Below are 57,671 nucleotides of genomic sequence, written 5' to 3' on the forward strand. Positions count from 1 at the left end.
TAGTTCTTATTTAAGCCGTCCAAGTTTTGGGGTGCAGTTCATTGCCGGGGCGTTTCTTATTGACGTGATTTAGCGCTGGCCGTTTCGGTCCGAATGCGCCGCTCGGTTTCTTCGAGGTCCCTGACGATCCTCCCCAGCGCCATGCAGTAATGCGCGAAGACCGGGTCCTCCTTACCGAATCGGTCCTCGCAGCAGAAAAGCATCGACTCATGAAGGCAAGTGAGCTCGTAAATGATGTCTTCGAGTTCCATGCGACTCCTTTCAAAAAGTAAATAGGGCCTTAAATGGTATCGATGTTGGACGCGGGCTGCCGGCGTCCGTCGTGAATCGGCCACGGCTCCGCGGCCGGGTGGCACCTCCGCTACGCCGCGTCAAGGGGGCCCATGAGACCCCGCACAAACCTCCGCTCCGCTCCGGTTGGTGGAGGTCGTCATGGACCTCCCTTGACCCGTCTTCACTCCGGTGCGGCTTTGCAGGGAGCAAAGCCGACGACGACGCGCGGCGTCGCCATTCGGCTTTGCCCGCAGGGGCGAGATGTTGAGGGCCACGTGCCCGGAACGGAGGAAGACATGCAGCAGCTGATGACCGTGGAAATCGCCAAGACGGTGCCGGGGCTCTATGGGCAGGACGGGGCGGAGGACCCCACGGTCTACGCCCACTACTTCTCGTGCGTGAACGGATGGGACTGGTGGCTGCTCGAGTTCGACGGCACGGACGAGGCGTTCGGCCTCGTCGAGGGCTACGACGACGAGCTCGGCTACTTCAGCATCAAGGAGATGGCCGAGCTGAACCGCCAGATGGGGTTCGCTGCCGTCGAGCGCGACGAGCACTTCTCCCCGAAGCCGCTCAGCGCCGTCAGGAGGAGGTAGCCGCATGGTCACGGTCGAGTTCGACTCCATGGGCGAGGCGGTCCGCCTCGCCCTCGTGGCCGGGGAGTACGTGGGCGGCGGCCTGGCCGTCCTGCTCCTCGACGCCACGGACCCGCGCTCCGAGGGCTACATGGCCGGGTGGGGCGTGCTCACGGCGAACGTGCCGTCGGCGGCCGAGTGGTGCCGCGGGCACGGCAACATCGCCATCGACGCCGCGGTCCCCGCGGCGCTCATCGAGGCGCTCGAGGCCGCCGGCTTGCTTCGCATGGCCGTCCGCTCGGCGGCGTCCGGGATGGCCCGCTACCCGCTGGCCACGGTCGCCGGGCACGCCCTCGACGGCATGGGCGGCCTGAGCGAGACCCTCGAGGAGGCTCTCGGCTCGACGGTCGTCGTCGAGTACGAGTCGGGCGGCGACGGCGGCGCGTTCGAGGTGGGGACCGCACCGGCGGGTTCGGCCGCGCTCGAGCGACTCATCGCCACCGCGAGGTCCGAGGCCGACGCGTTGGCGGGCGCCGGCGGATGGGCTGCCGTCCGGGTTGGGTTCGGGGATGCCGAGACCATCGACTGCGAGACGGGCCGGACGGTTTACGTCGCGGGGTGAAATGGGAGGAGGGCGCGGGCGCGGTCCGGACGGGCCGCGCTTTTCCTTTCCCGGGGATGCGGAGCTCCCACCGTCCAAGTGCCTTGGACGGTGGGAGCTGGATACGACGATATACTGCGCGTGCAACGGGGACACGCGCCTCCTTTTCGGTTGACTCCACCAGTTCGTACAGAGACTTCTCGATTTCCCGCTTTGATTTGGAGGTCTGTAATTCCATATTTCTGGAATACGGCACGAGGCTGAGCTTCGAAATCGCGTCTTGCGTCGGTAGATTGTTCCGCGTCCGCGACCAGTTTTTCAAGGGTGCTAAGCTGGGACTGTATTGAGAGTTCGTTTAGGTGGTTCACATTGTCCATAGCGGTGACCACCAATGTTGAATAGCTGTCTTGAAAGACTGTGTCACGCTAGTGTCGGTATCGATTTGATACTACGAACAAATTAGAACTAAATAGATATAGTTTCCATACTAATCAAAACAAATTTGCATTCAAGTTTTTATTTAAACTTGATTTAAGGCGGAGTGGAATGTGAGCGCGCAAGGAGATGCGGAATCGATGAGAGCCTCAAAGAAAACTACTGCAGTGTTATCATCCTTCATCCTCTCTATTCTTCCATTTCTGATTCTATGGGCGGCTTGGTCAGCCCTCCCTGATACAATTCCCGCTCATTGGAGTGGGGGCGTGGTTGATCGATGGGGTAATAAGCTTGAATTGCTGGTTGTTCCGCTGTTTTCTCTGATTGGTTCTATTGCAATTTCTGTGTACCTTATTGTTTCCACGCGACGAAGAGAGTTCGCGGATTTCTCTGCTCGAATGCGACGGGACTTTGTTGCGTGCTATATTTCTAGTCTTCTTTTATCGACAACCTGCTCAGTGATAATTGCCGTTTGGGTTCAGTTGATTCTTACGCAAAGCACTGCGGTTGATGGGGGACTTGGACTATCGATCCTGTATTCCCTTCCCGGGCTATATGTGACCTTGTGCGCTTTGCCGCCTTTTTATGCGAGCGGCGAGAGCAAAAAGGCAGAGCGCCTGATAACAGTTCTTATTGGCGGCGCGGAGATTGTTCTTTGTGGAATAGTGCTTGAAGGTTCGGCTTCCTCTTATGCGATGATTGGACTGATGATTCTGTTCTGTGCGTTTGAGATTGTGTCACAGGTAAGGGATAGCCGGTCCTTATGAGTTGAATTACGCGCGTGCGGATATAAAGGTTGGCATGTTAAGCTGGACGTTTTCTCGTTCTGGGACATTTGCAGTAGGATGAGTGGGACTAGGCGCGCTGCGGTGTGATGGTGACGGTTGAGACTTGTATCGCTGCAAATCCGCTGATGCACATTTTGCTATTGGGCTTGAAGGTGGGACCGACAGGCCTTTGTTTGGGATGTTCTGGTCGTCCAACGCGTGTTGCACGGCTTTATATTGTTACGCTCGTTCGGCGCTCCGTTGGAGCATTTCCGGGTTTGTCGGCATCATGACTTGGCCAAGTGACACGCTTGCCGGGACGGTTGTAACGCTGCGCCGGTTCCGTGTGCTCCTTCGTTGTTGGCCTGTCCAGCCGGGGGCGGATTCGGCCTCATGTTGTGGCGCACGGCCTTCAGGGGTTTCCCCTGGCGAGTTATGTTCGTCCGTATGGGTAAGGGTCGGGTTGAGCTGACAATCCCGTGTCGGAAGGGGCTTGCACCATGCGCGCGATGACAGAGATTGAGTGGCTGGACGGCCGTGTGACGAAGGTGCCGGAGCTCGCCCTGGGCGATGCGCTCGGCGAGAGCGCCCAGGCGGAGCTCGATTTCGGGTTCGACGACGTGTTGGAGGGCCTTTGGGTCGAGGTACGCCATCATGAGGAGCAGGATAAGGGCGCACTACGGGCGCCCGGGATTTTGCGGCGCAACTCGGCGTGCCGAGTTCGTTTCCGCTGGTAGCGTGGCCGATTAAACCGGAAGGCGGTCACGGCCCGCCGCCATACGGCGCGCGAGGCGCGTATGACGGCGGGCCGTTTTCGCAGGCAGGGCCGTACGACGCGTCAGAACCCGTCGGGCGCGGCGGACACCTTGCGCTTCCTGCCGCCGGACGGCGACCCCTTGGGCTTTTTCGGCTTCCCCGGGATGCGCCATACCGGTGCCGGGGAGGTGCTCCGGACCTCCCCCTCGAGCGCCCGCGCGAGCAGCGCGCCCTCGGCCTCCGGCGACGTCAGGCCCAGCAGCGGCCCCAGGAACGTCTCGGTGATGTCGCGGCTGGCGAGCGCCATCGGTCCCTCCGCGTCGATCACGAGCGCACCGTTCACGCGCGCGCTCCAGGCCATGAGTTCCGACGGGGTGATCAGCGGGCGGCGCGCCACGGAGAACGACTTGCCGGACGAGGAGCTCTGCGTCCCCTTGGTGGAGCTCTGACCGGTGGATTGGCTACGCTGGTGTGGACAGTTCCGGGAGGGGCGCAGGAGACGGGAGGGCCGTATATGAGGGACCCCAGGCACCCGAGGCATTTCACCGACGAGTTCAAGAGGCAGATAGTCGACCTCTACAACGCCGGCAAGCCCAAGCGCGAGGCCATGGACGAGTACGACCTCGGCAAGAGCACCGTGGAGAGGTGGATCAAGTCGATAAACGCGACCGGCTCGCCGCGCGCCGCGGACAACCGCACGCCCGAGCAGAACCGGATCCTGGAGCTCGAGCGCGAGAACCGCAGGCTCCGGATGGAGGTCGACGTCTTAAAACAAGCGGCGCCGATATGCGCTCGAAAGTGAGGGCCATAGCGGCCAACGAGGGCCGCTACCCCATATCAGCGCAGCGCGGGCTCCTCGGCGTCGCGAGGTCGACGTACCGCTCCATGCGCTCGCGGCCCGACCGGCCCGCCGCGCCGGACCCCGCCGCGCCGGCCGTGGTCGCGGCCCACGCCGCCAGCAAGGGCCGGTACGGCTCGCGCAAGATAGAGGCGTCGCTCGAGAGGTCGGGCGTCGCCGTCAGCCGGCGCCGGGTCTGCCGCATCATGAGGGAGAACGGCCCGGCCAGCGCGTACGGCGGGAAGAGGTTCAAGGTGCACCCCCGGGGCGGTCAACGAGGCCGACGTGCCGAACGTCGTCGCGCGCGGCTTCGGCGGCAGGGCGCCGCGCACCCATATATGCAGCGACCTGGCCTACGTGCGCGTCGGGGCCTCGTGGAACTACGTCTGCCTGCTCGTCGACCTCTACAACGGGGAGATCGTCGGCCACTCCGCCGGGCCCGGGAAGGACGCCCGGCCGGTCAAGCCGGCGTTCGCGACGCCCTCCTTCCCCATCTCGGACATCGAGGTCTTCCACACGGACCGCGGCAGCGAGTTCGACGACGCCGGGATCGACCCGATGCTCGAGGCCTTCGGCATAGAGAGGTCGCTGTCGGCCAAGGGCTGCCCCTACGACAACGCCGTCGACGAGTCGACCAACAGGATACTGAAGGCCGAGCTCGTCCACCGCGAGACGTTCGGCACGACGCGCGAGCTCCGGGCCAAGCTCCCGGACTACGTGCACCGGTACGGCAACTTCAGGATCCACTCGACGCTGGGCTACATGTCGCCGGTCGAGTTCAGAAAGGCGGGGCTGTCCCTCCCGGAATCGTCCAAATAGGTGTTGCCAATCCAGGCTAACACCTTCCGGCCTCCCGGCCCGTAGAATCTCCGCCTGCGGGCAAAGCGGAAGGCGCTTGCCCCGCGGCGCCTTGCGCTTTGCTCCCTGAAGCGCCGCGCCGAGACGAAGGGGGTCAGGGGTTGTTCGCGGCAACCTCCACCAATCGGAGCGGAGCGCAGATTTGTGCGAGGTTCCGTGAGCGCTCTTGACGCCGCGCAGCTGAGGCGCAACACGTGGGAATGGGGCGGATGGGAAGTTAAGGAAAGTTAGAGGCGACTTGAAGAGATACGTATCCGCAGCTCGAAGCCCCGCCCATCAAAAAAAGAGGGGCAATTCCCCTCTTTTGGAAAGTTACGGAAAGTCAGGCTGCCCCTTAGGCCCAGTATGGGACGTAGCGCATGTGACGCGGCGCCGTGTTGGGGCCGACGGGCTTGACTAAGCTTGCGGCAACGGTGGCTCGAATCAAGACGCCACCCGAAGGCCACCGCCGTATCTCGGGCATGGGCTGCCACGAAGTTGGGACTTAGGACGGCGTGGCTGGTTTACTACGACGTTGCTACGACATTTACTGCGACATGGGATGTCGTAGTATTTTCCACTCTCCACTTTTATCGGAGCCCGCTGGAGGTGGGGTCCTTGCGACGTGCAGATGAGCGCGGTAATGCGGTGGGTCGCTCCGGTGGAGAATCGCAACCGGTCAGGTTTATACTTATAAGGAGCTGTTTTTATATGCGAAAGGTAAGATTTATGGAAAAGAAGACGGTATTCGTTGCGTTTGCAATCGAGGACGAACGTCAACGCGATTTTCTGAAGGGTCAGTCGCTCAACACGAAGTCGCCCTTCGAGTACATCGATATGTCGGTCAAGGAGCCGTACGCAACCGCCTGGAAGGAGAAGGTCCGCACTCGCATTAAGCGCTCCGACGGTGTGATTGCGCTCGTAAGCAAGAACTCGTTGGGCTCAAGTGGGGAAAAGTGGGAAATCGGCTGCGCGCGCGAGGAGGGGAAGAAGGTGCTGGGAATCTGGGCGTATAGCGATGACCGAACTGATCTTCCCGGTGTATGCACAGTTTCATGGACCTGGAGCCATATCGAAGATTTCATCGACAGCCTGTAGGAGCTGGGCGATGGACAGGATGGCCCTAGTAGTTGGAGTTAACTACTATTCTGACAAGCGCATACCAAATCTTTCGGGTTGTGTGAACGATGCCAAGGAGGTCGCGCGCCTCCTCAAGCGCAACGGGGATTCCTCTCGGAGCAGAAACTTTGACTGCAAGGAGCTGTATGCAACCGGCCCAGACCATGCCGTGAATCGCGCTGCAATCAAAGATGAGGCGCGCAGGTTGTTTCAGTCAAAAGCCGAAATAGCGCTCTTCTACTTTTCTGGACACGGGTATATCGAGTCAACCGGCGGGTTTATCAATGGGTCTGATTCCACTCGGGGAGACGAGGGGCTCTCTCTGAGGGAACTCGTTGATCTGGCGAACGGCTCGAGCGCGCGCCACAGAATCGTTATCCTTGACAGCTGCTATTCGGGGGCGGCAGGGTCGGTCCCGGGCATGGAGAACCATGCCGCAATCTCGGAGGGCGTCACCATACTCACCGCCTCGCGAAGCGATCAGCCCTCGCTTGAGCGTAAGGGGCATGGCGTTTTTACAAGTCTCCTCATAAACGCTCTAGAGGGTGCTGCGGCGAACCTGACGGGCAGCATCACGCCGGGTAGCGTCTATGCGCACATCGATCAATCGCTTGGCATGTGGGACCAAAGACCCGTTTTCAAAACGAACACGGACAGCTTCGTGTCGCTGCGCGAGGTCGATTCCGCAATCTCACTCGATGATTTGCGGAAGCTGAAAAAGCTCTTCCCAACAGAGGACTATGAATACAGGCTGGATCCGTCGTATGAGCCAAGGGACGAGGGAAGAACAGACGCTATGCCTCCAGCAGAGCCCGGGAACAACCGGGTGTTCTCTCTGCTCCAGAAATACAACCGGCATGGTCTTCTGGTTCCAGTTGGCGCCGACCATATGTGGAACGCGGCGATGGAGAGCAAGTCCTGCCGGTTGACGCTCCTCGGCAAGCATTATCGAAGGCTTGCGGACCAGGGCCTGCTTTGACATGTTGACTAACGAGGCTTTCAGCGATCATGCTCAAACTTTAGGACTTGTGGCAAGAGGTCGGATAACGCTCAAGCCGTTTGATGCTCATCGAGGAGCTTTAGCTTCTCGATGAGCATCTTCGTCAGCTCCTAGTCTTGGATGAGGTCTATGCCGAAGCACTTCTTTCCTGCGTCCTTGAGGGATGCGCCGATGTGATACGCGGTCGCACTGTCGAGGATAAGAAAGCGGTCGTGGAACGTTCTGGTGCGGCGGACGGTAAGCTGCGGGTACCGTGCGTTGAACACGTCGACGTCGCCTTGCGTGAGCCGGTTGCCGGACGTGTAGACGGTCACCGCGACGCCCTTGCGCTTCTTTGCGAGGATGTTCAGGGTGTGGACATCTACGTAGCCATCCACGAGGGAGATTTCGCGCTCGGCGCGGCCTACGAGATCTGTCAGCAGGCTGAAGGCGTCGAACATCCGCCCGGCGAAGAAGATCCGCTGGGGTTTCTCGACCTCGCCTTCGAGCAAGCGGAACACCTGGTTGAAACGCTCGTCGGTCGATTGCTGAAACACCGCCTGACTCAACTCGACACCGCGCAGCCGCTCAAACAGGGTGGCATTTTCGGCGAGGAGGTGGTGCATGGCGACAAACGCCATCATGATACTGATACTGGTCTGCACCGCCACTTCGCTGCGTAGCACGCCGGACAGCATGGCTATGCCCTGCTCGGTATAGGCATAGGGGAGGTAACGCCGCCCGCCGCGGCCCTCCATGGTCTTTGAGGTTCCAATTTGGCACCTCAAAGACTCGTCCTCCTCCTTGGTCAGTTGAAAACGGAAGTCCTCGGGGGATCTGTCGGCGTTGCGTGCGGCGGCGCGGTTGAGATTCTTTGTCTCTACCTCGTACAACCGAGTGAGTTCGGTGTCGAGCATGATTTGCTGCCCACGGACGGTATGGATTAGGGGCTCTATGTTTGCGGAATCGGCCAGGGCTACGCGGTTTCGCGCGGTTGTGCGAGATTTATCGAGATTGACTAAAAGCCGCAGGTCATAGGTTTAAATCCTGCCCCCGCGACCAAGAACTTGCAGCTCGGAAACTTAACGGCTTCCGAGCTTTTTGTTCCTTTTCGACTATGGGCGATAGGTTCAGGGCGTCGTGATCGTTGGGGTGCACGATCGCTCCTAGCGAACTTGTGGCTACTATTTAGCCGTAAAATACGACTAAATAACAAAATTTAGGCAATTTTAGTCCAATCTAACGACTAAAAATAAAGATGACGGATCGTTTGAAGGGCTAAATACTGTGGGAGGCCCAACTTTAGTCCAATCGTTGCCTTGACGGTCTGCCATCCGGGGATGTTCGGGGTGTGGACGTCTGCGTAGCCGTCCACGAGGGCGACCTCGCGCTCGGCTCGGCCCATGAGGTCCGCCAGCAGGCTGAAGGCGTCAAACATCCGCCCGGCGGAGAAGATCCACTGGGGTTTCTCTGCCTCGCCTTCGAGCGGGCGGAATGTCCGGTCGAAGGCGCTCGTCGGTCGAATAGAGTGGTCGCTCTATGTCGCACTTTTGTCGCAGTAATGTCGCACCTTGGCCGCGGTGGCATCGATGACCCAAGGGGCTGCCCCTTTGTCACTTCCCCGCGGGTAACTAATGTCGGTGTGCACAGACATGGCGTGAACTAGGGAACTCTACTGTGGAACTGGGGGCTTTGCTGGGGAGCTGCCGTTGGCCAAATCTCATCCCGGACATGACGGTCCCGTTTCCGGACATTCGCGGATAATGTCCGGAAACGGGCTAAAAATGTCCGGAAAGAGGCTGAAATGTCCGGAATGGCGGGGTGTCCCGTGCTCGGGTTGCCGTGGCGTGGTCTTTGGTGTGGCGCTGGGACGATGTCGTCGATCCGGCCGCGTTTGTGTTTGGACTCCGGCCTCAACTTCTCAAACAAAATCTCAATCTGTAACACGTAGACGCGAATTGGGTGGCTAATCGTTACGGATCGAGACAAACCAGCGTGTCAGTTACCGTTTATCTAAAATCCGCAACACGAGGGACGGTTTTGCTGGGCAAGCGTTGCAGAATAAGATGCTCTGCAGTGGCGGCCTCCGTTTAGCCGAAGGGGTGTCCCACATGTTAAATCCGCCGCGTGCCGGTAAAGCAAGAACTAGGGGGGGTTAACTGGGGGCTGGGGACCTTTTGCTGGGGAGCTGCTATTGGCCAAGTCCCATCTCGGACATGACGATCCTTTTCCGGACATTCGCGGACAATGTCCGGAAAAGGGCTAAAAATGTCCGTATACCGCTTAAAATGTCCTAAAAGAGCGAGACTGAAAGGCAGATAAATGACCTCGGATGACATTAAGGGAATCCTTGCTCAAGGAGAAGGCATCTCCATTGAGTTTAAGCGATGCGGAAACCTGCCGGAAATCGATACGTTTGAAACGATCTGCTCTTTTGCAAATCGACAAGGAGGCAATATCCTGCTTGGGATTGTTGATGCTGAAAAATCCGGTACAGGAAAGCCTGAGATTATTGGAGTCAATCCTTCTCATGTTGTCGAAATAGAACGAAATATAGCGAATCGGTTGAATGACCCCAACTTCTTTAATGCTCCGCCCTCTATTGAGCTCGAGAGAGTTGAATATGGGGACAAGTTGGTTTTACGTATTTGGGTGGTCGTCGGCGCTATCGTTCACAAATTGAAGGGCGTGGCGTATGACAGGATCGCCGATACGGATCGGAAGGTGACAACCGACACTCAGCTTGCGGCAATGTATATCCGTAAGCAAGATTACTATACCGAGCGAAGGGTCTATCCCTATCTCGAACTAAGCGACCTGCGCCTTGATCTGCTGGAGCGGGTTAGGAAAATGGCCGCGGCGAAGCGTGCGAACCATCCATGGTCAGAGATGAACGATGAAGATTTGCTCCGGAGCGCAAATCTGTATCTTAAAGACTATGAGACGGGTATTGAGGGCTACACGTTTGCGGCTGCGCTTTTGCTTGGCAAAGATAACGTGATTTCAAGCATTGCTCCGTCTTACAAAACTGATGCATACGTCCAGCGTGATGACATCGATCGCTATGATGACCGCATTGTCGTGAAGACTAATCTAATCGAGGCTTACGATATTCTCCTAGAGTTCGCCCAGAAACACTTGCCCGATAAGTTTTTTCTTGAGGGGACGCAGTCAATTAGCCTGAGAGACGTCATTTCGCGTGAGCTAATTGCCAACACGCTTATTCACCGCGAGTATGCCAATCCTTATCCGGCGAAAATGGTTATTGACGCCGAAGGTATTCATACGGAGAACGCAAGCCGGCCGCGATTTGTCGGTGAACTATCGCCGAGCCATTTTAACCCTCTGCCTAAAAATCCAATTATTGCGGAGTTCTTTAGCAATATAGGCAGAGCGGAATCGCTGGGAAGCGGTACGAGAAATATGTTCAAGTATTCGTGGGCGTATGGCGGCGGACAGCCCGAGCTCGTTGAAGGCGACGTATTCGACGCACGCGTCCCCGTAGCGTCGAACTTGGAGACGGTTCAGAAACTCGATGTTGATTGGGTTATTGAGCGCATGCTGGAGTCTTACGGATATGTAACGGTGACAGCGGTGGCGAATATTGCAAACGTTACTGAGAGGACGGTGCGAAGGCATATTTCCGATTTGGTCGACGCCGGGAAGCTCCTGGGGGCAGGAGAGACGCGTGCAAGAAAGTACATCAGGGTAAAATAGGAGCCGGACATGACGGTCCCGTTTCCGGACATTCGCGGACAATGTCCGGAAAAGGGCTAAAAATGTCCGGAAAAGGGATGGAATGTCCGGAATTGCGGGGTTGGCCCACGCCCGGGCTGCCGTGGCACGGCTCTCGGTATGACGGCGGGGCGATGCCGTCGGCCTGTCCGCTTTTCCGCTCGGGTCCTGCTCTCAGCCTTTCAAACAAAATCTTAATCTCTAACAGATGGACCCGATCTGGGCGGCTAGATGTTACAGATTGAGACAGACCAGCGTGCCGGTTTCCGTTTATCTAAATCTGTAACACGAGGGATGGATTTTGCCGGGTAACTGTTACAGATTTAGTTCTTTCGGCAACTCGGTTTGGTTTGTCTAAATCTGTAACACTTGGGGTCGTTTTTGGCCGATAGATGTTACGGATTGAGATGTTATGTTGGACGGTTCCTGTTGTCCAAATCTGTAACAGGTGGGGGCCAAAAGTGGGTCTAGATGTTACAGATTGAGATTTACTGGCAGGCGGGTTTGGTTTGTCTCGATTTGTAACAGGCAGGGGCCAACAGTGGGTCTAGATGTTACAGATCTAGATTGTTGAGGATGGGTTGAGAGGAATGTCTCGATCTGTAACATCTAGGGTCGTTTTTGGCCTGTAGATGTTACAGATCGAGACAAACCGACGGGCCGCCCCGCCCCATCCACCTGCCGCTACCTGCTGTCTGCCGATTTCCGTTGCACCACTGTGCTCCCATGTCATATCCTCTAGACAACTACGCGGCAACATCGCCGCCGCGCCTACAAGAGAGGAATGTCCATGACCGCACCCGCATCCAAGCTGCTCCAGCCCATTACGGTTGGCCCCCTTGAGCTCAAAAACCGCATTATGTTCCCGCCGCTGACCACCGGCTACGAGGAGCGCGACGGTTCCATCGGCGAGCGCAGCCTGGCTTTTTACGAGCGCCTGGCCCGTGGCGGCGTGAGCTACATCGTCATCGGCGACGTTGCTCCCGTTATGACCGCAAGCCCCACGCCCAAGTTGGCGACCGACGCCCAGATCCCCACGTTTAAGGCGCTGGCTGACGCCGTCCATAAGCACGGCGCCAAGGTCGCGCTGCAGCTGTTCCACCCCGAGTACGACGTGCCCGGCGTCGGCCGCATGGTCATGGGCTCCATGGCCGCCGCCAAGGCCGCGCAGGAGGCCAAGGCCGCCGGCGACGAGGAGACCTTCGCCGCCAAGATGGCCGAGTCCAACGAGATTCGCAAGCAGGCCTACGCCAAGCTGCACCACGACATGCAGCACTTTGTGAACGAGGCCACCGTGGAGCAACTCACCCAGATCAAGGAGGCCATCGCCGCCTCGGCCGCCCGCGCACAGCAGGCTGGCATCGACGCCATCGAGGTCCACGGCGACCGTCTGGTGGGTTCGCTGTGCTCCGCGATCCTCAACCAGCGCACGGACGAGTACGGTGGCTCGTTCGAGAACCGCGTCCGCTACGCGCTCGAGGTCGTCGCCGCCATTAAGGAAGCCGCACCGCAGTTGATGGTGGAGTACAAGCTCCCCGTGATCATGGAGAACCCCGACGGCACGCCGCGCGGCAAGGGCGGCCTGCTGCCCGACGAGGCCTGCGAGTTTGCCAAGCTGCTCGAGGGTGCGGGCATCGACATGATCCAGGTCGCGCAGGCCAACCATACCGGCAACATGGGCGACACTATTCCGCCCATGGGCGCCATGCCCTACAACTGGACGCTGCCCGTGGCCGAGCGCGTCAAGGCCCTGGTCTCCGTGCCGGTGGCAACCGTCGGCCGTGTGGTCTCGGTCGAGGCCGGCGAGAAGATCCTGGAAGACGGCGCGGCCGACATCATCGCCTATGGCCGCTCGCTCATGTGCGACCCCGACATTGCGCTGAAGGCCGCCACGGGTGAGCCCATTCGCGAGTGCCTCAACTGCAACAAGGGCTGCGTCGACGCGATTCAAAACCGCCAGTACATCTCGTGCGTGCTCAATGCCGAGAACGGCGACGAGGCTACTATCGCCATTAAGCCGGGCGAGGGCGACAAGAAGATCGCCGTGGTGGGCGGCGGCATCGCCGGCCTGGAGGCCGCGCGCGTGGCGGCCAAGCGCGGCTACGACGTGACCGTCTACGAGGCGAGCGATCACCTGGGCGGCCAGATTGTGCTGGCGGCTGCGCCCCCGCGCAAGGACGAGATCATGCGTTCGGTCGAGTATTACGAGAAGATTCTGCCCGGCCTGGGCGTGAAGGTTGAGCTCAACCACGCCGCTAGCCCCGCAGACCTCAACGCCGCCGACGCCGCGATTGTGGCTGTGGGTGCGCACGACGTGGTCATCCCCGTTCCGGGCGCTGACTCGGAGAAGGTCGTCTCGAGCTGGGACGTGCTGGCCGGCAAGGCGGAGCTTACGGGCCGCGTCGCCGTTATCGGCGGCGGCCTGGTGGGCACCGAGACTGCCGAGTACCTGCTGCAGCACGGCTGCGAGGTGGCGATCGTGGAGATGCTCGACAAGATTGCCGCGGGCGAGTCCGAGACCATTCTGCCGCTGATCATGAGCGACTTCGCAGAGCACAACGTGGAGCAGCACGTGAAGACCCGCCTGACCGCCATTACCGACGAGGGCGTGGAGGCCATTCGCACCACCGAGGACGGCGCCGAGGAGCCGGTGAAGATCGCCTGCGATTACGTGGTGATGGCCGTGGGCTCCAAGGCCAACGCGTTTGACCTGGACGGCGTGACGGTGCCCGTGACCTGCGTGGGCGACTGCTCGGGCGAGCGTACCGCCGATATTGCGAGCGCCATTCGCACGGCGTATCACGCGGCCAACGAGCTCTAAGCAAGAAAGCTATCGCGTATTGAGTGGGCGGGGAGTGCCGTATCGGTGCTCCCCGCCTTTTTGCCAATAGAGTGTCCCTGATCAGCGGGTTCAGAAAATCCGAATCTTGAGCACCCGAAAATCCGAATCCTTAGAACATGAAAATCCGAACTATATGAACACGAAAATCCGAATCGCAACTACCCGAAAATCCGAATTTGCTACAGTGGAATAGAAGAATCAGAAAGCAGGACCTGGAAATCTGCGGGGGCGGCTCATGGCAGGCGAGAGGCTACATCGGGACGGATACATCCCACGTATCGTGGATGCGCAAATCGAGCGCTACCTTCGTGTCTTTGGCGCGGTCGAGATTGCGGGCACCAAGTGGTGCGGCAAGACGTGGGCCGCGCTTGAGCACGGGGCGTCCGCCTCGTATGTCGACGAGAATCTCGACCTCGCGCGTGCCGACCCGGCGATGATGTTGCTGGGAGACCGTCCGCATATTATCGATGAGTGGCAGCGCGTTCCCCAAATTTGGGACTACGTTAGACACGAGGTTGACCGCACCCGGGGCACGCGCGGCGCCTATATCCTCACGGGTTCCGCCACGCCTGCGTTTGGCTCAAAGGCGGAGGCGCCCGCGCATAGTGGAGCCGGCCGCATCGGTCGCGTCCGCATGCACCCCATGACACTTGCCGAGACAGGTGAGTCCAACGGCAAGGTGAGCCTGGCGGGCTTGTTTGAGCATCGTTTTGAGCCCTGTCGGTGCAATGGCGATACACCGGGGCTTGTCGAAGCCGCCTGCCGCGGCGGCTGGCCCGAGGCGATCGATATGGTTTCGGCTGACGCCCAGCTCATCGCTCGCGAATATCTCAACACTACGTTTTCGAGCAGCTTCCCGGCGGTTGGTCTCGACCCCGATATTGCTCGTCGAGTCTCCGCATCGATCGCGCGCAATCTGGGACAGGCGACCACGTATAAAACGATTCTTATGGATATGTTCGGTGCCGAGGGGGAACCCGCAGCGTTTGCCGACGAGACCAAGGTGCGCAGGTACCTGGATGCCCTCAAAGGCATGTTCATTCTCGAGGAGGTCCCCGGTTGGGTTCCCGCCGCGCGCGACAAACGACGCTTTACCGTCAAGCCCAAGCGCTATCTGGCAGATCCGAGCCTTGCTTGCGCCTTGCTAGGTATGTCCTTGCAGGCGCTGCTTGCCGACTGGCAGACATTTGGTCTGGTGTTTGAGAATTTGGTCATACGCGATCTTTCGGTCTACGCACGTTCGCTCGACCTGCTGGATAGCACGCCCGTGCGCTATTATCGCGACGATTCGGGCCTTGAATGCGATGCCATCGTGCAGCTAGCCGATGGACGGTGGGCCGCCTTTGAGATTAAGGTGAGCGAAGATAAGGCGAGCGCCGGCGTTGAGAGCCTCAAGCGCGTTCGCAAGAAGGTCTGTGGAAATCTTCGTTCACGCACACGCGAACCGGAGTTTATGGCCGTGATTGTGGGGGTGGGTGAGTACGCCCGCGAGGTCGAGGACGGTATCTACGTGATACCCGTGCGCGCGTTGGGGTGTTAAGGGGCGGCACGCCGTGTGCCCGCTGCCCGGTGCTGCGGATTGGTGCAAGTGGTCAGGTTTGTTTGCACCATGTCCTTGGCATATGGAAGAAGCTGCTATTCGTAATCTTTAAGACATCATTAAGGCTTGCGCTGTGGAGCAAACCGCAGGTCAATGCTATTCTTTTACCTTATCGTATGGTGTTGTATTCTGCCTGAATTCTATGCCTACGAGCAACGGATTGATCGCGACCAAGCGGAAAGGACGGCACGCCCGCTAGCAGGGCAAACGCAAACGATGAGTGGCATGGACCGACATAGCGAGCTCCAGCAGCACAAGACGGCGGCCGAGTACCGCCAAGCTGCCGACGAGCATGTGCGGACCCTCAAGGATTTCTGGAAGGATTTCCTGGTGAGCGGTCTGTTTGTGCTGGCCGCCATCGTTGCCATCTTTGCATGCCTTGCCTGGTTTGCCGCGAACAATCGAGTGAGCGCCACGGGGAGTACGATCGGGGCGAAGGGCCCACGGTTTGTGCTCTCGGGAACGCAGGGCGGCACGGCAGGTAAGTACGACGCCCAGGACAACTACGCGTCGGACAGTACAAGCCTTGCCGTGAACAATCTTTTCAACCTCAATAACATGAGTGCCGATGGCAGTCTTTCTCCGGGGTCGGCGGGCCAGCTTCAGCTCAACGTCAAGCCGCTCTGCAACGACCTGCACGATATTACGGTGGAGATGACCTGGGAGATTTCTGTCCAGACGAGCGTTGCGGGCACGGACTCCGTTGTGGACGCATCGACAAACGAAGAGATCATCAACTCGCTTAAAGATTTGGTGCGCGGTCATATCCTGGTTTTCCAGGGCAAAGACACCTCTGGCTTTTACTCCAATCCGCTGGTTCCCACGACAACCACGGTGACCCAGGACGGAGCGAGCGTCACCGTCATTACGCAGAGCTTTACCATCCCGGCGCGGAGCTTTTGCGCTGAGGGCTCAAATAGCACGACCAAAACCGCAACCAAAACCCTCTACTGGATTTGGCCGGAGCAGTTCAAGAGCTATGTTCGCACGGGCAACGCCGGCTACGGTGGCAACCTTTTCGCTAACACAGGCGACGAGGGGGGATACACAACCCTCGTCGGCGACATCAACAATAACCACGCGCGCTATTTCCGCGCCGATAGCACGAGCGTGCCAGGTCAGGCGCCTAGCGCGGCTCCGCCTGTCGGAGCCGGCATGTCCTCTGCGGATGTGGAAACCTGCGCCAGCTACTACAACAACGCCGACGAGATTATCGGCAAGAACGTCAAGTACATTCGCGTGCGCTTCACCGCCAAGGAGGCGGATAAATAAATGGACGAGCAGCTTAATGCCCGCGAGCAGGGCGATATCAAACACAACGAAGGAGCGGCAAACCCCGGCGGCAACGGGTTCGGCTCGCACGGCGAAGCGCGTCCGGCTGGCCGCATCGAGCGCATCAAGGCTTGGGTGAGCGACCACCGTCGCGAATCCCTGGCCATCGTGGGTCTGGTGGCCGTGCTTCTCGTGTTGCTGGGATTGACGCTCGGATGGTTCGTCGATGCCAATCGCGGCTCCACCGTTGGCAAGATCAAGGAGCCGGCGGAGCTCAAAGTGCTGGGCCCCAACGCTACGGCAACAGAGCAGGTCGACCTGAGCTACAACCCCGAATACGGCGATACCAAGACCGGCAACACGGTGACGCTCAAGCGTGCGTTTTGCGTGCAGACGGGCGGTGACGGTTTTGAGCTGCAACTCGCGAATACGACCAACATTACGGGTCTCACTATTGAGCTGTACAGAGCCGAGAACACGTCTGCGCTCCAGACGCCCGACGTGAGCGGTACCGCAGACGGCAAATCTTATAGCTGGAAAGCAACCGGAGAGAACCTGCTGACGAGCTTCGAATATATCAACAAGGAGAACGACGGTCTGGCAGCCGTGCCGGGCGAGGGCGCAAGCGACCCTACATTCAAGGACTATCAAAACGTCCAGCGCAACGCGCGCCCGCTCTACCGATACAAGAAATTCGGCAAAGGCGACCTCAACGCTAAGACACTCGACAACTCGACTGGCAATGACACGCTTAACTTTATCATCAAGCTTTCGTGGGACGAGAGCGCCAAAGAGACCGACGTGATTTACCTGATCGCGCGCAACACGAGCGGCAAGTAGGAGAGGGGGCGCACATGGAGAAGCAAGAGAAACAGCAGGATGCCGAGCGCGAGCAGCTGGCAAAAAGCAAGAGCCTAGTCAAGAACAAGCTGGTTGTGGCGGCAATCGCACTTATTTGCGCCGTGGCGCTCGTGACGGGTGGCTACTTTACCTATTCCGCCTACACCGCCAACGGATTTCTAAAGTCCGTCGCCGCAACGGGCACTGCGCAGAGCCTATTTGCAAGCGATTTGCTCACGGGCTATATGAGTGCGCCTAGCCCCGACGAGCTCGCCCGTGCCCAGCGCTCCGTTACGGTGTATCCCAACAACGGGCAGTGCAACTTTACCTTTAGCATCTACAACTACTTGCTGGGCAACAGCAACTTCTGCAACGACAAAAATGTGACATACACCTTGACGGTCGAGGGGCACGGGCTCGATGGCGCCACGTGGAGCTATGCGCCCCAGCCCGGTAGCAGCGTCACGCTTCCGGAGAATCAACCTACCAAGAACGACTACACCGTGACCTTCCCCGAGGCTAAGTTGGGACAAGCATACTTTGTGATTAAGGCCACGGTCGTATCGGAGAAGAGCCCCGGCACCGAGCTAGCCTGTCTGGCGGCGAAAGTCGTGCCGTCAAAGAGGGCCGAGGTCAAGACCGCTGCGGTTGAGGGCGCGCTGGTCGATGAGGCTGGCAAGTTTGCTGATTACGCTGCATACAACTACCGCGTGACGGTTACGGGCGCACTGGCAAACGTCACGCTCACGTGGGGGGAGAACGTGGAGATCGACCCGTTCTTTGAGACCAACCATAGCGCGACGGTGGATGCTGCAGCTCGCAAGGCTACGTTCACCATGGAGCCGGGTTCGATGGTCGTCAACTTTTACCGAGCGGACGGCAAAACGCCCGGTGGCTGGGGCGACCTGGACATTAGCGTGAGCGGAACTACTCTGACGGGCGCGACGGAGACTCGATAACTCTGGAAGCGGAGTTTTAGGATAAGAGGTACGGAATCGATGAGAACGGCAAAGCGCATATTCGCAGAGTTCATGACGGTGGTCATGGTGCTCCAAGCATGCTCGCCCACGGTGGCTGCTGTGGCGGCAGGCTGGCAGAACATCTCGAACGAGATTGCTGCCGCATCTGCGAAGGCGTTGGATACTGCCGAGAGCGGCGAGACCAACGGCGATGTCACGATCGGGTCTGGGTCGAGTGATGCCGGCGCCGACAGCGACAGTGCTGGGGATGACGCGGTGAAGGATGACGCTGCAGCAGGCGATACCACCGATAGCGCCACTGGTTCCGATTCCACGGGCGACCAGACGGAAGGCGACGATGCCGCTGACGATGCCGCCGCTGACGACGCCGAGCAAGATGCCGATGATGCGACTTCGGAGGACGCTGATGCCCAGGCGGGTGCGACGATCACGGATTTGAATAAGCTCGTCGAGCTGCTCGAGAAGAACGGCGCGGAAAGCATCGTGCGCAAAGACGACGAGAGCGGAATCCGAAGCCTCGATGTCAAGTCGTCGGAGGCGTTCGCCGTCCTGTCTAACGCCGACGCTTCGCTTTACTATGATGCGCAGATCAAGGTTATCATCACGGGCGATGCGAAGCTCACCGAGTCGGCTAATAACGGCATGTCTTTCCAGGGTCTTGGCAGTGATGAATGTCCGTTTGAAGGCAGGATCTATAGGGACGTTGATAGTCCCGTCGAGCTTACGACTGATCGGACGGTTTTTAATAACCTCAAGCTGTCTGACCAAAACAAAACGGTCAGGATAAAGTGGGTAGGCGCGACTAGCTATAGCGCACCGATGGTCGCTTCGAAGGTCAGCGGTGCGGAAAACGGCGAAGAGAGCAAGACACTCATCGCGTCGGTTGACATCGTGGAACCCGTGAACGTTGATGTGAAGGATGCGACTTCCGCCTTGACGGCACCCCTCCTGGGTGCGACGACGGGCGACCTTGCTGCGAACGTTACCTATAGCCTCACCGATTCTCGAAAGAATCTCAACGCGAATGCGACGGGCAACATTGGCTTGATTGCCAACACGGTCGAGAGCGGGAGCTTGACGGTTGAGTCCGTCACGTTCCCCAACGATCTGACCTCAGGCGGAGCCGTCAAAACGAGCTCTGGCAACGCTGGCCTGCTCGTAGGCGAAGTCAAGGACGGTGCGACCCTGAGCATTGGCACTCTGGCAAACGTTCCCACCGCCACCGTCCAGTCTACGAACGGCTCCGCCGGTGGCGTTGTAGGACTCGTTGGCTCGAGCACGGGTGCCATGGTCAACGTCGCGAAAGCTCTCGACCTACACGCGCTCACCGTCAAGGGCACAACTGCCAGCGGCGGTTTTATTGGTAAAGCGACCGTGCTCACACTGGGCGCGGATAATAAGCAGATTGGGTGTCCTCTAAATATTGGCGACGAGAACAGCGCTTGCTCTGGTGGCGTTATCGGCGACGTGAGCTTTGCGCAAGGATTTGCCGTTACGTCCAATATGTTCGACCTGGGCGACCTTGTGACTCTTGGTGCGTCGCAGCGCGCCGGCGCTCTTTTTGGCATGGCCGATATCTCTAATGGAGACATCGTGGTGCAAGGCGGGACGTATAAGAGCAAACTCGCCTTACCAGAAGATGTTAGTGTCAACGGCAGCTACGGCGGCCTTGTCGGCAAGGTGTTCGCGACGAAAACGGACGACGACGGCGCTTTGCGCGCCTTTGTTGTTGAAAAGGATGCAGATAATAAGAATACGTGCTCAATTGAGTTTGACCTTGCGAGCAAGTTGTCCGACGCAGGCGGCGTTGTTGGCTATGTTGGCGATAGCGCAAATCCTAACTCGCAGCCCGTTGCCGTTGTCTTCAACGGCGTGACGGTTGCGTGCAAGGGAGATGCTTCGGCGCGAACGGGTACCGGAAAGTTCGGTGGCGCCGTGGGCGTTGTCGATACGCGCAATGTCCTTGACGTGCGAGATTTCAAACTTACAAGCGACAATCCTATCGGTAAGGCGCAAAGCAACCGTGCCGCGGGAATTGCGGGATCCGCGTGGAATGCTGTAATCAAATTCAGCGGCATCACGGATCTGTCGGGCGCAAGTTTTGCCGAGAACGCCACGACGGGTCAGCTCGTATACGAGAACCACAACGCGCTGATCTTCGCTGCCGGCAATGGCTCTAATGGTGATCTGGGAGACAAGGGCGCTGCGGTCTGGACCTTCAAGCGTAGCAACTCAGCCTCAAAGACGGACGACATCGCGACCTACGGTGAAGTTGTTCGTCTGGGCGGCGACTTCATTAAGCTTGATGTGGACACTCATAAGTTGACCTTGCCGGATTCGCTGACGGCAGCTAACGGTGCCTACGCCCTAACCACAGCTGAGGATTTCGCCAAGCTTGCGATTACCTGGCAAACCAACGGCTACTACTCGATGGTTGACGGCGTTACCGAAAACAACCTTAACGGCTTGCAGTCCTCGACCATTACGGTGAACGGCACTATTGATCTCAAGGGCACGGGCCTGACGGGTTTCACGCAGGATCGTGCAGACGGCTCGCAAGTTTTCTCGGGAACGTTGAACGGTGGCGGCACAATCAATCTTGCCGTCGGCGAGGCGTACGGCAAGCGTGGTGAAGACGTGCTCGACGGCAATAACACGAGCAACGGCAACGGCAAAATCTACCGCCACGGCCGCTTGGGCTTGTTCGCGGCCGTCAACGGTGCAACCATCTCCAACGTCACAATCGCTGGCTCCATGAAGTTCGATAACGGTTCGGCTATCGATGCCGGGTCGCTTGCGTGTGCCATCGTCGGCAACCTGTCATTGTCTGGCGTAACGTGCAAAACGAATATCGCGTGCGATGATACGTTTGCCAATGACGTGAACATTGGCGGTATTGCGGGCAGCGTGCTGGCGGCTTCTACGGTTGCGTTTAAGGATAACAGCAAGGCTCAAGCGACCATCGCTGCAACTAAAACGCTTAACGGCAATAGTCGCATTGGCGGCGCCATTGGTTATGCGGGCGATTATGGCTCGTCATTCAATGTTGCGGGCCTCGAAGTCGCCGGATCAATCGAAACTGGCGATTGCGCCGGCGGCAAGATTGCCCAAGTCGGTGGTCTTATCGGCTGCATCGCACAGAGTACCTACAATGCAGGGACAATAGCCAACTCAGCTGATAAGTACGTGAACATTTCGGGCCTTTCGTTCAATTCATTCGAAATGAAAGTCGGCAGGAACGGCGATAAGCTCAATGGCACGGGTGGTTTCTTGGGTTATAGCTGGGGCAACGCGGTCGTAACTATCGGAGATGAGAGCATTAACAAGAATGAAAACTCTTATGCTCTGAAAACGACCAACGCTTCTATAACCGCGACTGCGGATGATTCCAAGGAACTCGGTGGTCTTGTATACGCCGCGAGCGGCCACTGGATTATCAACAACTATGCCATCGATCTCTCGGGCACAACCATTAATGCGGGCGCCGCTCAGACGCTCGGCGTTCTAGTTTGCCGCGGCTGCAAGGTGGATGATAAGACGACATATGGCGTCGAGAGCTACCTAGGCCTGTACTTGGAGGACAGGGCTTATTGGGATACCGCCTATAGGGTGCCCACCGGCGAGGGGGCCATCGTTGCGTCGGGCGTAACGTCCTTCGATGAATGGGTTGGCAGCGGTGTAAAACCAAACAACGGCAGCAAGCTCATGGACGCCGACTGGAACACGGTCGTTTCGCTACACACACAGAAAAACAAGCTGGACATGGACGGCGATTCCACAAAAGACAACAGCTACCATAATCGCTCGTCTTTCGGTCGAAGCCAGAATACGAACGGCAATACCCGCTACTTCTACAACCTCGACATAGCCTCTAAGAATTGTGAAGGCGGCTTTAGTGGCAGTCAAATCGATACAGCGGAAAAGCTGCTCTTATGGTCTGCTTACCGTTATGCTCCCGAAGGTATTCGTTCGACAATCGTTCCCAATGGCACGACAGGGCTCGATGATTCCATAACCATAACGGGTACAATCGATTTGGCCGGCTACAGCTATTATCCCACTCAGCCGAGCGGAGAGGTGACGGTTGAGAATGCGACCATTACCTTCTGTTACTCCAAGATCAAGGCCGAGCAGAATGGCAACAAGCTAAATTCCGATGCTACCCAGCACGAGAACATGCACTGCGGTCTTTTTCGAACGGTGGCAAACGGCGATCTCACAGTAAAAAACGTCACTTTGCGTGGTACTGTTGGGCCCGTTATTAATGACGGAAAGAGCTCTGAAGACACTGATGGAGCAAGCGGAAGCTCTTCGGGCGCGCTCGTGTGCCGCTACGTGTATGGGTCCAGCGACGGCAATGGCACCAAGATTAGAAAGATCTCAATTGATGGTCTTACGCTCAACAATCTGATTGTCGACGGCGCCAACAGCGCCACGGATGCTAACGCCTATATGCCTCTGCTCATCAACGAGATGCAGAAGTACGTGAGCCTGAACGCGAAGAATATCAAGACTACTGGGTACACGAGTGACACCAAGGCGGCTACGTCGCTGTTCGGAAAGCTTGGTGTAGGCAGTGAGGCCGATCAGGTGACGGCAAAGTTTGAGCAAATCAGCTTGCCCAGCCAAAAGAACAAAACGATCTTCACCCATGCGAGCCTGCTGGAGAGTTTTGGCTACGGAAGCACGAGCACGGGCTCTGCGGACTACACCTTTACTAAGGCCGATGCCGATGCCGATGCAGGCAAGGTGACATACGGATCTGAGATTGATGGGAGTACGGAGTACCCGGGCAAGCAGCTTTGGTATTACGACGAAGCGACGTATGGTGCCGTGAGCGGCTATGTGACGGTTGATGGTAAGAAGGACGGTGACGTCAGGCCTTGGTTTGGTGGCTATCTTCCTTATGTTTATAAGGGAAAGGCCACCGAGAGCGGCGTCCAATATCATGAAATTAAAGTCAACCAGCGCATTCCAAAGCTGGTAGAGGGATGCGGCACATATGGCGATCCGTATGCCGTTAAGGACGCGACTGAGATGAACGCCATCGCCAACTACATCAACAACCAAACTGCGCTCGACGGTTGGGAGGTCACCATTGCCGTCAACCAGAGTACGCTCTGTACTCGCCGCAGCGACAATAAAACCGACAATGAGGTTACGTACGTCTATAAGCAGGCGAAAGACACTGGGAAGAAGTGGGAAAAGAAGACCGGCGACACCACAGATCCTTCGGCCACACTTTCCGACGAGATGATGCACCGCTATATCCAAAGCGCGTACTACAGTATTGAACCTACCGGGGGTAATACGATCACCCTCGACGGCGCATCGTTTGGCGGTTTTGGCAACAAAGCCAACCCGTTCCGTGGCGTCATCGTTGGCAACCCTAAAGGTGATAAAAAGGCAACCATCAAGATAGAGAATAACGAGGGTTCGCTTCGCGGCCTTATTCCCTATAGTTACGGCAGCGTGGTGCGCGATCTGAATATTCGCTATGTGAACGCGTCGGCGACTATTACTTATTCTGCCAAGGATGCCGACGGTGTTCCGACGTCGTTCTTCGGTGGCGTTATCGGCTGCATCCTTGGCGGCGATAACATTATCGACGGTGTGGCCGTGAATGGGACAACGCCCGATAACTCCACAACCGGCTTTACGGTTGCTGGTGGCGGAACTAAGCCACATCTTGTTCCCATCGGCGGTTACGTTGGTGCCATTGCGGGCGGCGGTGTGATCTTCCGCAATATGTCAGGGACGTCTTGGCGCGCTGGAACCAGCGACAAGTCTCAGGGTCTTGGAACGGGCAACTTCCGGCAGTACGACAATCCCTACGTTGGTCGTGTGATTGATGGCTATGCCTTTAGCGAGGGCTGCAAAGTCGAAAACGGTAACGCTAACTACAAGATCAACGAGCTCACAAACAAGGGAGCTGCCTGCGTCACTACCACGGGCACCGACAACAAGTATATCGGCACTGATGCCGAGGCACCCGTGACCACGGTGGAAAACGCCCAGGGCCTTTTGGTGCTCTCGGCCATCATTAGCTCGGGTGCGGGTGCTGGAGCGGCACATACTGACTACGCTAATTATGGCGTGTTCCGCGGCTCCAAGGCGTACTGGGGCAGCGATAAGCAGGACCCGGCGATAAACGGCTACCTGTTTGGCAACAAGGAATATGGTAAGGTGCGAAATGCCAGCTACGACTGCGTGGGCAAGCCTGCGAGCGCTTCCGGCGATTTCGAAACCGCCAAAAACGATGACCAGAAGGCCCCGGGCAAACAGGGGTGGCACGGCCCGCTCAACCATGATGACGATGTAAATTCGCCCTACCTGGTGGCGTCCTACGCTGCCGACTACCAAACGGGCTACGTGTGCGCGTCGAAATCGATCGGCATGAGCCTGGAGTTCAAGGAAAATGCCACCTATGATATGACTGGCTACGGCACGGGATACGTGGGTCTCAGCGGCCGTTACTATTCCAATGCTTGCAGCTCGAACGAGGCGTCCACCGATCGCGACCGCATCACGCCGCACGTGGCAACGATCGACGGCAACGGGGCCACCATCACGGTGGGCACCAAAGATGCCACTTACGGCGTCGTCGAATATGCCGATGACGACTATAAGGTCTCGGGCGTGGGCGGCCTATTCAGCACCGTGATGTTCACCTCAACCAATGTGGGGCAGAGCGTCACCGCGAATGACGGCGCTCAGGTCAAAGACCTCACCTTTAGTAACTGCAACGTATCGCTCACGTACAAAGACGCCAACGGTAGCATTGCCTCGGGACCGGCATCGAACGACCTCATCGGCACCGGCCTTTTGGCGGGCGCAACGGCCAACTACGACGGCAACACGCGCGGCGTCTACCGCAACGTACAGATGAAGAACTGCACCGTGTTGGGCGCAAAGAGCGTAGGAGGGCTTCTTGGCAGCTCGGGCCGTACCAGCCGAAGGACGGATAACGACGTGACCTATATGGTCAATTTCGGCTCCGGCACGCAGGCGCCCGCGAATCTCTGTGACTGCTCATACACTGGCCTTAGCGTCACGGGCGAGAAGTACGTTGGCGGCTATGTGGGTGCGATCGCCTCGCCGTGCGGCGTGTGGACAACCGCGGCCACAGGGGTATACGAGAAGACTATTGGCAAAAACTCGACCATAACCGCCACGGGTACAACACCCTACGTGGGCGGCGTGTTCGGTTATACCTCCAGTAACGTATCGGTGAACACCAAAATTGGCATCACGGAAGCCGTCGCATCGAGCACGGCAGTCATCTCTGGGGTAAATGTACTCGCCACCGGGTCGAACACCGATAAGTACATGGGCGCCGGCGGTGTGGTCGGAAGCGCCTATAGAGGCGTTATTTCTATAAGCAACGTGCGCATTGATGCCGGAGGCGATGCCAAGAGCGCCATCATCGGCGATGCCACCGGAACGAACAATAGCATCCGTAATGCGGGCGGCTTGATTGGCGAGGTCACGAGCAGTGGCAGCCCCAACACGTACTGGTTTGAGGGCTGTAGCGTCGAGAATATCAACATTGCCGGCACCGACCAATGCTCGGGCGGACTTATCGGCTACTACTTCAGCAATGTGAACATAGCCTGCAACAATATCGCGATTGAGAGCGCCACGATCAAGGGCAGGTGGAGCGGCGGTCTACTTGGCGCGATTAACAGCGGTGCCGACGTCATCAACGTCACCAACACAAAGGTATCTAACACAACGTTTGGCGGAACCTCCAACGGCGGCATTGCGGGCGACGGACGCGGCCAGTTCCATCTGGTAAACGTGCTCATGGACAGCAATACCTACAAATTGGGCTCTAAGCAGGGCGTGCTCTTAGGCGAGGTTGACACAAACGGCTATAGCCTCTCCGCAGCGGGCGTGAACGTAAAGCTCGGCAACGGCAAGACCACGCGTGATCTGCCGCCGATGGTTTACACGACCAATGCGGCCGCCGTAAACATGAAGTCGTATATCGCGTTTGGTGACTATAACGACACACTGGAAGCACCTGACAAGGGGATCACGCTCTACGGCGCGGACAATACCGCCACCACGGCAGCGAGCCCGTATGTGACCACGAGCCCCGTAAGCACGCTGGCGGCGCGTGCCTCCGACAACGACACCACCGATCGCTACCTGTTTGGCGACGGCGCCACCATCGACACCGCGGCGACCGTCCAGAGCGAGGCAGGCACCGGTGTTGCCGATCGCTACACCTACACGAATATCGGCGGCATTAATGACAACGGCGCCTATCAAAATAAGTCGAGCTACGATGCCTCATCCGTGGCCAGTAAGTTCAATTCGAATAATGATACAAGCAGCAACCAAGCCACAGCGGATTTCCCCGTTTTGGTGATCTCTGGCAACGACAACACGACGGTCAAGAGCTATCTAAACATCGTCACGAACGGCGGCTTCTCCGATGCCTGCAGATTGAATAACGAGAATGGCACCAATCCGCACGTGACGGCCAAAGCAGAGGTTTTCCAACTCAAGGACGGTGTGTTCGTTAAAGACGGTGACGCGTCGAACAATCCCACGCTTCGCGTAGTGAACAATGGCAAGAACAATATGTCGTTTAGCCCAAGCTCCGATTGGGACAACGGCAAAGGTCGCTTTACGCTCCTGACCGTTACCTTTACCGAGGCGGGTCAGAGCTACAACGTTCAGGTGCCGATCATCGTTAAGCGCAAGCTCGAGATCGATTTCACTGCAACGTATGATTACGGCACTCAATTTAAAGAAAAAGACTACGCTAACCTTGGAAAAGATGCACACGTGCTTACGAGCTTTGGCGAGCCGATGACGGGTCTGCTTACCTGGACATACAATTCTGCCAATGGGAAGGAAGTCGACTTTGGCTGGGACAGCTATATGGCTGCTGGCGGCTCGATGAAGGGGCTCGGCAAGAGTATCCTCTTCAATGGTGCCGACGGAAGGTTGCCCCAGGGCACCCAGCTTACGCTCATCGATGCGAACGTTGATGGCAAGGCCGGTGGCAGAGAGTATCACTATACGGTGGGCGAAGGCGGAGCAACGAGCGTTTCCCTGAGCGGAAACGACGGCTTTAAGGATTCTGCGGGCAATCCATATCAGGAGCGATGGCTGAGCGAGATCTTGGGTGTGTCGGCCACGCAGGATGGCGCCGGCACATGGACCGTGTGTGATAACGAGGCAGAGGCGACCGCTAAAGCGAAACTCGATGGCAAGTGGACGCTGTTTAAGGTTGCGGGTGCTGACGTTCCCAGCAACAGTCGCTATACGCTAAAGGTACCCAAGGAGAAGGATACCGGCAGAGAGAAGCGTGCATCGGAGAGCGTCTACCTAGTTGTCAACGTGCCCAAGTCGGGCGACGGCGTGACGCAAGCTAGTATCAACGGTTTTACGGCTTCGTCTATTGACTCGAATTCTTCGGGTGGCCGCATATCTTGGAATCTGCATCATGTTTTACGCACCGATGGCAGCGACGATATTCAAAACAGTACGGCATCGACATACAGCATCTTGTCCAATTATGAGCAGAATGTAGTCGACAAAAAAGATGGGGCGTGCATTCCGGTTTCGAAGTCGGAGGACGGTGCCGCCTACGTTCTTTCTCTCGATGTCATGGATACGGTTACGTTTAGCCCGAGCCAATACTATACAGAGAGCGACCATCTGTTCTATCAGCTCGATACATCGCTGTGTCGCTATGGCGCCAACAACAACCTAATGGGAGTAAGCAGTTTCCCGAGCGGAACTTCGGCAATTGCGAAGTTCTATGTTGCCATCGGCAATCAGAACTACAGGCGGAGTGGCAGCGATTGGGAGCCGTATGACGCTTCGACGCCTGCGTTTACACAGATTGTGACGGATACGGGTGATGACTCACTGAGGCTCACGCTCGACCATGACCTTGCCGGAATCCGCAAGCGTGCAGCGGGCGGATCCTTTACCGTGCGTACGGTAGTGGAAGAGATTCGCCTTACGCCGGACGGCTGCAACAAGGTTATCTCCCTGTCCAAGCAGTCTGGCGAGGACGCCTGTACCAAGATGTCCTATACCGCCAAGCTTTCGACGTGTAAGGAAGGCCTTAATACCTCGAGCCTGACGCAGACGAAGCGCGGTAACGTCGGGTACTATCGCATGGACACGGGTGATACGACCATTACGCTTTCTGCGCCAGATAAGTCGCAGCTTGGCATTAACGTGGACGACCTGCGTCCGATCGCGAATGGCACGATTGGTCTGGGTGCCACGTATGAACTGGGTGGACTCAGCAACGCCGCCGAGGCAATTGCGAACGCAGACTCTGTTGTGTACACGCTCTCGCTTCAGCGCCGCGGAACCGACGGCACGTATGAGAGCGTAACGGATGATATCTCAAACTACGTAACAGTGACGGAGAGTAAGCTTGCCGCGGTCGCTCCCTCCGGTAGCACGATCACCTTCACTGACTCGAAGGAGAACGGCAAGTTCAAAACGAAGAACGGTAATACGACGTTTAGCCTGCCCTTTACCGTTAAGGTCAACACGCAGGTTGAACAGCGTGAGCAGTTCTACGCGAACTATCGCTTGGTGATGACAGCGAGCCTGGTTAAGGGTGACGTGGCGAGCGCAACGCCTCAATCGCCCGACTATGTGACCTATACGCTCACGAGGGTGAACCTCAACGGCATCGACCACTAGTTCCGAAGCCAACTGGCTTCGCAAAGGGGGCGGCAACCACCCGGTTGCCGCCCCTTTTCTTGTTCTCCTGGCCTGCTGCTGCCCCAGCTTCCCACCTAGCTTTCCAGCTTTCCACCTTAGGTGGTAAGTTAAGTGGAAAGCTGGAAAGCTAGGTGGAAAGCTGGAAAGTAAGTGGAAAGTTGACATGTAGGTGCGGGCTGACGAGGGGTTAATAATTGCACAAACCATACCAGCCAAACAAAAAGATACCAATCTGGTTGGTAAAACACCGTCAATGAGCCGCGAGCCAACTAGCTGCGTAAATAAAACCTAAAGAACTGTTACAAATTAATGGCAAATGTCCAGATGCCACCGTTGCAATTTTCAATTAACTGCTACGCGCAAACAGCAAAATGCTACTATCTAACATGCACGTAAGAAAACAGGTAAACGTTTAGGGCTAAGAAGTGGCGGGGATGTCAGAAGCAACAAGGACTCGCACGCATGCGCCCGAGGTTAGGCAGCGCGCCGTCGAGATCCTCCAAGAGGGGGTCGGTCATCGCACCCTCGCCGCGGAGCTTGGCATTCCCCAGGCCACGGCTCGTCAGTGGGCCCGCGCGTATGCCGTGGGCGGTGCCGACGCCGTTCTCAACGCCGGTTCGCATCATCACACCTATTCGTACGAAGTTAAGCTCGCCGTGGTCAAGGACCGCTTGGAAAACGGCTTAACGGTTCGCGAGGCCATGATCAAGCACAAGATTCCCAGCGAGTCTTCGGTCAAGGCTTGGTGCCGCCAGTATCGCGAGAGCGGTGAGTCCGCGCTGGTTGATAAGCCGCGCGGTCGCAAGCCGCGCGTTAAAAAGGCGGAATAGCGAACGGGATGGTGCGCCCACAGGGGCGCATTTTTCTTGCCGCGCCAACTTTTTGGACCGTCGTGAGCCTACTGGAACATCCTCCAAAGTGGTTAATAAACCGCGCGCAGTGGCCCGTGCGCCCGCCGCCGCGATAGGGGGAGCGTCGCCTCTCTGCTCCAAAGCGGACAGACTCGTTACCCCGTACGCCTAAAACTCCTCAGTTGACCGAAAACCCGCCGCCGCTACTCCTCAACTGAGCTATAACGTTAAACAATTGCAGCGTTTTTGCATGGGGGAGTGATGGTATGACGCTACTGTATTTCCTTACCCTGTTTCCGCTGGTACCGGCGCTGGGCATGCTGCTCGCGCGCGGTGACCGCGCCCGCGATGCGCTAGGGCTTGTAGGCTCTGGCATCATTATGGCGGTGACGGTTGTAGTCGCCGTCATGTTTTTTGGCACGGGCCCGCAGAGCTTCGAGGTTGCCCCCGGCACCTCGCATGTGCTCTCGATCATCAGCTCCGTCATCGACGTGATCCTGTGCGCCGTCATCCTGTACAACGCGCGTAAATATAAGAGCACGCTCACCACGGTGCTCGGCGTGGTGCAGCTGGTGGGTTCGGTTGCCTTCGCTGCTATGACACTGCCCGCGGCCGAGGTTGTCACCGCCACGCCGCTCTACCTGGATTACATGAGTGTGATCATGGTGCTTGCCGTCGGCATTGTCGGCAGCCTTATCTGCGTGTACGCCCTGGGCTACATGAAGGACTTCCAGGCCCACGACGAGCACGAGGCAGCGCTGCGCGGGCAGACCGCGCCCGACCGTCGCCCGCAGTTCCTGGCGCTCATGTTTCTGTTCCTCTCGGCCATGTTCGTCATCGTGACGAGCGACAACCTGGAGTGGCTGTTCTGCGGCTGGGAAATCACCACCGTGTGCTCGTTCCTCATGATTGGCTACACGCGCACGCCCGAGGCCATCAAAAACGCCTTTACCCAGATCATCCTCAACATGCTGGGCGGCATCGCGTTTTTGGCGGGCCTTATGTTCTTGCACCTTAACGGCATGCCGCTGACCATCTCGGGCATGATTGAGCTTTCCGGCGCCGGCACCACGCAGTCCGCGCTCCTGGTGATGCCGGTCGTCCTGCTATCGCTCGCCGCCCTTACCAAGGCCGCGCAGATGCCGTTCCATACCTGGTTGCTCGGTGCTATGGTTGCTCCCACTCCCACGAGCGCCCTGCTGCACTCGTCCACCATGGTCAAGGCCGGCGTGTTCCTGATGGTCAAGCTGAGTCCGCTCTATGCCATCTATCCCGTGACCGGCTTTATGGTCACGAGCGTGGGTGCCATCACGTTTTTGCTCGCCGCCCTCATGGCCATCTCGCAGAGCAACGCCAAACGCGTGCTCGCGTACTCCACCATCTCCAACCTGGGCCTCATCAGTGCCTGCCTGGGCGTCGGCGCGCCCGAGGCCGTGTGGGCCGCTATCTTTCTGATCCTGTTCCACACGGTGGCCAAGTCGCTGCTGTTCCTGTGCGTGGGCACGGCCGAGCATCATATCGGCAGCCGCAATATCGAGGACATGGACGGTATGTTCAGCCGCATGCCGCACCTGACGCGTCTGATGATGCTGGGCATCATGGGCATGTTCGTGGCGCCGTTTGGCATGCTCGTGTCCAAGTGGGGTGCCCTGGTGGCGTTCGCGCAGACTGGCAACGTGCTTATGATCATGGTGCTGGCCTTTGGCTCGGCCGCGACGTTCTTCTTCTGGGGTAAGTGGCTTGCCAAGCTTTCGGGCGTCGACCCCACGGCTCAAAACGTTGAGGTCAATGTCCATAAGACCGAATGGATGGCGCTCAATACCATCGCCGCGCTGCTGATTCTGTGCTGCGTGGCGTTCCCGGTTATCTCGAGCGGTCTGGTGTCGCCTTACTTGGCCATGGTGTTTGGCCGCGTGCCGTACGTTATTGGCAAGGACGCCATGTATCTGATGGTGGTTATCGTGGCGTTTATCGCCGTGGTGCTGCTGACTTCATTCCGCGTGAGCAACAAACCGCACGTAAACGTATATCTTTCGGGTGTGGGAACCGACAAATATCGCCATTTCCGCGGCTCGATGGGACGCGAGGTGAAGGCCGAAAAGCGCAATTGGTACTCGGAGGACGCCCTTGGCGAGAAGCGTATTGGCCCCGCGGGTAGCGTCGTGTGCTGCAGCATTATCTTGTTTGCGCTGCTGTGTTGCGCGTGGATTGGGCCCGAGAGACTTGCCATGAGCGCGCCCTCGGTGCTGCGCGGTAAGTATTTCGAAGGTTCGGGTGTCGTGGGCATTTTTATTGGCACCGTGGCGTTTGCCTTGATTGCGCCGCTTGTGGGTGGCCTGATTGACGGCCTTGACCGCAAGCTTTCGGCCCGCATGCAGGGCCGCGTGGGCCCGCGCCTGCTGCAACCCTTCTTCGACGTTGCCAAGCTGCTGCGCAAGGCCCCTGCCAGCGTAAACACCATGGACGATACCTACATGGCGTGCGCGCTCATCTTTACCGTCGTGGGCGGCGGCATCTTTGTGTCGGGTTCCAACACGCTGCTGTGCGCCTTTATGGTGACGCTCGCCGCGATCTTTGTGGTGCTGGCGTCCGCCTCGACGCAAAGTCCGTTTGCCCAGGTCGGCGCCGACCGCGAGCTGCTGCAGGTTATGAGTTACGAGCCCGCCGTTCTGCTGATGAGCGTGGGCCTGTACCTTGCCACCGACAGCTTCGATTCCATCGCCGTGACGGGGCAGTCGGCCCCCATCATCGTGTACAGCGCGCCCATTTTCCTCGCGCTGCTCGCGGTGCTTACCATCAAGCTGCGTAAGTCGCCGTTTGACCTTTCGTACTCGCATCACGCACATCAGGAGATTGTCCAGGGCGTCGCCACCGAGATGAGCGGCGGCACGCTGGCCAAGATGACCCTTATGCACTGGTGCGAGACCGTGCTGTTTTTGATGTGGGTGGGCATGTTCTTTGTTTGGGACAACCCGGTGAGCTGGGTCGTAGCCCTGGTCGTGATGGTCGCGACGTATTTTGTCGAGGTGCTGATCGACAACACCTTCGCGCGCAGCACCTGGCGCAGCTGCTTTAAGCTCGGATGGGGCGTGGCGCTGGTGTTTGGCCTGCTCAACCTTATGCCCATTCTCGTCGACGTGTTTATTTAGGAGGCGGCATCCATGGATCATAAAATGTCGCGCTCGCCGTGGGTTATTCATTACGACGGCTCGAGCTGCAACGGATGCGATATCGAGGTGCTGGCCTCGCTCACCCCACTGTTTGATGCGGAGCGTTTTGGTGTGGTCAACACCGGCAATCCCAAGCATGCGGATATCTTTTTGGTGACGGGGTCGGTCAACGCGCAGAATCTGCCCGTCGTGCGCCAGATCTACAACCAGATGCTCGAGCCCAAGTGCGTGGTGGCCTGTGGCATTTGCGCATGCTCGGGCGGCGTGTTCCGCGATGCCTACAACGTGATCGGTGGCGTAGACCGCGCGATTCCCGTGGACGTGTACGCGCCCGGATGCGCCATTCGCCCCGAGACCGTGATCGATGCCATTGTGGAGGCGTGCGGCATCCTGGATCAGAAGGAGGCCGTGATGCGCGCTGGTGGCGATCCGCTTACCGTGGGCGGTGCCGCTACCTGGGATGGTGGCGTCGAGCTGGGCGAGGACGGGTTTGTGGCTGCGGCGGGGGCCGGGGCCGGTGTCGACGCAGGCACGGCTGACGGTGTGCTCGCCGCTGCAAAGGAGGCCGAGTAATGCAAAAGGCAATCTATACCACCGTCGGGATCGACGAGCTCCTGGCGCATGTGCAGGCGCTCAAGGGCGCCGGCGCGCGCTTTGTGCAGATGCATGCCGAGCGCTGTGTCGACGACGGCTCGTATCGCCTGGTCTATACGTTCATCAACGTTCGTGCTGCGCAAGAGCAGATCGCGCAGGACGGCAACTATGCGATTGAGAACCTGGTGGTCGAGGGCATCGACCGGTACCAGGAGATTCCGTCCATCAGCTCGTATTATCCGGCGGTGTTCCCGTTTGAGAACGAGGCGCATGACCTGTTTGGTCTTGCCATCACCGACATGCAGGTCGACTTTAACGGCTTTTTCTACCAGGTCTCGACCGCCGAGCCCATGAGTGTGATCACGCCTGAGGTGAAAGCTGCGCGCGAGAAGGCTATGAAGGTCCGCGCCGCCGCCGAGGCCAAGGCGCGCAAGGCCGCAGCCGAGAAGGCCACTGCCGCTGCTGCTGCGGGGGAGGGCGCTGCGGGCGCTACCGTCGCTCAGCCCGCTGCGGCTGCCGGCTCCGATGCTCAGCATGACGATGCCGCTGCCAAGGCCGCGCTCAAGGCCGCCGAGATGGAGGCAAAGCTCGCCGCCATGGATCCCGAGAAAGCGGCCAAGGTCCGTGCGGCGCTTGCCGCCAAGGCCGCCCGCGACAAGCAGAAAGAGGAGGCGTAAGGTCCATGGCACATCGTTCCGTTATTCCGTTTGGCCCGCAGCACCCGGTGCTGCCCGAGCCGCTCCACCTGGACCTGGTGATCGAGGACGACCGCGTCATCGAGGCAATTCCGCAGATCGGCTTTGTGCACCGCGGACTCGAGAAGCTCATCGAAAAGCGCGATATGCATCAGTTTGGCTACATCGCCGAGCGCATCTGCGGCATCTGCGCCGTGGGCCACAGTTGCGGCTATGCCAGCGCCTGCGAGCGTATGCTCGGCATCGAGGTGCCCGGCCGCGTGCGGTATATCCGCACCATTTTGCATGAGCTTTCGCGCATTCACTCGCACCTGCTGTGGCTGGGCCTGCTCGCCGATGCCTTTGGCTTCGAGGCGCTGTTCTATCGTTCGTGGACCCTGCGCGAGCAGATCCTCAAGATCTTTGAGAGCACGTGCGGCGGTCGCGTGATCCTTTCGATTAACGAGATCGGCGGCCTAAAGCACGACATTGAGGACTCCGAGCTGGCTGGCATTGTCCAGACGCTCGATGCCATGCGTCCCGACTACGAGGCCCTGGTGCATACGTTTTTGGACGACGTCAGCTGTGGCGAGCGCCTGCATGGCGTGGGCGTGATCAGCAAGAAGGACGCGCTGGATCTGTCGATGGTCGGCCCGTTTGGGCGCGCCTCGGGCGTGGACTACGACGTGCGCATGTTTAGCGACGGTGCCTATGCGGACCTGGCTGCGTTTGAGCCGGTTGTCGCCACCGATGGCGATTGCTATGCCCGCTGCCAGGTGCGCTGTGCCGAGGTCACGCAGGCCATGGACATCATTAAGGAGCTTGTGGGCAAGATTCCGCACGACGGGATCGGCGGGCGCACCAAGCTTACGCCGGCCGACGGCGCACGCGGCGAGGTTGTGATTGAGCAGCCGCGCGGCGAGGCGTATTACTATGTGCGCGGTAACGGCACCAAGAACCTGGACCGCTTCCGCGTGCGCACGCCGACGTCGCAGAACCTGGCGGGTCTGACACATGCGCTGCAGGGCGTGCTCCTTGCCAACGTGCCCATGATTATCCTGACCATCGACCCCTGCATTAGCTGCACGGAAAGGTAGGCGCGGCATGAGTTTGCTGACATTTGCCAAGACGGCCTTGGGCTCTATGGTCAAGCAGCCGGTAACGGTGTGCTATCCGCAGGAGAAGCTCGCGGCACCCGAGCGCTTGCGCGGGCATATCGTCAACGACATGGACGCGTGCATCTGCTGCGGCATGTGTGCGCGTCGCTGTCCGGCGGGCGCGCTCGCAGTCGATCGCAAGGGTGGAACGTGGTCGATCGACCCGTATGCCTGCGTGGTGTGCGGTGAGTGCATCGAGAGCTGCCCCAAGCACTGCCTGACTATGGACACCGCCCGCACCCCAGTCGCAGCGGACAAGACTCCCACAGTAGAAACCAAGCCGGAGTAGCGCAGGGGTAGAACTGGAATAGGGGCCGGCGGGGCAAAAATGCCCCCCCGGCCCCGCGCGTGAGCGCGCGGTTGTGCCGCTGCGAACAAAACTATGCCGGATTACGGGACTGGATAGCGAACCTCCGACCATACAGAAAATCGCAAAAACAAACCCGCAGGTAGATAGCCTGTTGTTTTTCAAAAATAGGGGGTATGGATGAGGGCTCCGACTTTAGCTCCGTAATCCGGCGTAGTTTTGGAATGGTAGCATATCCGTAACAGCCCTTTAACTCCCGTGGACGGAGGAAAACGGACTATTTTGGCCTCGCGAGGGCTATCGCGTGACTCGTCTGCCACGAAATGGGCCCATCTACTACGTTTAGGCGGCAGCCCTCGACCACGGCAAGCAATGCGAAATGAAAACCGCAGGTAGAACGCCTGCGATTTTTCATGAATAGCGGTTATGGTCGGGGGTATCGAGTCAAACGTAGTAGATGGGCCCATTTCGTGGCGAGCGCCGTCAGCCGATCTCCGCGGGCGGAAGAAAGCAGATCATTTTGGTCCCGCGAGCCTTGCGGAGGCGCTCGTGCAGGGCCGACCGAACAAAACTATGCCGGTTTACTACGACGAATTCGACATTCCCGACCATGACTGCATTTTTCTAAATATCGCAAGCGTTCTACCTGCGGTTTTGCAAGCGCTCAATTTGCCGTGATCGAAGGTGGGCGATTCATCGTAGTAAACCGACATAGTTTTGAAATGGCATTAAATCGGTAACAGCCATTTTACTCTGCCGGGGCGGTCAATCTTCGGGCAACTGCCCTCGCAGGTAGGCGATGGCGATCTGCGTACGGTTGCGCAGGTCCATTTTGGCCAGGATCGAGCTGATGTGGTTGCGCACGGTGCCTTCGCCCATGTAGGCTGTGGCGGCGATCTCCCTGTTGTCGAGACCGCGGGCGATGAGCTCGGCGACTTCGAACTCGCGGTCGGTCAGACCGGCAAAGGCCGCGGGCCGGCGGGTCGCACCGGCTTCAGCGTCCGCCCCATCAAAGTCGACATCCTCGATCGCCTTACCCTCGAGCACGCGTTTACCGTCCATGACCTGCGCCAACGCCGGTGGAATGGCGGAGACATCGGTTTTGATCAGATAGCCGCGGGCGCCCAGTTTAAGCGCCGACACAATGTACTCGTCATCCGAGAATGTCGTCAGAAACACCACGCGCGCCGCAGGGTCGCGCTCAAGGATCTCGCGTGCCGCCGAAAGTCCGTCGCGCCCCGGCATCTGAATGTCGAGCAGCGCGATGTCGGGCGTGTGCTCAGCGTAGAGCGCGACCGCGTCGTCGCCATTGGCGCCGGTACCCACCACCTCGATCTGCGGCTGGGCGCCTAGGATAATCTTGAGTGAATCGACTACCAAGTGGTCGTCATCGACAACTATGAGCCTCATCGGTCCTCATCTCCTTGCTGTTTGGGAACGGTGGCAAACACGCGCCAGCCGCCGGCGCCGGCGCGCGGACCGGCGGTGAAGGTGCCGCCAAGCGCCTCGATGCGCTCGCGCATGGAGGCGAGCCCCATGCCCTCCGCGGCGCCACGGCCGATTGCTTGGACCCCGCCCACGCCATCGTCGGTAACGATGAGCTGGTAAAACGACGGATGCTCCATGCATCGTGCGGTGACGGTCTGGGCGCAAGCGTGGCGCATGGTGTTGGAGAGCGCCTCGCGCAGGACCGCCGCAAAGCAGTTGGCGACGTTGGCGGGCGCATGCTCGGCCAAAACTTCAAGCTCAATCTGTGGGCCGCTGTCCGAGCGTACGCCTTCAACGATGCGCTCGAGCTGCACGGAGAGGTTGGTTGCATTGTCGTTGAGCGCGTGGACGCTGGCGCGCACGAGCTGGAGCGCCTCGTCAACCGTGCGTTTGACATCGGCGAAATCGGCGGCGACGCCGGGCTCGTTGGCGTGGACCACGCGCAAGGCTTCGGTTTGGAGCGAAGCGCGCGTGAGCTGGTGGCCCACGTTATCGTGGATCTCGCGCGCGATGCGGGCGCGTTCGGCGAGCGTTGCGAGCTCGACTTCGTAGTCCTGGCGGTCGGCGAGGTCGCGGTTGCGTGCCTCGAGTACCAGGGCGCGTTCTTGCAGCTTGTCGCGGGTGCGACGCATGCGATCCTGTTCGCGCTCCAGCTGCGCGGTGCGCAGCGACAGCAACGTGGCAGCGATCGAAAGGATGGCGGTTAGCAACAGCGTTCGGGTGGTGAGCACGCCGCCACGAAGGTCCGCGACAAGCGCGCAGACAAACACGGCGCCAATCGCCAGCGCGGGCCAGATGCGTTCACGGCGCACGCGTCGCGCGATGTCATAGAAGGCAAGGGGTGCGAACGGCATAAATGGCGGCACGAAGACGGCAGCGATGATGTAAGCGTAGCTCGCGGCCTCGCTCGCGCGATGGGCGTGTTCTTCTCGTGCGACTTCCGACGCCGAGGTGGCCATAACGCCAAGGCAAAACGCCACAACCAGACGAGCGTCCACGGCAAGACCCATGGCGGCCGCAATACAGCACGCCAGCACAATCGATTTGTCGAAAAGCCTGTTCATACGGGTATTGTACGCGATGCTGCGCGCGGGGGAGGCGCCGCCCGGGGCAACCGTGACATTCCTCCCGCGCGGCAAAGCGGCGTCGATCGCTCGCGCGAGCGGGGGTTTCGCCTCTGCCCCCTCGCACTCGTGACAAAGCTCACTGGTGCGCGCCGTCCTCTCCTGCGATGATGCAATCGTACCGGGCCACGACCAACAGAAGGGCCGCCTCATGACAGATATCGTCCACGTCGAAAACCTCGTCAAGCGCTACGACGATCTTATCGCGCTCGACCACTTTAACCTGAGTATTGCCCCTGGCGAGATCTTTGGCCTGCTGGGCCCCAACGGCTCGGGCAAGACCACGTCCATCAACTGCATCCTGCAGCTGCTCGCTTACGACAAGGGCACCATCGAGCTGTTCGGCGAGCCCATGACGCCCACCCGCTACGACCTTAAGCGTCGCGTCGGCGTGGTGCCACAGCAGGTGGCGGTGTTTGACGAGCTCACCGTGCGCGAAAACATCGACTATTTCTGCAGCCTCTACGTCAACGACCGCAAGCGCCGCCGCGCGCTGGTGGACGAGGCGATCGACTTTGTCGGCTTGGGCGACTTTACCAAGTTTCGCCCCGGAAAGCTCTCGGGCGGCTTGGCACGCCGTCTCAACATTGCCTGCGGCATCGCGCACAAGCCCGAGCTCATCTTCTTTGACGAGCCCACAGTGGCAGTCGATCCGCAGAGCCGCAACGCCATTCTGGAGGGCATCTGCCGCCTGCGCGACGAGGGCGCCACGGTGGTGTATACCAGCCATTACATGGAGGAGGTCGAGCAGATCTGCAGCCGCATCATGATCATGGACGGCGGCCGCGTGCTGGCGCAGGGCACCAACGACGAGCTCAAGCGCATGATTCAGATGGGCGAGCGCGTGACCGTCGAGGTCGGCGCCGTCGAGCCCGCCACGGTCGAGCGGCTGCGCGCTCTGGAGCACGTGCTTTCGGTTGAGCTGTCCGGCGGCGAGCTCATCTGCACCTGCGAGGCGAGCCCACATAATCTGGTCGACATCCTTGACACGCTGCGCGCCGCCGACGTGGCACTCGGTCGCGTGTGGAGCGAGCCGCCGACCCTCAACGACGTGTTCCTCGAGATCACCGGCCGCGAGCTACGCGACTAGGGGGCAGCCATGATCAACACCATCATTATCACGGTCAAGACGCTGCTGCGCCGGCCGAGCACATGGGTCTGGGGCGCGCTCTTTCCCATTGCGCTTTCCACGATGTTCATGTTTATGTTTGCGAACCTCAGCTCCGACGGCAAGGTCGATCCGGTGCCGGTAGCCGTTGTCGCCGACGAGGCCTGGGACGCTTCGACCTTTAAGGACGTGGCGACGTCGCTTGCCAAGGAGGGCGACGACCAGCTGCTTAAGATCCACGAGTGCGACGACGCGGCCGAGGCGAACCATGCGCTCAAGTCCGGCGAGGTTGCGGGCGTCTACGCGGTCGACGACGCGGGCGCGCCCAAGCTTACGTTGCTTTCGAGCTACGATAGCTCGCGCGCCAGTACGGTGCTCACCGACCGCAGCATCCTGGAGACGGTGGCGAGCTCGTATACGCAAAATGCCGAGCTCATGCGCCAGATTGCCCAGGACAACCCGGCGGCGCTCGCCGACCCGGAGGCGGTTGCGCGCGCCCTGTCGCTTAAGGGCGGCACTCGCCGCGTGAGCCTTACGCGCACCACGCCCGACGGTACGACCATCTACTATTACGCGCTCTTTGGCCTGGTCGCGATGATGTCTTCCGAGTTTGCGGCCCTGGCCGTCGTCGATCTGCAGCCCAATCTGTCCGGCCTCGGCGCGCGCCGCTGCGTGGGCGGCGTCTCCAAGACGGCGTCGCTGGCCGGCATTTTTGTCGGCTCGTGGCTGGTCTCATTTGCCTCGATGGCGATCGCGATCGGCTACGTGCGCCTGGTGGTCGGCATCGACTTTGGCGGGCGCGAGGGGCTGTGCCTGGCGGGCGGCACCGCATCTGCGCTTGCTGCCACGGGCCTGGGGCTTTTTGTGGGGACGCTTCCCGTTAAGGGCGGCAAGGCGTCCAAATCGGGCATCCTCACGGGCTTTGCCACCACGTGCGCCCTGTTCGCCGGACTCTACGGCGAGCCGGCGATGGCGCTTGCCGACGATGTTGCCCGCGCCTGTCCGGCCGAGTGCTGGCTCAACCCCGTCAAGCTCATCTGCGATATGTTCAACCGCCTGTATTTCTTTGAGGATCTGGGTCCCTTTGTCGTTCGCGCCGGTGCGCTTGTCCTCATGGCCCTGGTGTTTGTCGCCGCCGCTACGCTGATCTTTGGAAGGAGCCGCTATGAGCACCTTTAAGACCGCGCTTCGCATGGCGCTCGCGCACCCGTTCTACCTGCTCATCTACACGGTGTTCATTTCACTCATGGGCGTGTTCATTGCGGCCTCGGTCAGCTGGAACTCGTCGCAGCTGACCGAGTACAAGCCCTACGACGCCAACGTGATTGTGGTCGACCGCGACGGCAGCGATCTTTCGCGTGCGCTTACCAGGCACCTGGGTTCGCGCTTTGACCTGGTCACGGGCGTCGGCGACGACACGTACGACCTTGCGGACGCGCTCTCCAAGAGCAACAGCGCCAAGGGCAGCGCCGACTGCGTGTTCTTTATCCCGGAGGGGTTTGAGGACGATCTTGTTGCGGCCGCCCGTGCGGGGGAGGACTTGCCCAAGCTCGATGTGACCTACGGTTCCGGCACCATGGCGGCGGCGCTTTCGTCTGCCGAGGTTTCGCGGTGGATCTCGCTCGCGGGCGCTGCGGCGGTGCTTGAGCCTGCTGCCTCCGGGGCCAGTGTCGCCAAGACCGCCGAGCACGCCGCCGCAAAGCGCGCGGAGGTCCAGATCGAGCAGGTCAAGGTTGACTCGACTGCCGCAGCCACGCTCGAGTCGTACTTCAACTTTGGCGCGTACGCGATCATCTCATCGGTCATCGTTTCGGTGGGACTGGTGTTTTCGGGTATGAACGAGCCCGAGCGCGTGCGCCGCATGGAGGCCGGCCCGGTCTCCGAGCGCCAGCGTTCGCTTGCTGTGTTCGCGGCTGCCGCGGTGCTTACCGTCTGCATCTGGTTCGTGTCGAGCATGGTGGGTGTCGTGGGCTTTGCCGGCGCGGTCGCCGAGGTCGGTGTGGGTCGCGTGTGCCTGGCGCTGGCGGCGACGCTTGCCCTGGCGTGCACGCCGCTGGCCGTTGGCTTTACCCTGTCGAGCTTGGGCGCGCGCGAGGAGCTGATCAACGGCGTGGGCAACTTACTCGGCATGCTCATGACGTTTTTGGGCGGCGCCTGGATGCCGCTGTCGCTCATGGGCTCGGCCGTGCAGACGGTGGCGCACTTTGTGCCGACGTTTTGGGTGAACGACGCGATCGGCAAGGCGCTTGCCTCGGATCTAACGGCCACCGTGTTGGGCGACATCGCCTGCGACCTGGGCGTCACGGTGCTCTTCGCCGCCGCCATCGCCGCCGTAGGCCTGGCCCTCACCCGCGCCAAATCCCACGCCTAGCTACCTGGTCATCGGGGACGTTCTTAAACGGCTAGTCATCGGAGACAGTCTTTGTCGATTCGCCGGCCCGCCGGTCGTGCCGGCAAGGACTGTCCCAATATGTCGGCACTTGGGGACGTTCCTTTCCTGCCGGCACTTGGGGACAGTCCCGGCATTCATTGGGGACAGACTTAAATGAGTGGTTTCAGTCATTTAAGTCTGTCCCCAATGAGTACCCAATGACTGGTTTGGAAAAAATCGCGCCTGTCGCTTAAAAATAGTTCGCCTGGGTTTACTATTACCCTAGAAAAGTAGCAGAAGGCTAACAACGGGGGATAGCATGTCGACAAAGCAAGCCTATGTCCAGGTCAGCGGGCTCAGGAAACACTACGGCGACGGTGATGCGCGCCTGACGGTACTCGATGGCATCGACACGTCCATCAACCGCGGCGAGATCTGCGTCATGCTGGGGCCCTCGGGCTCGGGCAAGTCGACCTTTCTCAACCTGATCGGCGGCCTGGAGGATGCCGACGGTGGCTCCATCATGGTGGACGGCTGCGACCTCACGGTGCTCAAACCTACCGATCTGGGCGAGTATCGCCGCCGTGAGCTGGGTTTTGTCTTCCAGTTCTACAACCTGGTGCCCGATCTCACCATCAAGGAGAACATCGAGGTCACGGCGCACCTGTCCAAAAACCCGCTCAATGTCGACGACCTGCTGCGTTCGCTGGGCCTCTACGAGCACCGCAACAAGTTCCCGCGCCAGGTCTCGGGCGGCCAACAGCAGCGTTGCGCCATCGGCCGCGCACTCGTCAAAAACCCGGGCCTGCTGCTGTGCGACGAGCCCACCGGCGCGCTTGACTACAAGACATCCAAGGAAATCTTGCAGCTCATGGAGGATGTTAACCGCACCTACGGCTGCACCATCATCATCGTCACCCACAACGCCGCCATCGCCCGCATGGCCAACCGCGTGCTGCGCCTGCGCGACGGCCGCATCGTCGAGGATGGGCTCAACGAGTCGCCCGTTGCGGCCGCCGAGCTCGATTGGTAGGCGATGCCATGACACCTCTCGCAAAGCGACTCCCGCGCGAGCTGCGCCGCAATATCGGCAAGTACCTGGGCATCTTTTTGCTTATGTGCGGGAGCATCGCTCTCACCTCGGGCTTTTTGCTCGCGGCGCATTCCATCGGTTGCCTTATCGACGACATGCGCGATGCGTACACGATTGAGGACGGCCGCGTGACCACCTCCTTCGAGGCTACCGACGACCAGCTCAAGGCAGCCGAGGACGCAGCCGACGACGTCGGCGGCGTCACGCTCTACAAGAATTTCTCCATCGACGCCATCATCAAAAAGACCGCCGGCGACGACGGCACCAAGCGCACGTTGCGCACCTATGCGCACCGCACCAAGGTCGATATCGCGTCCTACTGCGAAGGCAAGCAGCCCAAGACGGACGATGAGGTGGCTATCGACCGAGTTTTTGCCACCAACAACGACCTTGTCGTGGGCGATAAGGTTGAGCTTGAGGGCCGCACCTACACCATCTGCGGCATCATGACCCAGCCCGATGGCCAGGCGCTGTTCCTCAACAATTCGGACTTTACGGTGAACACCATCACCTATGGTGTGGCCGAGGTCACCGACGCCGGCTTTGCCGCGCTCGAGGATGCCGGTGGTGCACCTGCCTACACCTACTCCTTTGCTTTTACCGATCGCGACCTCCCCACCGCGGATCGCATCGATGCGGAGCAGGATATGGTCGAGGCGCTGACCGATGCCGATGCGCGCGTGGACGATCTGATCGACGCCGATTCCAACCAGGGTATTGGCTACGCGCGCGACGACGTAGACGGCGACTCCATGATGTGGATGACGCTGCTCAACATTATCATCGTGATCATGGCGTTCGTCTTTGTGGTCCTTACCGACGCCACCATCGAGGAGGAGAGCGCCATCATTGGCACGCTGCTCGCCAGCGGCTATCGCCGCCGCGAGATCGTGCTGCACTACCTGGCACTTCCCGCCATCGTGGGCGTGGTCGCGGCGCTTTTGGGCACCGCGCTCGGCGTCGCGTTCTTTACCGAGCCCATGCGCGGCCTCTATTACGGTTCGTACAGCCTGCCTCCCTTCCAGGTGTACTGGAGCTGGGAGATTTTTGTGAAGTGCGCCGTGGTTCCCGCTGCCGCGCTCATCCTCATCACGCTGGTGGGCCTGCTTCGCAAGATGGGCAAGACGCCGTTGCAGTTCCTTCGTCACGAGGCGAGCGGCAAATCGGGCACCAAGCGCGGCCTGCAGCTGCCGGAGCGCATGGGCTTTGTCTCGCGCTTTCGCCTGCGCATCTTCCTGCGCAACCTGGGCAACTTCGCCACGCTCTTCGTGGGCATTGCGTTTGCCTCGCTGCTGCTGCTCTTTGGCCTGGCGATCCTGCCCACGATGACGCACTATGCGGACAACCTGGAGACAAGCCTGGTCGCCGAGCACCAGTACACGCTCAAGGCTCCGCTAGAGCTTGAGGGTACTGCCGAGGAGCGCGGGCAGTGGGCGGCGCTCGAGCGCTTGCAGTCGATTGACGGCGCGCTGCTCTCCGCCGCCCAGGATGCCGATGACGAGCTTGACGACGCGGCCGATGCGGCGCAGACGGCAGCCGATGCCGCGACCGCATCTCCGTCTGCCGAGAGCCTGGCCGCGGCGCAGGACGCGCTCGCCAAGGTCCAGGACAAGAAAGATGCGCTTTATGCGCGCCTCGATGACCTTGCCGATGCCCTCGGCTGCGACCGCGATGAGGCCATCGACCTGATCGACGAGGCCTCTAAGATCGACACCGACAACGACGACATTCACCCGATCAACACGACCGACAACGGCGCGGGCGCAATCGCGCAGGCCGAGAAATATGCCGTTTACCAGCTGCAATACGACCGCGGCGAGGGAAACGGCACAGAGGCCATCTCTGTCTACGGCATCTCGCCCAACTCGCGCTACTGGAAGGGCCTCAACATCGGCGACGGACACGTCGTCTTTGGCGGCGGCCTGCTCGACAAGTTTGGCTGGAGCGAGGGCCAGAAGGTCGAGCTTCGCGACAAGTACGAGGCTCGGGATTATTCCCTTGAGTACGCGGGCAAGGGCTGCTCCTGGGGCTCAAAGTCGGACATGAATATCTATATGAGCATCGATGACTTTAACGAGCTGTTCGACAACGATGCCGCCTACTTTAACGGCTATGTGAGCAACGAGAAGCTCGACCTCGACGCGCGCTACTTTGCCGGCGACACCACGCCCGACGACATGCGCGCCGTGGGCGACCAGTTTATCGGCATGATGAGCAAAATGATCGGCATGATGGTCGGGCTCGCGGTGTTTATCTTCCTGCTGTTTATGTACCTGCTGACCAAGGCGGTGATCGACCACAGCGCCCGTTCGATCAGCTACATGAAAGTCTTTGGCTATCGCGATAGCGAGATCTCGCATCTGTACATCCGCTCGATCACGCTGTGCGTGGCGGTGTCACTCGTGCTGAGCCTGCCCGTGATCATTGGCTCGCTGACCGCGATTTTCCGCTCGATGCTGCTCGCCTACAACGGCAATATCGAGATCTACGTGCCCGCTTGGTCCATGGCTGCATGCGTCGGCATCGGCTTTGCGACCTACCTGGTCGTGGCGCTGCTACACACGCGCTCCATCAAGCGCGTCAGCCTGGCCGAAGCCCTCAAGGTGCAGGAGTAGTCATCGGGGACAGTCTTTGCCGATTCGCCGGCCGGGCGGCAAGCACTCATTTAAGTCTGTCCCCAATGAGTGGCTGTGCTTGACTTCGACCCTACTTTAACGGGTACCATCCTCTATGTCTGTAACGCCATATAGACCGAGGGGATATAACTATGACCGCAACTGCACCCGCAGCACCCGCTAAGGTGTACTTCACCAACCTGCGCACGCATGCTCGCGAGAGCCAGCTCGACAAGCTCAAGCGCCTCATTCGTCGCGCAGGTATCGAGCAGATCGACTTCGAGAATAAGTTCGTCGCCATCAAGATCCACTTTGGCGAGCGGGGCAACCTGAGCTTTTTGCGCCCCAACTACGCCCGCGCCGTCGCGGACGTGGTGAAGGAGCTGGGCGGCAAGCCCTTCCTCACCGACTGCAACACGCTCTATGTGGGCAGCCGCAAAAACGCGCTCGAGCACATCGACACCGCCTACCAGAACGGCTTTACTCCGTACGCCACGGGCTGCCAGGTCATCATCGCCGACGGCCTCAAGGGTACCGACGAGGCACTCGTCCCGGTCGAGGGCGGCGAATACGTGCACGAGGCCAAGATCGGCCAGGCGCTCATGGAAGCCGACATCGTGATCAGCCTCACCCACTTTAAGGGCCATGAGCAGGCCGGCTTTGGCGGCGCCATGAAGAACCTGGGCATGGGAGGCGGCAGCCGTGCCGGCAAGATGGAGCAGCATGCCGCCGGCAAGCCGAGCGTCGATACTACCAACTGCGTAGGTTGCCGTGCCTGCGAGAAGATTTGCGCGCACAGCGCCATCACGTTTGACGGTACGCGTGAGCGCGAGCTTGCCAACGGCAGCACCCGCACGGTTCACGTGGCTACCATCGACCACGATCGCTGCGTGGGCTGCGGACGCTGCATTGCGGCGTGCAACCAGGACTGCATCAAGCCCGACTATGACGCCGCGGCCGACGTACTCAACTACAAGATCGCCGAGTATACGAAGGCCGTTGTCCAGGATCGCCCCAGCTTCCATATCTCGCTCGCCATGGACATCAGCCCCAACTGCGACTGCCATCCCGAGAATGACACGCCCATCGTCAACGACATCGGCATGTTCGCGAGCTTCGACCCGGTCGCCATCGACCAGGCCTGCGCCGATGCCGTCATGGCATCCGAGCCGCTGCCTAACACCGAGCTTACCGACAGCGCGGCCAAGATGGAGCATAACCACGAGCATTTGGAGGGCGAGCAGGCCAAGGATCCCTTCTGCATCACGCATCCCGACACCGACTGGCGCTCCTGCATCGCACACGCCGAGAAGATCGGCCTGGGCACGAGCAAGTATGAGCTCATCGAGGTCAAATAGCGCCTAGCTATTGAACATATCAAGTGCCTTTGTGGCGTAAGTCGAGCAAAAGCCGCCCGCGAGCACAGCGCTCGCGGGCGGCTTTCCGGAAGTATGCGGCAAATTTCGAGACCGCCGAGCGCACGACGTTTTTTGGCAACAAAACCCCTGATAAATTGTTGATAAAACTGCGGTCTGGTCGGCAGTTCCAGATTTTGCCGCATACTTCCGAAAATAGGGGGTCAGATAAAGCCCCGGACGTTGCTTTTTGCCTAAAAAATCTTTCCGAGGAAGTCGTCGACCGTATTCCAGTAGAGCTCGGGGTCAACTTGCGCACTCTTGGCGTGGGTGGCGCCATGGATGGTGAGCTTTTGCTTGACCTTGCTGGCGCACGCGTCGTAGTTTTGGTCGAGCATACTGTACGGCACAAAGGTATCTTGATCGCCATGGATAAAGAGCATGGGGACCGTCGCGTGTTTAAGCTGCTCCACGCTGCTCGCCTTATGAAAGTCGTAGCCCGCGCGCACCCTGCACACCAGGTTCGCCACATCGAGCAAGGGGAAGCTGGGCAGGCCGAACACGTCCTTGAGCTGTAGGGAAAACTCGTCCCAAACACTCGTATAGCCACAGTCCTCGATAATGCATTTCACGTTTGCGGGCAGAGATTCCCCCGCGACGTCCATGGCGGTTGCCGCACCCATCGACTCGCCAAAGACCAGGATGCGCGCCTCGGGGTCAGCCTGAACGATTCGCTCGATCCATGCGACGATGTCGAGGCGCTCGGGCCAGCCCATGCCGATATAGTCGCCGCCGGAGCGCTCGTGGGCACGCGCGGCGGGCGCGAGCACGTTCATGCCGCGGTCGTGGAAGCGCTTGACGTATCGGGCCATGCCGATGGGCTCGTCGGTGTATCCGTGCAGGCAGATAGCGTAATCGTGCGTGCTCTCCGGGGCGGCAAAATACCAAGCGGCAAGCTCGGTCCCGTCATCTGCGGTGAGGCTGCTGCTCTCGCGGTTCTCTTTAAACCATGCCCGCGCCTCGGTTCCCTCGGCATCCGGCTGCTCACCTTCTTTGTCGTTCTTGCCATCCTGCATCATCTTCATGGTGTACGGCGCTTGGGGGTTCAGGGCAAAGTCAAACAAAAAGTTGCCGGCAAATCCGAGCAGCGCGACGACGAGCACCAACGCAACAACGCCGGCTATCTTGAGCTTCCGATGGGGGTGTGCGCTTTGAGGCATTTACGGTTCTCCTTATAGATGTTAATACATCAACATTTAAAACAAGCGCATTATGGACGTTCGCCGTTGATGCGTCAACAAGCAAAGAATGGGTAAACAAAGGGGCACACATGGTGCAAATTTCGCACGTACCCAGACGCTTTGATATAGTGTTGAGAACTATTTACGTTGGAGGATGTAACCGGCATGTCCGATTCGAGCGACAGTTCTAAGCCGCGACCCAAGACCGCGGCCGTTCCACACTACACGGTGGGCGAGGAGATCATGAACTCCGTCACCCATGGTGTCGGCTGTCTGCTGGGTATCGCGGGCCTGGTGCTCCTGATCGTATTCGCTGCCCTGCGTGGCGGGGGCCCGGCCCACATGGCCGCGGCGATTGTCTATGGTGTCAGCATTATCCTCGAATACCTCGCCTCCACGCTCTATCACGCGATTCAGCCCGCGGGCGCCAAGCGCGTGTTTCGCATCATCGACCACAGCTGCATCTACCTGCTCATTGCCGGCAGCTATACGCCGTTTTGCCTCATCACGCTCGCAAACGACGGCGGCCCTATGCTGTTCTTTGCCGTATGGGCCATCGCCATTATCGGCATCGCCCTCGAGTGCTTTCTGCGCGAGCGTCAACCGCACTGGGTATGCGGCCTGGTCTACCTGCTGATGGGCTGGCTCGTCGTCTTTAAGCTGCCCGAGCTCGTGTCGCTGCTCAACCCCGTGGCGCTTGCCCTGCTCGCCGTCGGCGGCGTGTGCTACACCGTGGGCGTGCCGTTCTATATCGCCAAAAACGTGCGCTATCTGCACAGCGTGTTTCACCTGTGGGTGCTCGCCGGCAGCATCTTCCAGTTCATGGCGGTGATTCTCTTCGTAATCTAGCGACCGCGTCTGCGCGCCCGCGTCCTCGTTTGGGCGCCGGTGCAATTGCCGTATCCGTCATCAACGTTTTACCCTAACGTCCCGAATCTTGGAGGTTCGAGAAACTCCCGATGGACATAACCATCTCCCTTATCACCACGCTCGTCCTGACGCTTATCAACGGCTACTTCTCCATGTCCGAGATGGCTCTCACCACGGCCAAGCGCGCCGTGTTGGAGCACGATGCCGAGGAGGGCGATAAACGCGCCGAGCGCGCCGTCCAGCTCGCCGCCGATTCCGACCAGCTGCTCGCCACCATCCAGGTCGCCATCACGCTCGTGGGCTTCGCCTCGTCCGCCGTCGCCTCGACGAGTCTGTCCGACCCGCTCGCCACGTGGCTCATGAGCTTTGGCATCGCGCCGCTTTCAGCCATCGCGCGCGGCCTGGCGCCGGTCATCATCACCGTCGCGGTCGCCTTTGTGTCCATCGTGATCGGCGAGCTCGTGCCCAAGCGCATCGGCCTCGCTAACGCCGAGGGCGTATCCAAGCAGGTTGTGGGACCGCTCTCCGTGTTCCAAAAGATCGCCCGCCCGCTCGTGTGGCTGACCGGCGCCTGCTCCGACGGCCTGGCCCGCATCCTGCGCATTAAGAGCGCCGACGACCGCCAGAACGTCTCGGAGGAAGAGATCAAGTACATGGTCTCGGAGCAGGACGACCTGCTCGACGAGGAAAAGCGCATGATCCATGAGATCTTTGACCTGGGCGACACCGTGGCTCGCGAGGTCATGGTGCCGCGCGTGGACACCACCATGTGCGAGGACGACGAGACGGTCGCCGACGTGTTGTCCACCATGCGCCAGACCGGCTTTAGTCGCATCCCCGTCTATCATGAGGATCCCGACAACGTCGCGGGCATCGCGCACATTAAGGACCTGATTCAGCCCGCGCTCGACGGCAAGGGCGACCAGCCCATCGCCGACTTTTTGCGCGACGCCACCTTTGTGCCCGATACCAAGGACATCCTGCCGCTGCTGTCCGAGATGCAGACCTCGCACGACCAGATCGTGGTCGTCGTGGACGAGTACGGCGGCACGGCCGGCATCATCACCATCGAGGACATCGTCGAGGAGATCGTCGGCGAGATCGAGGACGAGTTCGACCCCGACAACAAGTACCTCACGCGCCTCTCGCGCCGTGAGTGGCTCGTCGATGGGCGTTTTTCGTGCGATGACGCGATTGAGCTTGGTTGGCCGCTCGAGGAAAGCGATGATTATGAGACCATCGCCGGCTGGATTTTGGAGCTTTGCGACTCGGTGCCCGACATCGGAGAGGTGTTTGAGGTCGCGGGGTACAAGTTTAAAGTGCAGTCGATGCGTGGCCAGCGCATCTCGCTCATTCGCGTGATCGCTCCGGCCGAAACCGATAAGAAGGATTCCGAGTCCTCGGCAGAGAAGCCGGCGACGTCGGGTGCGGGCCCTGCGGACCCGCACGACGGCGACGAGTAGGGCAAGGACGAGTAGGGGAGAGTTATGGCAGGCCTGTTCAACATCCTTAAGGTCACCGTCAGCGAGGACAAGATTTGCGCGCACGTGCTGGTGAACCCCGGCATGCCGCTCATGACCTCGGAGGATATCGAGGCCACGGCGCGCGTGTACTACCTGGTGCCCGCGATTGCCAAGCACCTGTGCCTGGGCGATTCGGGTCGCGAGTTCCAGGACTGCATGGGCCAGACCGAGCTTTGCCACCTGCTGGAGCACGTGACGGTCGAGCTCATGAACGAGACCGGTCTTGCCGGCAGCATCTCGTGCGGCCGCACGCGCGTAAGCGAGCACGACGAGCGCGTCTTTGAGGTTGAGCTTTCGTGCCCCGACGACGCGCTGGCTATCGGCGCGCTGTCTTCGGCCACCTTTATGATGGATTGGGCCTATCTGCACGCCGACCAGCCCGCCCCCGATGTGGACGGCACGGTCGCGGGCCTGCGCAACTTGGTGCTGGGCATGCGTGCCGAGGCCGAGGGCAAGGACCCGCACGAGGCCGTTGCCGCTGCGAACGGCGAGGACGTGGCCGAGGATGCGCCCGAGGGCGACACTCCTGCCGAGGCCGACGCCGAGCCCGTTGCCGAGGCGTCTGCCGAGCCCGAGCCCGCGGAGCCCCAGGGTGTCCCGAGCTTTGACGACGAGCCGCAGGAGGCAATCGATACCGAGGGTGCGGTCGCCGAGAACCACGAGGCCCCCGCGGCCGTCTTTGGCGGTGCGGCAACGGCTCCGTCCGGCTCGGCGCACGAGGGCAACCTGCCGCTCGTCGATGGCGCCGGCGAGGACCCGGCTGCCACGGTGGCCATGCCGGCTGCGCCTCAGGAGTAGGCTCACTCGCTTATCACCATCATGTACCTGCGCTTTTACCGTACGCAGATGAGCGTGACGGCAAGTGTTGCGCTGCGGGTATAATGGACAGCATTCAAACGGTGGGCATCGAGGTGCCCGCAGGAGAGGAATGATCATGGGAAAGACTTTCAGCTTTGTCTCCGGTGCGCTCTTAGGTGCTGCCGCCGGCGCTATCATCGGCGTTGCTCTGGCCCCGCGCTCGGGTGCCGAGACCCGCGCCATGGCCGCCGATATCGCCAACGATGCCTGGGACAACATGCGTGACACCTACGAGCACAGTGCCGAGGAGGCTCGTGCCGCGGTCAACGACTTTGGTCCGATGGTCGACGCCAAGACCGATGACCTGCGCGCCAAGGTCGACCTGGCCCGCGAGCGCATGGACCAGCTTCGCGAGCAGCTCAACGATGCCATCTCGGGCGGCAACGTGACGCCCGCTGCCGACGTCGTGGTCGAGAACGTCGCTGAGGCCGACACCGAGGCCACGGAGCCCTCGACCGAGGCATAATGCGCGCAGGGGATTTTGTCGGCGTCAAGGTTTACCGCAAACCTGCCGAAGACAAGCGCACCAAAAAGGACGGCACGCCGCGCAGCCCTAAAAAGCTCGGCAAGATTCACTTTCCCGTCTTTACCCCGGGCGGCACGCGCGTGGTGGGCTTTATGGTCCGCCAGTCCGATATCGCGGGCATGATCGAGCGCCCCGACCGCTTTGTGGCGCTCGATGCCATCGGCGTCTATGAGGGTGCTGTCGCGGTCGACGACGTCAAGGGCACCTACGATGCCGCCGCGGCCAAGCGCCTCGATATCAACCTGGACGATTGCATCATCTGGGTTGGCATGGATGTGCGCACGGAATCGGGCGATGTCGTGGGCTACTGCTCGGACGTTGAGTTCAAGCCGCGCTCGGGTATTGTGCAGATGTTCTACGTGACCGCCGGTGCCGCTTCGAGCGTGCTGGTGGGCGACACACAGGTGCCGCCGACGATGCTGCGCGGCTACGAGAACGGCGCGATGATTGTCTCGGACGAGGTCAAGGCGCTCGGGTATTCGGGCGGCGCGGCCGCCAAGGCTGCCGAGGCCAGTGTCGTGGTGGGCGATAAGGTCAAGAAGGGCGCCAAGGTGCTCGATGACAAGGGATCGGTCGCCGTGGACAAGGGCAGTCGCGCACTGGGCAAGCAGCTCGGCAAGACGCGCGGTATGTTCAAGGCCTTTAAGGACGAATATCAAAAGGCGAGCGGGGGCTCGTCAAAAGCTAGCAAATAGAGACGTACCAAATGATGGGAGGCGAGCCGGAGACATGTTGCTCCGGCTCGCTGTGTTTATGGGGGAGGGCACATGCGCCAAAACGGATCTAACTTAAACGGGCGCTCGGCTGCGCGTCCGACGGCGCGCCGCGACCTGGGGCAACTGCCCGGCGGTCAGCGTCGACGTCGCCGTAAGCCCGGCGCGATGTACCTCAACCATAGCCGTGGGTTTAGCGATCGCAGCGCGCGCATCGGCAACGGGCGCTCGCCGCGCCGACCGTCCCGTCTGCCCTATGCGCTCATCGCCGTGGGCTGCGCGCTCGTGCTGTTTATCGCTGCCGTCGTGGGCTACGTCAACCGCAGCGTGGACGTGGAACTCAACGGGCAAAAGACCGCGGTGCGCGTGGGCTCTACGTTGCAGAATCTTATCGACGATCAAAGCCTGACCGAAACGTACGACGCCGGCGATCTGCTGGCCGTCGACGACAGCGTGCTCAAGCGCCATGGCGGCGAAAAGCTGTCGGTGAAGGTCGACGGCAAGCGCGTGAAGCAAGGCAAATGGGATAGTCGCGAGCTTACGAGTGGCGAGAAGGTGACGGTCAAGGACGGCCGCAACGTCTACGAAAAGCACGAGGTCCAGGCCACGACTATCGAGCCCAAGCTCAAGGTCGAGGGCACGGGCGCTATTGAGTATGTCAAAACCTGGGGCGTTCAGGGCCGCTCCGAGATATGGGTCGGCGAGCAGTCGGGCAAGACGCAGGACCGCGGCGAGGTCGTGCCCGCCACCGACTGCGTAGTCGAGTGCGCAAGCGTGGCGCCCAAGGGCAACGAAAAGTACGTGGCCCTGACATTTGACGAGGGTCCGAGCGGCGCGACCAAGCAGATCTTGCAGGTGCTCAAGGAAAAGGGCGTCACGGCGACGTTCTTCCTTTCGGGCGATGCCGCGGAAGCCTCGCCCGCTACTGCCAAAGCGATTGTCGATGCCGGGTGCGAGATCGGCTCCAACAGCTACAGCGATGATTCGCTCAAGGGCGAGGATCGCGAGACGGTGCGCAGGCAGATCACGAAGGGCACCGAGGCGATTAAGTCGGCGACCGGCGTGAAGACGATGCTGCTGCGTGCTCCCTACGCTGCCTTTGACGAGCAAAACTGGATTGATGCGATGGACCTGGTCTCCGCCGTGGTCTCGTGGAATATTGACTCGGGCGACTGGCTGCTCAACGGCGCTGACGAGCAGGTATCGACCGTGCTCGACTCGGTGACGCCGGGCAATATCGTGCTGCTCACCGATAGCGATGAGTGCGCCGAGCAGACGCTCGAGGCGCTGCCGCAGATTATCGACGGCCTTGTCGCCGACGGCTACAAGATCGTGACGCTCAGCGACCTGGTCAAGACGGACACATCGCTCAGCAAAAAGCTCACCTCGCTGACGAAGGTCACCATGCCCAAGGACGCCGTGTTTCCCCAACTTGCCGAGGACGATGACACCACAGAGTAGTCATTGGGTAGTCGTTTAAGAACGTCCCCAATGACTATGTCACGGATACGTCAGTGTTTGGTATGCCTGCAATGTGCAGCGCATAAATTCGGTGCCGCAGCGCGATGCTGATGCTATAGTTACTGCGGTTAATGAGGGTCAAGAGAAAGGTTACAGGTGAAATCCAAACCTCGACCATACAGTCGATGACCCCATGCAGGTGCTTTTTGCGCATGCACGGGGTGTGAGCGCCGAGCGGCGTGCCGCCCGCGCATGCGTATATATGTCTAAAAGTCCACGGATTGCGTGCCGGCATGGTCACGCGGTCCGCAGGAATAATGATGGGGAGCACCATTGAATTATCTGAGTGAGATGCTCAAATTGCCGGTTTTGGACGTCGACGGCGAAAAGCTCGGCGTTGTGAACGATTTTGGCATTGCAACCGGCGAAGTTTTTCCGCACGTTACGTCGCTCGCGTTCCGTGGTCCCGGCAAGACGCCGTTTATGATCAGCTGGCGCAAATGGGTCGACCGTATCGACGAGACGGGCGTTCATCTTAAGTCGCCGGCCACCGAAATCCGTTTTTCGTACCTGCAGCCGACCGAGCTGTTGCTGGCGCGCGATGTTCTCAATAAGCAGATCGTCGACACGCAGGGCATGAAGGTCGTGCGCGTCAACGACATCAAGTTCTCTATGTCGGGCGAAAATCAGCTGCGTCTGCTGGGTGCCGAGGTCGGCGCCCGCGGTCTGCTGCGTGCAATCAGCCCCGCGCTCGAGCACGTCGTCGAGGGCTTTATGAAGCACCTGGGCAAGCCGCTCAGCGAGGACATTATCGCCTGGTCCTACATGGACCTGCTCGATCGCTCGACTAAGAACATCCAGCTCTCGGTGTCGCACAAGACGCTTGGCGAGCTGCATCCTGCCGACATCGCCGACATTATCGAGCAGCTCGACCCGCGCCTGCGCGCGCAGGTGTTCGCGCAGCTCGATACGGCACAGGCCGCCGAGGCCATCTCGGAGTTCGATGACGACGAGCTCATGACCGAGATGCTCGAGGGCCTGTCCGACACGGACGCATCGTCGATGCTGGCCATGATGGACCCGGACGACGCTGCCGACCTAATCGACGAGCTCGATTATGAGAAGGCCGAGAAGCTCCTGCGCCTGATGGGTGTCAAGGAGGAGAAGGCGATTCGTAACCTGCTGGGCTACGAGGACAACACCGCCGGCCGCATCATGACCTCGGAGTTTGTCTCGCTACCCGCCACAGCGACGGTCGGCGATGCCATCGAGGCGATCCGCAAACTCGACGAGGACTTTGAGAGCGTCTACTACGTCTATACCGAGGATCCGAGTGGCATGCTGACGGGCGTGCTTTCGCTGCGCACGCTGATCGTGGCCGACCGCGACGCCACGCTGGGCCAGCTTGCCTATCGCGATCTGGTCTACGTGTCGCCCGACGTGGACCAGGAAGACGTGACGGACGAGATGACCAAGTACGACCTGGTTGCCATCCCTGTCTGCGACGAGAACCGTCATATCCTGGGTATCGTGACCTTCGACGACGCCATGGACGTTATCGCCGAGGAGCATCAGGAGGACCTGCAGATCGCCGGTGTCGGCTCGGGCGATAGCGCGTCGGACGACTCGACGAACGTGCTCAGCTGGTTCGTGCATCGTCAGTACTGGGTCGTCGTGTGGGGCATCGCCTCGTGCATTATGGCGACGGTGTTGGGGACGGCGCTGGGCTCCGCGCATCTGGTGGTGTTCCCCATGTGCGCCATGCCGCTCGTGCTGCTGGCTGCCTCGCGCATGGTGTCGTTTGTCAAGAACTACTTCCTCGAGTACGACGGTCACGACGACGAGCCCAAACCGTACCTGGGATTCTTCTTCCAGAGCACGGGTATGGGCCTGATCCTTTCGCTCGTGACCTATCTGTGCGCGCAGCTGGTGCGCACCGCTGCGTTCCCCGATGCGTCCATGTTTGAGGAGCAACTCTTTACCGGGTGTTTTAATATCGCTGCTATCATTTGCCTGGTTGGCAACATGAGTGCCGTGATTTACCTGATGGTGCTGTTCTGGCGTGACGAGCATGACCTCAACACGTCGGGCACCGCCATGAACGTCATTGCCGTCATGATCTCGTGCGTGGCGTATTGCATCGCCGCGGTGCTGCTCGCCATGTCAGTCATGGGCTAGGTGGTCGCGTGCAAAATACCAAGCAAAAGTCGGGCACCAAGCAAAAGCTGACCATCGCAGCCATCTTTGGCGCTATGGGCCCCGGTCTGCTGGCGGCGCTTTCGGGCAATGACGCCGGCGGCATTGCAACGTATTCCAGCGCGGGCGCCAGCTATGGCTACAAGATGCTCTGGATGCTTCCCGTCATGACTGTGCTGCTCATCGTGACGCAGGAGACCGCGGCGCGCTGCGGCTGCGTCACGGGCAAGGGCCTGGCATCGCTCATTCGCGAGCGCTTTGGCGTGCGCAAGAGCGTGTTGGCCATGGCGGCGCTGTTGATCGCCAACACGGCTGTGACCATTTCGGAGTTTGCGGGCATCGCCAGCGGCCTTGCTCTCTTTGGCGTGCCGGCGAGCATCTCGGTGCCGTTGGTGGCGCTGCTGGTGTGGATGCTTACCATGTCGGGTAGTTTCCAGCGCATCGAGAAGATTCTGCTGCTGGTGAGCTGCGTGTTCGTGACCTATATCGTCGCCGCGTTTATGGCTGGCCCCAACTGGGGTGAGGTCGCGGTCGACCTGGTCGTGCCCAACATTCAAAATGACCCCAGCTACGTGTCGCTCGTGGTCGCAACGATCGGTACCACTATCGCGCCGTGGATGATTTTCTTGGCGCAGAACAACGTGGTCGATAAGAACGCGGGCGAGGACGATATCGTGCTGCAGCGTATTGATACCGTGAGCGGCTCGATCGCTGCTGATATCATTGCGGGCTTCATTATCATCACGACCGGCACGGTATTGTTCCCGGCGGGTATTCAGATTAGCGATGCTGCCGATGCTGCCCGCGCGCTGGAGCCTATTGCGGGTCAGTGGTCCACGGTACTGTTTGCCTCGGGCCTGGTCGCGGCGAGCTTCTTGGCTGCCTGCGTGCTGCCGGGCGTTACGTCGAGCGCTATCTGCGAGGCATTTGGCTGGGAGCGCGGTGCCGACCGCAGCTGGGACGAGGCCCCGGTCTATCGCGGCATCATTACGGCCATCATCGGTATCTCTGCCGTGCTGGTGCTTATGCCCGGCGTCGATCTGTTCCAGATTATGATGACCTCGCAGGTCATCAATGGCGTGCTACTGCCCGTGGTTCTGGTGTTCCAAGTGGTTATCGCCGCCGATCGTCACATTATGGGCGCCAACCGCAACGGCCGCGTGTGGAACGTGCTCACGTGGGCGACTATCGCCGTGATTACGGTGCTCACGGTCGTC

At 59.8% G+C, this 57,671-nt stretch carries 41 protein-coding genes and 1 pseudogene (1 of these 42 running past the window's edge); 36 read left to right on the top strand and 6 right to left on the bottom strand.

Going from position 1 to position 57,671, the window contains the following annotated elements; genetic code table 11:
- Window positions 1-56: 56 nt before the first annotated feature.
- A complete protein-coding gene (locus DXD56_RS05575) occupies window positions 57-251 on the bottom strand; it encodes a hypothetical protein (protein WP_117640482.1) in 195 nt (64 codons plus the stop codon).
- A 318-nt stretch (window positions 252-569) separates the two neighbouring features.
- Between DXD56_RS05575 and DXD56_RS10045 the strand changes: the two genes are divergently transcribed.
- From DXD56_RS10045 to DXD56_RS05595, 4 genes are all read left to right on the top strand, one after another.
- A complete protein-coding gene (locus tag DXD56_RS10045) occupies window positions 570-869 on the top strand; it encodes a DUF2958 domain-containing protein (RefSeq protein ID WP_158549349.1) in 300 nt (99 codons plus the stop codon).
- Between the two features lie 4 nt (window positions 870-873).
- On the top strand, window positions 874-1,470 hold the full coding sequence (locus tag DXD56_RS05585) for a hypothetical protein (protein ID WP_117640484.1): 597 nt from the start codon (window positions 874-876) through the stop codon (window positions 1,468-1,470).
- A 527-nt stretch (window positions 1,471-1,997) separates the two neighbouring features.
- Window positions 1,998-2,651, top strand: coding sequence for a DUF1648 domain-containing protein (locus DXD56_RS05590; protein WP_199411551.1), 654 nt, complete (start codon window positions 1,998-2,000; stop codon window positions 2,649-2,651).
- 500 nt (window positions 2,652-3,151) lie between these two features.
- Window positions 3,152-3,388: a hypothetical protein gene (locus DXD56_RS05595; protein WP_117640486.1), complete on the top strand. Its 237-nt coding sequence runs from the start codon at window positions 3,152-3,154 to the stop codon at window positions 3,386-3,388.
- Window positions 3,389-3,489: 101 nt separating this feature from the next.
- Here DXD56_RS05595 and DXD56_RS09970 read toward each other — a convergent pair whose 3' ends face one another.
- Complete coding sequence (locus tag DXD56_RS09970; RefSeq protein ID WP_147325185.1) at window positions 3,490-3,804, bottom strand: hypothetical protein; 315 nt, start codon at window positions 3,802-3,804, stop codon at window positions 3,490-3,492.
- 117 nt (window positions 3,805-3,921) lie between these two features.
- Here DXD56_RS09970 and DXD56_RS10195 point away from each other — a divergent pair, with 117 nt between their 5' ends.
- The 5 genes and pseudogenes from DXD56_RS10195 (at window position 3,922) to DXD56_RS05615 (ending at window position 7,180) form a co-directional block, all read left to right on the top strand.
- Complete coding sequence (locus DXD56_RS10195; protein ID WP_233524942.1) at window positions 3,922-4,209, top strand: transposase; 288 nt, start codon at window positions 3,922-3,924, stop codon at window positions 4,207-4,209.
- A gap of 83 nt (window positions 4,210-4,292) precedes the next feature.
- Window positions 4,293-4,421 (top strand): annotated as a pseudogene (locus tag DXD56_RS10200) (IS3 family transposase); the annotation flags it as partial.
- A gap of 109 nt (window positions 4,422-4,530) precedes the next feature.
- A complete protein-coding gene (locus tag DXD56_RS10205; RefSeq protein ID WP_233524943.1) occupies window positions 4,531-5,064 on the top strand; it encodes an IS3 family transposase in 534 nt (177 codons plus the stop codon).
- Window positions 5,065-5,811: 747 nt separating this feature from the next.
- On the top strand, window positions 5,812-6,180 hold the full coding sequence (locus DXD56_RS05610) for a TIR domain-containing protein (protein ID WP_117640488.1): 369 nt from the start codon (window positions 5,812-5,814) through the stop codon (window positions 6,178-6,180).
- 10 nt (window positions 6,181-6,190) lie between these two features.
- Window positions 6,191-7,180, top strand: coding sequence for a caspase family protein (locus DXD56_RS05615; protein ID WP_117640489.1), 990 nt, complete (start codon window positions 6,191-6,193; stop codon window positions 7,178-7,180).
- A gap of 131 nt (window positions 7,181-7,311) precedes the next feature.
- Here DXD56_RS05615 and DXD56_RS05620 read toward each other — a convergent pair whose 3' ends face one another.
- Window positions 7,312-8,097: an ORF6N domain-containing protein gene (locus tag DXD56_RS05620; RefSeq protein ID WP_233524944.1), complete on the bottom strand. Its 786-nt coding sequence runs from the start codon at window positions 8,095-8,097 to the stop codon at window positions 7,312-7,314.
- A 1,405-nt stretch (window positions 8,098-9,502) separates the two neighbouring features.
- Here DXD56_RS05620 and DXD56_RS05630 point away from each other — a divergent pair.
- From DXD56_RS05630 to DXD56_RS05690, 13 genes are all read left to right on the top strand, one after another.
- On the top strand, window positions 9,503-10,897 hold the full coding sequence (locus tag DXD56_RS05630; protein ID WP_117640492.1) for an RNA-binding domain-containing protein: 1,395 nt from the start codon (window positions 9,503-9,505) through the stop codon (window positions 10,895-10,897).
- Window positions 10,898-11,705: 808 nt separating this feature from the next.
- Window positions 11,706-13,736, top strand: a complete 2,031-nt coding sequence (gene bilR / locus DXD56_RS05635) for a bilirubin reductase, long form (RefSeq protein WP_233524945.1) — start codon at window positions 11,706-11,708, stop codon at window positions 13,734-13,736.
- Window positions 13,737-13,992: 256 nt separating this feature from the next.
- On the top strand, window positions 13,993-15,297 hold the full coding sequence (locus DXD56_RS05640) for an ATP-binding protein (RefSeq protein ID WP_117640494.1): 1,305 nt from the start codon (window positions 13,993-13,995) through the stop codon (window positions 15,295-15,297).
- Between the two features lie 285 nt (window positions 15,298-15,582).
- Complete coding sequence (locus DXD56_RS05645; protein ID WP_147325186.1) at window positions 15,583-16,629, top strand: hypothetical protein; 1,047 nt, start codon at window positions 15,583-15,585, stop codon at window positions 16,627-16,629.
- Window positions 16,630-17,469 (top strand): hypothetical protein, encoded by an 840-nt coding sequence (locus DXD56_RS05650; RefSeq protein WP_117629810.1) that lies wholly within the window; start codon window positions 16,630-16,632, stop codon window positions 17,467-17,469.
- A gap of 14 nt (window positions 17,470-17,483) precedes the next feature.
- Entirely contained in the window at window positions 17,484-18,428 is a 945-nt protein-coding gene (locus DXD56_RS05655) for a hypothetical protein (RefSeq protein ID WP_117640496.1), read from the top strand.
- Window positions 18,429-18,467: 39 nt separating this feature from the next.
- On the top strand, window positions 18,468-29,138 hold the full coding sequence (locus tag DXD56_RS05660) for a hypothetical protein (RefSeq protein WP_117640497.1): 10,671 nt from the start codon (window positions 18,468-18,470) through the stop codon (window positions 29,136-29,138).
- Between the two features lie 455 nt (window positions 29,139-29,593).
- The gene (locus tag DXD56_RS05665) at window positions 29,594-29,989 is read left to right on the top strand and encodes a helix-turn-helix domain-containing protein (protein ID WP_117640498.1); all 396 of its coding nucleotides are present in this window, start codon (window positions 29,594-29,596) and stop codon (window positions 29,987-29,989) included.
- A 287-nt stretch (window positions 29,990-30,276) separates the two neighbouring features.
- Window positions 30,277-33,159: a proton-conducting transporter membrane subunit gene (locus DXD56_RS05670; protein WP_117640499.1), complete on the top strand. Its 2,883-nt coding sequence runs from the start codon at window positions 30,277-30,279 to the stop codon at window positions 33,157-33,159.
- 12 nt (window positions 33,160-33,171) lie between these two features.
- On the top strand, window positions 33,172-33,753 hold the full coding sequence (locus DXD56_RS05675; protein ID WP_117640500.1) for an NADH-quinone oxidoreductase subunit B family protein: 582 nt from the start codon (window positions 33,172-33,174) through the stop codon (window positions 33,751-33,753).
- Window positions 33,753-34,451, top strand: coding sequence for an NADH-quinone oxidoreductase subunit C (locus tag DXD56_RS05680; protein ID WP_117640501.1), 699 nt, complete (start codon window positions 33,753-33,755; stop codon window positions 34,449-34,451). The genes DXD56_RS05675 and DXD56_RS05680 overlap by 1 nt, the downstream gene beginning before the upstream one ends.
- Before the next feature lie 5 nt (window positions 34,452-34,456).
- Complete coding sequence (locus DXD56_RS05685) at window positions 34,457-35,545, top strand: nickel-dependent hydrogenase large subunit (protein ID WP_117640502.1); 1,089 nt, start codon at window positions 34,457-34,459, stop codon at window positions 35,543-35,545.
- Window positions 35,546-35,552: 7 nt separating this feature from the next.
- The gene (locus DXD56_RS05690; protein ID WP_117630030.1) at window positions 35,553-35,894 is read left to right on the top strand and encodes a 4Fe-4S dicluster domain-containing protein; all 342 of its coding nucleotides are present in this window, start codon (window positions 35,553-35,555) and stop codon (window positions 35,892-35,894) included.
- Window positions 35,895-36,677: 783 nt separating this feature from the next.
- Here DXD56_RS05690 and DXD56_RS05695 read toward each other — a convergent pair.
- Together DXD56_RS05695 and DXD56_RS05700 are read right to left on the bottom strand one after the other, a co-directional pair.
- A complete protein-coding gene (locus DXD56_RS05695; protein ID WP_117630029.1) occupies window positions 36,678-37,322 on the bottom strand; it encodes a response regulator transcription factor in 645 nt (214 codons plus the stop codon).
- Window positions 37,319-38,464 carry a sensor histidine kinase gene (locus DXD56_RS05700; protein WP_158549351.1) on the bottom strand — a complete coding sequence of 382 codons (1,146 nt, stop codon included), beginning with the start codon at window positions 38,462-38,464 and terminating at the stop codon, window positions 37,319-37,321. Before DXD56_RS05700 ends, DXD56_RS05695 begins: the two co-directional genes overlap by 4 nt.
- Window positions 38,465-38,675: 211 nt before the next feature.
- Between DXD56_RS05700 and DXD56_RS05705 the strand changes: the two genes are divergently transcribed.
- The 6 genes from DXD56_RS05705 (at window position 38,676) to DXD56_RS05730 (ending at window position 47,069) form a co-directional block, all read left to right on the top strand.
- Window positions 38,676-39,614 (top strand): ABC transporter ATP-binding protein, encoded by a 939-nt coding sequence (locus DXD56_RS05705; RefSeq protein WP_117630027.1) that lies wholly within the window; start codon window positions 38,676-38,678, stop codon window positions 39,612-39,614.
- Window positions 39,615-39,623: 9 nt separating this feature from the next.
- Window positions 39,624-40,811: an ABC transporter permease gene (locus DXD56_RS05710; protein WP_117640504.1), complete on the top strand. Its 1,188-nt coding sequence runs from the start codon at window positions 39,624-39,626 to the stop codon at window positions 40,809-40,811.
- Window positions 40,798-42,003: an ABC transporter permease gene (locus DXD56_RS05715; RefSeq protein WP_117630025.1), complete on the top strand. Its 1,206-nt coding sequence runs from the start codon at window positions 40,798-40,800 to the stop codon at window positions 42,001-42,003. The genes DXD56_RS05710 and DXD56_RS05715 overlap by 14 nt, the downstream gene beginning before the upstream one ends.
- A gap of 319 nt (window positions 42,004-42,322) precedes the next feature.
- Window positions 42,323-43,036 carry an ABC transporter ATP-binding protein gene (locus DXD56_RS05720; protein WP_117640505.1) on the top strand — a complete coding sequence of 238 codons (714 nt, stop codon included), beginning with the start codon at window positions 42,323-42,325 and terminating at the stop codon, window positions 43,034-43,036.
- Between the two features lie 8 nt (window positions 43,037-43,044).
- Complete coding sequence (locus tag DXD56_RS05725; protein ID WP_117640506.1) at window positions 43,045-45,711, top strand: ABC transporter permease; 2,667 nt, start codon at window positions 43,045-43,047, stop codon at window positions 45,709-45,711.
- A 152-nt stretch (window positions 45,712-45,863) separates the two neighbouring features.
- Window positions 45,864-47,069: a DUF362 domain-containing protein gene (locus DXD56_RS05730; RefSeq protein WP_117640507.1), complete on the top strand. Its 1,206-nt coding sequence runs from the start codon at window positions 45,864-45,866 to the stop codon at window positions 47,067-47,069.
- 251 nt (window positions 47,070-47,320) lie between these two features.
- Here DXD56_RS05730 and DXD56_RS05735 read toward each other — a convergent pair whose 3' ends face one another.
- Window positions 47,321-48,286, bottom strand: coding sequence for an alpha/beta hydrolase (locus tag DXD56_RS05735; RefSeq protein ID WP_117640508.1), 966 nt, complete (start codon window positions 48,284-48,286; stop codon window positions 47,321-47,323).
- Between the two features lie 186 nt (window positions 48,287-48,472).
- Here DXD56_RS05735 and DXD56_RS05740 point away from each other — a divergent pair, with 186 nt between their 5' ends.
- The 8 genes from DXD56_RS05740 to DXD56_RS05780 all read left to right on the top strand — a co-directional run.
- The gene (locus tag DXD56_RS05740) at window positions 48,473-49,156 is read left to right on the top strand and encodes a hemolysin III family protein (RefSeq protein WP_199411553.1); all 684 of its coding nucleotides are present in this window, start codon (window positions 48,473-48,475) and stop codon (window positions 49,154-49,156) included.
- Window positions 49,157-49,266: 110 nt separating this feature from the next.
- Complete coding sequence (locus DXD56_RS05745) at window positions 49,267-50,640, top strand: hemolysin family protein (RefSeq protein ID WP_117640509.1); 1,374 nt, start codon at window positions 49,267-49,269, stop codon at window positions 50,638-50,640.
- A 24-nt stretch (window positions 50,641-50,664) separates the two neighbouring features.
- Window positions 50,665-51,498 carry a hypothetical protein gene (locus DXD56_RS10210; protein WP_222847434.1) on the top strand — a complete coding sequence of 278 codons (834 nt, stop codon included), beginning with the start codon at window positions 50,665-50,667 and terminating at the stop codon, window positions 51,496-51,498.
- A 136-nt stretch (window positions 51,499-51,634) separates the two neighbouring features.
- Window positions 51,635-52,024: a YtxH domain-containing protein gene (locus DXD56_RS05760; protein WP_117640510.1), complete on the top strand. Its 390-nt coding sequence runs from the start codon at window positions 51,635-51,637 to the stop codon at window positions 52,022-52,024.
- Window positions 52,024-52,779 (top strand): PRC-barrel domain containing protein, encoded by a 756-nt coding sequence (locus tag DXD56_RS05765; RefSeq protein ID WP_117640511.1) that lies wholly within the window; start codon window positions 52,024-52,026, stop codon window positions 52,777-52,779. The genes DXD56_RS05760 and DXD56_RS05765 overlap by 1 nt, the downstream gene beginning before the upstream one ends.
- A gap of 72 nt (window positions 52,780-52,851) precedes the next feature.
- Window positions 52,852-54,258, top strand: coding sequence for a polysaccharide deacetylase family protein (locus DXD56_RS05770; RefSeq protein ID WP_233524946.1), 1,407 nt, complete (start codon window positions 52,852-52,854; stop codon window positions 54,256-54,258).
- A gap of 333 nt (window positions 54,259-54,591) precedes the next feature.
- Window positions 54,592-56,436 carry a magnesium transporter gene (locus DXD56_RS05775; RefSeq protein WP_117640512.1) on the top strand — a complete coding sequence of 615 codons (1,845 nt, stop codon included), beginning with the start codon at window positions 54,592-54,594 and terminating at the stop codon, window positions 56,434-56,436.
- A gap of 74 nt (window positions 56,437-56,510) precedes the next feature.
- On the top strand, window positions 56,511-57,671 hold the 5' portion of the coding sequence (locus DXD56_RS05780) for an Nramp family divalent metal transporter (RefSeq protein WP_117640528.1). The gene runs 36 nt beyond the window's last position; only the first 1,161 of its 1,197 coding nucleotides appear in the window; the start codon lies at window positions 56,511-56,513; its stop codon lies off the right edge, out of view.

The sequence above is a fragment of the Collinsella sp. TM06-3 genome, assembly GCF_003436395.1.
Classification (GTDB): domain Bacteria; phylum Actinomycetota; class Coriobacteriia; order Coriobacteriales; family Coriobacteriaceae; genus Collinsella.

Excerpts from the sequence above, each read along its gene's own strand:
- DXD56_RS05575 (WP_117640482.1), bottom strand. The coding sequence starts at position 251 with ATGGAACTCGAAGACATCATTTACGAGCTCACTTGCCTTCATGAGTCG.
- DXD56_RS10045 (WP_158549349.1), top strand. The coding sequence starts at position 570 with ATGCAGCAGCTGATGACCGTGGAAATCGCCAAGACGGTGCCGGGGCTC.
- DXD56_RS05585 (WP_117640484.1), top strand. The coding sequence starts at position 874 with ATGGTCACGGTCGAGTTCGACTCCATGGGCGAGGCGGTCCGCCTCGCC.
- DXD56_RS05595 (WP_117640486.1), top strand. The coding sequence starts at position 3,152 with ATGCGCGCGATGACAGAGATTGAGTGGCTGGACGGCCGTGTGACGAAG.
- DXD56_RS10195 (WP_233524942.1), top strand. The coding sequence starts at position 3,922 with ATGAGGGACCCCAGGCACCCGAGGCATTTCACCGACGAGTTCAAGAGG.
- DXD56_RS05610 (WP_117640488.1), top strand. The coding sequence starts at position 5,812 with ATGGAAAAGAAGACGGTATTCGTTGCGTTTGCAATCGAGGACGAACGT.
- DXD56_RS05615 (WP_117640489.1), top strand. The coding sequence starts at position 6,191 with ATGGACAGGATGGCCCTAGTAGTTGGAGTTAACTACTATTCTGACAAG.
- DXD56_RS05620 (WP_233524944.1), bottom strand. The coding sequence starts at position 8,097 with ATGCTCGACACCGAACTCACTCGGTTGTACGAGGTAGAGACAAAGAAT.
- DXD56_RS05630 (WP_117640492.1), top strand. The coding sequence starts at position 9,503 with ATGACCTCGGATGACATTAAGGGAATCCTTGCTCAAGGAGAAGGCATC.
- bilR (WP_233524945.1), top strand. The coding sequence starts at position 11,706 with ATGACCGCACCCGCATCCAAGCTGCTCCAGCCCATTACGGTTGGCCCC.
- DXD56_RS05640 (WP_117640494.1), top strand. The coding sequence starts at position 13,993 with ATGGCAGGCGAGAGGCTACATCGGGACGGATACATCCCACGTATCGTG.
- DXD56_RS05645 (WP_147325186.1), top strand. The coding sequence starts at position 15,583 with ATGGACCGACATAGCGAGCTCCAGCAGCACAAGACGGCGGCCGAGTAC.
- DXD56_RS05650 (WP_117629810.1), top strand. The coding sequence starts at position 16,630 with ATGGACGAGCAGCTTAATGCCCGCGAGCAGGGCGATATCAAACACAAC.
- DXD56_RS05655 (WP_117640496.1), top strand. The coding sequence starts at position 17,484 with ATGGAGAAGCAAGAGAAACAGCAGGATGCCGAGCGCGAGCAGCTGGCA.
- DXD56_RS05660 (WP_117640497.1), top strand. The coding sequence starts at position 18,468 with ATGAGAACGGCAAAGCGCATATTCGCAGAGTTCATGACGGTGGTCATG.
- DXD56_RS05665 (WP_117640498.1), top strand. The coding sequence starts at position 29,594 with ATGTCAGAAGCAACAAGGACTCGCACGCATGCGCCCGAGGTTAGGCAG.
- DXD56_RS05670 (WP_117640499.1), top strand. The coding sequence starts at position 30,277 with ATGACGCTACTGTATTTCCTTACCCTGTTTCCGCTGGTACCGGCGCTG.
- DXD56_RS05675 (WP_117640500.1), top strand. The coding sequence starts at position 33,172 with ATGGATCATAAAATGTCGCGCTCGCCGTGGGTTATTCATTACGACGGC.
- DXD56_RS05680 (WP_117640501.1), top strand. The coding sequence starts at position 33,753 with ATGCAAAAGGCAATCTATACCACCGTCGGGATCGACGAGCTCCTGGCG.
- DXD56_RS05685 (WP_117640502.1), top strand. The coding sequence starts at position 34,457 with ATGGCACATCGTTCCGTTATTCCGTTTGGCCCGCAGCACCCGGTGCTG.
- DXD56_RS05690 (WP_117630030.1), top strand. The coding sequence starts at position 35,553 with ATGAGTTTGCTGACATTTGCCAAGACGGCCTTGGGCTCTATGGTCAAG.
- DXD56_RS05695 (WP_117630029.1), bottom strand. The coding sequence starts at position 37,322 with ATGAGGCTCATAGTTGTCGATGACGACCACTTGGTAGTCGATTCACTC.
- DXD56_RS05700 (WP_158549351.1), bottom strand. The coding sequence starts at position 38,464 with ATGAACAGGCTTTTCGACAAATCGATTGTGCTGGCGTGCTGTATTGCG.
- DXD56_RS05705 (WP_117630027.1), top strand. The coding sequence starts at position 38,676 with ATGACAGATATCGTCCACGTCGAAAACCTCGTCAAGCGCTACGACGAT.
- DXD56_RS05710 (WP_117640504.1), top strand. The coding sequence starts at position 39,624 with ATGATCAACACCATCATTATCACGGTCAAGACGCTGCTGCGCCGGCCG.
- DXD56_RS05715 (WP_117630025.1), top strand. The coding sequence starts at position 40,798 with ATGAGCACCTTTAAGACCGCGCTTCGCATGGCGCTCGCGCACCCGTTC.
- DXD56_RS05720 (WP_117640505.1), top strand. The coding sequence starts at position 42,323 with ATGTCGACAAAGCAAGCCTATGTCCAGGTCAGCGGGCTCAGGAAACAC.
- DXD56_RS05725 (WP_117640506.1), top strand. The coding sequence starts at position 43,045 with ATGACACCTCTCGCAAAGCGACTCCCGCGCGAGCTGCGCCGCAATATC.
- DXD56_RS05730 (WP_117640507.1), top strand. The coding sequence starts at position 45,864 with ATGACCGCAACTGCACCCGCAGCACCCGCTAAGGTGTACTTCACCAAC.
- DXD56_RS05735 (WP_117640508.1), bottom strand. The coding sequence starts at position 48,286 with ATGCCTCAAAGCGCACACCCCCATCGGAAGCTCAAGATAGCCGGCGTT.
- DXD56_RS05740 (WP_199411553.1), top strand. The coding sequence starts at position 48,473 with ATGTCCGATTCGAGCGACAGTTCTAAGCCGCGACCCAAGACCGCGGCC.
- DXD56_RS05745 (WP_117640509.1), top strand. The coding sequence starts at position 49,267 with ATGGACATAACCATCTCCCTTATCACCACGCTCGTCCTGACGCTTATC.
- DXD56_RS10210 (WP_222847434.1), top strand. The coding sequence starts at position 50,665 with ATGGCAGGCCTGTTCAACATCCTTAAGGTCACCGTCAGCGAGGACAAG.
- DXD56_RS05760 (WP_117640510.1), top strand. The coding sequence starts at position 51,635 with ATGGGAAAGACTTTCAGCTTTGTCTCCGGTGCGCTCTTAGGTGCTGCC.
- DXD56_RS05765 (WP_117640511.1), top strand. The coding sequence starts at position 52,024 with ATGCGCGCAGGGGATTTTGTCGGCGTCAAGGTTTACCGCAAACCTGCC.
- DXD56_RS05770 (WP_233524946.1), top strand. The coding sequence starts at position 52,852 with ATGCGCCAAAACGGATCTAACTTAAACGGGCGCTCGGCTGCGCGTCCG.